This window comes from Nocardia gipuzkoensis, from assembly GCF_021183645.1.
Classification (GTDB): Bacteria; Actinomycetota; Actinomycetes; order Mycobacteriales; family Mycobacteriaceae; genus Nocardia; species Nocardia abscessus.
In genome coordinates, this window is the sequence record NZ_CP089225.1 from 6,402,884 (window position 1) to 6,458,605 (window position 55,722).

At 66.9% G+C, this 55,722-nt stretch carries 57 protein-coding genes and 1 pseudogene (2 of these 58 only partly in view); 26 read left to right on the forward strand and 32 right to left on the reverse strand.

The features are described 5' to 3' along the window. Positions 1–1,123, forward strand: the 3' portion of a protein-coding gene (otsB, locus tag LTT66_RS29150; RefSeq protein WP_408638686.1) for a trehalose-phosphatase. 2,852 nt of this gene lie to the left of the window's left edge; 1,123 of the gene's 3,975 nt are visible here — the last part of the coding sequence; its start codon lies off the left edge, out of view; the stop codon is at positions 1,121–1,123. A gap of 37 nt (positions 1,124–1,160) precedes the next feature. On the opposite strand, the gene LTT66_RS29155 is transcribed toward otsB, so the two are convergent. Then, positions 1,161–2,024: a universal stress protein gene (locus tag LTT66_RS29155; RefSeq protein WP_233061782.1), complete on the reverse strand. Its 864-nt coding sequence runs from the start codon at positions 2,022–2,024 to the stop codon at positions 1,161–1,163. Between the two features lie 17 nt (positions 2,025–2,041). Continuing rightward, positions 2,042–2,953, reverse strand: a complete 912-nt coding sequence (locus tag LTT66_RS29160; protein ID WP_233061783.1) for a universal stress protein — start codon at positions 2,951–2,953, stop codon at positions 2,042–2,044. Positions 2,954–3,432: 479 nt separating this feature from the next. Here LTT66_RS29160 and LTT66_RS29165 point away from each other — a divergent pair, with 479 nt between their 5' ends. From LTT66_RS29165 to LTT66_RS29185, 5 genes are all read left to right on the forward strand, one after another. Then, on the forward strand, positions 3,433–5,145 hold the full coding sequence (locus LTT66_RS29165; RefSeq protein ID WP_233061784.1) for a SulP family inorganic anion transporter: 1,713 nt from the start codon (positions 3,433–3,435) through the stop codon (positions 5,143–5,145). Between the two features lie 80 nt (positions 5,146–5,225). After that, positions 5,226–5,828: an Rv1733c family protein gene (locus tag LTT66_RS29170; protein WP_233061785.1), complete on the forward strand. Its 603-nt coding sequence runs from the start codon at positions 5,226–5,228 to the stop codon at positions 5,826–5,828. A gap of 44 nt (positions 5,829–5,872) precedes the next feature. Next, a complete protein-coding gene (locus tag LTT66_RS29175) occupies positions 5,873–6,115 on the forward strand; it encodes an SHOCT domain-containing protein (RefSeq protein ID WP_233061786.1) in 243 nt (80 codons plus the stop codon). Positions 6,116–6,138: 23 nt separating this feature from the next. Further along, positions 6,139–7,041 carry a universal stress protein gene (locus LTT66_RS29180; protein ID WP_233061787.1) on the forward strand — a complete coding sequence of 301 codons (903 nt, stop codon included), beginning with the start codon at positions 6,139–6,141 and terminating at the stop codon, positions 7,039–7,041. A 123-nt stretch (positions 7,042–7,164) separates the two neighbouring features. Then, positions 7,165–7,629 carry a universal stress protein gene (locus tag LTT66_RS29185; RefSeq protein ID WP_233061788.1) on the forward strand — a complete coding sequence of 155 codons (465 nt, stop codon included), beginning with the start codon at positions 7,165–7,167 and terminating at the stop codon, positions 7,627–7,629. A gap of 114 nt (positions 7,630–7,743) precedes the next feature. Here LTT66_RS29185 and LTT66_RS29190 read toward each other — a convergent pair whose 3' ends face one another. The 4 genes from LTT66_RS29190 to LTT66_RS29205 form a co-directional block, all read right to left on the reverse strand. Continuing rightward, complete coding sequence (locus LTT66_RS29190; protein WP_233061789.1) at positions 7,744–8,190, reverse strand: CBS domain-containing protein; 447 nt, start codon at positions 8,188–8,190, stop codon at positions 7,744–7,746. Between the two features lie 158 nt (positions 8,191–8,348). Then, complete coding sequence (locus LTT66_RS29195) at positions 8,349–9,263, reverse strand: universal stress protein (RefSeq protein ID WP_233061790.1); 915 nt, start codon at positions 9,261–9,263, stop codon at positions 8,349–8,351. Between the two features lie 171 nt (positions 9,264–9,434). Beyond that, on the reverse strand, positions 9,435–11,180 hold the full coding sequence (locus tag LTT66_RS29200; RefSeq protein WP_233061791.1) for a GAF domain-containing sensor histidine kinase: 1,746 nt from the start codon (positions 11,178–11,180) through the stop codon (positions 9,435–9,437). A gap of 90 nt (positions 11,181–11,270) precedes the next feature. After that, positions 11,271–11,918, reverse strand: a complete 648-nt coding sequence (locus tag LTT66_RS29205) for a response regulator (RefSeq protein WP_233061792.1) — start codon at positions 11,916–11,918, stop codon at positions 11,271–11,273. A 444-nt stretch (positions 11,919–12,362) separates the two neighbouring features. Between LTT66_RS29205 and LTT66_RS29210 the strand changes: the two genes are divergently transcribed. Beyond that, positions 12,363–12,836, forward strand: coding sequence for an RrF2 family transcriptional regulator (locus tag LTT66_RS29210; RefSeq protein ID WP_233061793.1), 474 nt, complete (start codon positions 12,363–12,365; stop codon positions 12,834–12,836). 1 nt (position 12,837) lies between these two features. Then, positions 12,838–14,061 carry a globin domain-containing protein gene (locus tag LTT66_RS29215; protein WP_233061794.1) on the forward strand — a complete coding sequence of 408 codons (1,224 nt, stop codon included), beginning with the start codon at positions 12,838–12,840 and terminating at the stop codon, positions 14,059–14,061. 140 nt (positions 14,062–14,201) lie between these two features. On the opposite strand, the gene LTT66_RS29220 is transcribed toward LTT66_RS29215, so the two are convergent. Then, complete coding sequence (locus LTT66_RS29220) at positions 14,202–14,732, reverse strand: universal stress protein (protein WP_233061795.1); 531 nt, start codon at positions 14,730–14,732, stop codon at positions 14,202–14,204. Positions 14,733–15,150: 418 nt separating this feature from the next. Between LTT66_RS29220 and LTT66_RS29225 the strand changes: the two genes are divergently transcribed. Next, positions 15,151–16,116 carry an acyl-ACP desaturase gene (locus LTT66_RS29225; protein WP_233061796.1) on the forward strand — a complete coding sequence of 322 codons (966 nt, stop codon included), beginning with the start codon at positions 15,151–15,153 and terminating at the stop codon, positions 16,114–16,116. Between the two features lie 81 nt (positions 16,117–16,197). Here the strand turns inward: LTT66_RS29225 and LTT66_RS29230 are convergent, their stop codons facing one another. The 3 genes from LTT66_RS29230 to LTT66_RS29240 all read right to left on the reverse strand — a co-directional run bounded on the left by LTT66_RS29230 (position 16,198) and on the right by LTT66_RS29240 (position 20,102). Beyond that, the gene (locus tag LTT66_RS29230; protein WP_233061797.1) at positions 16,198–17,856 is read right to left on the reverse strand and encodes a SulP family inorganic anion transporter; all 1,659 of its coding nucleotides are present in this window, start codon (positions 17,854–17,856) and stop codon (positions 16,198–16,200) included. Further along, positions 17,853–19,685 (reverse strand): phosphoenolpyruvate carboxykinase (GTP), encoded by a 1,833-nt coding sequence (locus tag LTT66_RS29235; protein ID WP_233061798.1) that lies wholly within the window; start codon positions 19,683–19,685, stop codon positions 17,853–17,855. Before LTT66_RS29235 ends, LTT66_RS29230 begins: the two co-directional genes overlap by 4 nt. Before the next feature lie 87 nt (positions 19,686–19,772). Further along, the gene (locus LTT66_RS29240; RefSeq protein WP_063051353.1) at positions 19,773–20,102 is read right to left on the reverse strand and encodes an ArsR/SmtB family transcription factor; all 330 of its coding nucleotides are present in this window, start codon (positions 20,100–20,102) and stop codon (positions 19,773–19,775) included. A 291-nt stretch (positions 20,103–20,393) separates the two neighbouring features. Between LTT66_RS29240 and LTT66_RS29245 the strand changes: the two genes are divergently transcribed. From LTT66_RS29245 to LTT66_RS29255, 3 genes are all read left to right on the forward strand, one after another. Continuing rightward, positions 20,394–20,684: a hypothetical protein gene (locus tag LTT66_RS29245; RefSeq protein WP_269821977.1), complete on the forward strand. Its 291-nt coding sequence runs from the start codon at positions 20,394–20,396 to the stop codon at positions 20,682–20,684. 567 nt (positions 20,685–21,251) lie between these two features. Further along, positions 21,252–21,917, forward strand: a complete 666-nt coding sequence (locus tag LTT66_RS29250; RefSeq protein ID WP_233061799.1) for a fasciclin domain-containing protein — start codon at positions 21,252–21,254, stop codon at positions 21,915–21,917. A 446-nt stretch (positions 21,918–22,363) separates the two neighbouring features. Beyond that, positions 22,364–22,849, forward strand: coding sequence for a nitroreductase/quinone reductase family protein (locus LTT66_RS29255; RefSeq protein WP_233061800.1), 486 nt, complete (start codon positions 22,364–22,366; stop codon positions 22,847–22,849). Between the two features lie 301 nt (positions 22,850–23,150). On the opposite strand, the gene LTT66_RS29260 is transcribed toward LTT66_RS29255, so the two are convergent. Continuing rightward, positions 23,151–23,543 (reverse strand): DUF4389 domain-containing protein, encoded by a 393-nt coding sequence (locus LTT66_RS29260; protein ID WP_332909645.1) that lies wholly within the window; start codon positions 23,541–23,543, stop codon positions 23,151–23,153. A gap of 98 nt (positions 23,544–23,641) precedes the next feature. On the opposite strand from LTT66_RS29260, the gene LTT66_RS29265 reads away from it, so the two are divergent. The 3 genes from LTT66_RS29265 to LTT66_RS29275 are packed head-to-tail and all read left to right on the forward strand — an operon-like array spanning position 23,642 to position 26,659. Then, entirely contained in the window at positions 23,642–24,355 is a 714-nt protein-coding gene (locus LTT66_RS29265) for a lysophospholipid acyltransferase family protein (protein WP_233069437.1), read from the forward strand. Next, positions 24,352–25,137 carry a PIG-L deacetylase family protein gene (locus LTT66_RS29270; RefSeq protein ID WP_233061801.1) on the forward strand — a complete coding sequence of 262 codons (786 nt, stop codon included), beginning with the start codon at positions 24,352–24,354 and terminating at the stop codon, positions 25,135–25,137. The genes LTT66_RS29265 and LTT66_RS29270 overlap by 4 nt, the downstream gene beginning before the upstream one ends. A gap of 31 nt (positions 25,138–25,168) precedes the next feature. After that, positions 25,169–26,659, forward strand: coding sequence for a CocE/NonD family hydrolase (locus tag LTT66_RS29275; RefSeq protein WP_233061802.1), 1,491 nt, complete (start codon positions 25,169–25,171; stop codon positions 26,657–26,659). On the opposite strand, the gene LTT66_RS29280 is transcribed toward LTT66_RS29275, so the two are convergent. Continuing rightward, complete coding sequence (locus tag LTT66_RS29280) at positions 26,589–27,503, reverse strand: hypothetical protein (protein WP_233061803.1); 915 nt, start codon at positions 27,501–27,503, stop codon at positions 26,589–26,591. The two genes, LTT66_RS29275 and LTT66_RS29280, sit on opposite strands and share 71 nt — an antisense overlap. Continuing rightward, positions 27,500–28,633 carry a glycosyltransferase family 4 protein gene (locus LTT66_RS29285; protein WP_233061804.1) on the reverse strand — a complete coding sequence of 378 codons (1,134 nt, stop codon included), beginning with the start codon at positions 28,631–28,633 and terminating at the stop codon, positions 27,500–27,502. The genes LTT66_RS29280 and LTT66_RS29285 overlap by 4 nt, the downstream gene beginning before the upstream one ends. A 60-nt stretch (positions 28,634–28,693) precedes the next feature. On the opposite strand from LTT66_RS29285, the gene LTT66_RS29290 reads away from it, so the two are divergent. Together LTT66_RS29290 and LTT66_RS29295 are read left to right on the forward strand one after the other, a co-directional pair. Continuing rightward, the gene (locus LTT66_RS29290; protein WP_233061805.1) at positions 28,694–29,674 is read left to right on the forward strand and encodes an alpha/beta fold hydrolase; all 981 of its coding nucleotides are present in this window, start codon (positions 28,694–28,696) and stop codon (positions 29,672–29,674) included. A gap of 336 nt (positions 29,675–30,010) precedes the next feature. Beyond that, positions 30,011–30,445: a DUF6802 family protein gene (locus LTT66_RS29295; protein WP_233061806.1), complete on the forward strand. Its 435-nt coding sequence runs from the start codon at positions 30,011–30,013 to the stop codon at positions 30,443–30,445. 255 nt (positions 30,446–30,700) lie between these two features. Here LTT66_RS29295 and LTT66_RS29300 read toward each other — a convergent pair whose 3' ends face one another. The 10 genes and pseudogenes from LTT66_RS29300 to LTT66_RS29340 form a co-directional block, all read right to left on the reverse strand. Further along, a complete protein-coding gene (locus LTT66_RS29300) occupies positions 30,701–30,907 on the reverse strand; it encodes a hypothetical protein (RefSeq protein ID WP_233061807.1) in 207 nt (68 codons plus the stop codon). 448 nt (positions 30,908–31,355) lie between these two features. Beyond that, complete coding sequence (locus LTT66_RS29305; protein ID WP_233061808.1) at positions 31,356–33,074, reverse strand: sensor histidine kinase; 1,719 nt, start codon at positions 33,072–33,074, stop codon at positions 31,356–31,358. 199 nt (positions 33,075–33,273) lie between these two features. Further along, the gene (locus LTT66_RS29310) at positions 33,274–33,927 is read right to left on the reverse strand and encodes a response regulator (protein ID WP_233061809.1); all 654 of its coding nucleotides are present in this window, start codon (positions 33,925–33,927) and stop codon (positions 33,274–33,276) included. Between the two features lie 187 nt (positions 33,928–34,114). Further along, positions 34,115–34,765, reverse strand: a complete 651-nt coding sequence (locus LTT66_RS29315; protein ID WP_233061810.1) for a DUF2267 domain-containing protein — start codon at positions 34,763–34,765, stop codon at positions 34,115–34,117. A gap of 214 nt (positions 34,766–34,979) precedes the next feature. After that, positions 34,980–35,987: an Acg family FMN-binding oxidoreductase gene (locus LTT66_RS29320; protein ID WP_233061811.1), complete on the reverse strand. Its 1,008-nt coding sequence runs from the start codon at positions 35,985–35,987 to the stop codon at positions 34,980–34,982. Positions 35,988–36,094: 107 nt separating this feature from the next. After that, entirely contained in the window at positions 36,095–36,358 is a 264-nt protein-coding gene (locus LTT66_RS29325) for a hypothetical protein (protein ID WP_233061812.1), read from the reverse strand. Between the two features lie 114 nt (positions 36,359–36,472). Further along, positions 36,473–36,685 (reverse strand): hypothetical protein, encoded by a 213-nt coding sequence (locus LTT66_RS29330; protein WP_233061813.1) that lies wholly within the window; start codon positions 36,683–36,685, stop codon positions 36,473–36,475. Positions 36,686–36,818: 133 nt separating this feature from the next. Beyond that, positions 36,819–37,322 (reverse strand): annotated as a pseudogene (locus LTT66_RS37510) (LLM class flavin-dependent oxidoreductase); the annotation flags it as partial. After that, a complete protein-coding gene (locus tag LTT66_RS29335) occupies positions 37,253–37,399 on the reverse strand; it encodes a hypothetical protein (RefSeq protein ID WP_233061814.1) in 147 nt (48 codons plus the stop codon). The gene LTT66_RS29335 and the pseudogene LTT66_RS37510, both read right to left, overlap by 70 nt. Then, positions 37,396–38,052 (reverse strand): TetR/AcrR family transcriptional regulator, encoded by a 657-nt coding sequence (locus LTT66_RS29340; protein WP_233061815.1) that lies wholly within the window; start codon positions 38,050–38,052, stop codon positions 37,396–37,398. Before LTT66_RS29340 ends, LTT66_RS29335 begins: the two co-directional genes overlap by 4 nt. A gap of 139 nt (positions 38,053–38,191) precedes the next feature. Between LTT66_RS29340 and LTT66_RS29345 the strand changes: the two genes are divergently transcribed. The 3 genes from LTT66_RS29345 (at position 38,192) to LTT66_RS29355 (ending at position 42,406) form a co-directional block, all read left to right on the forward strand. Continuing rightward, entirely contained in the window at positions 38,192–39,961 is a 1,770-nt protein-coding gene (locus tag LTT66_RS29345) for a DHA2 family efflux MFS transporter permease subunit (RefSeq protein ID WP_233061816.1), read from the forward strand. 414 nt (positions 39,962–40,375) lie between these two features. After that, a complete protein-coding gene (gene rox, locus LTT66_RS29350; protein ID WP_233061817.1) occupies positions 40,376–41,803 on the forward strand; it encodes a rifampin monooxygenase in 1,428 nt (475 codons plus the stop codon). A 45-nt stretch (positions 41,804–41,848) separates the two neighbouring features. After that, positions 41,849–42,406: a GNAT family N-acetyltransferase gene (locus LTT66_RS29355; RefSeq protein WP_233061818.1), complete on the forward strand. Its 558-nt coding sequence runs from the start codon at positions 41,849–41,851 to the stop codon at positions 42,404–42,406. A gap of 265 nt (positions 42,407–42,671) precedes the next feature. Here the strand turns inward: LTT66_RS29355 and LTT66_RS29360 are convergent, their stop codons facing one another. Further along, positions 42,672–43,433: an enoyl-CoA hydratase gene (locus LTT66_RS29360; protein ID WP_181721931.1), complete on the reverse strand. Its 762-nt coding sequence runs from the start codon at positions 43,431–43,433 to the stop codon at positions 42,672–42,674. A gap of 404 nt (positions 43,434–43,837) precedes the next feature. Here LTT66_RS29360 and LTT66_RS29365 point away from each other — a divergent pair, with 404 nt between their 5' ends. Continuing rightward, positions 43,838–44,338, forward strand: a complete 501-nt coding sequence (locus LTT66_RS29365) for an ABC transporter substrate-binding protein (RefSeq protein WP_233061819.1) — start codon at positions 43,838–43,840, stop codon at positions 44,336–44,338. Here the strand turns inward: LTT66_RS29365 and LTT66_RS29370 are convergent. From LTT66_RS29370 to LTT66_RS29400, 7 genes are all read right to left on the reverse strand, one after another. After that, positions 44,328–45,101, reverse strand: coding sequence for an MFS transporter (locus LTT66_RS29370; RefSeq protein ID WP_408638687.1), 774 nt, complete (start codon positions 45,099–45,101; stop codon positions 44,328–44,330). The genes LTT66_RS29365 and LTT66_RS29370 overlap by 11 nt on opposite strands. Before the next feature lie 446 nt (positions 45,102–45,547). Beyond that, positions 45,548–46,534, reverse strand: coding sequence for a glycine betaine ABC transporter substrate-binding protein (locus LTT66_RS29375; protein WP_233061820.1), 987 nt, complete (start codon positions 46,532–46,534; stop codon positions 45,548–45,550). Further along, positions 46,531–47,268 (reverse strand): ABC transporter permease, encoded by a 738-nt coding sequence (locus LTT66_RS29380; protein WP_233061821.1) that lies wholly within the window; start codon positions 47,266–47,268, stop codon positions 46,531–46,533. The genes LTT66_RS29375 and LTT66_RS29380 overlap by 4 nt, the downstream gene beginning before the upstream one ends. Next, positions 47,265–48,545, reverse strand: a complete 1,281-nt coding sequence (locus LTT66_RS29385) for an ABC transporter ATP-binding protein (RefSeq protein ID WP_233061822.1) — start codon at positions 48,543–48,545, stop codon at positions 47,265–47,267. Before LTT66_RS29385 ends, LTT66_RS29380 begins: the two co-directional genes overlap by 4 nt. Continuing rightward, positions 48,542–49,186 (reverse strand): ABC transporter permease, encoded by a 645-nt coding sequence (locus LTT66_RS29390; RefSeq protein WP_233069438.1) that lies wholly within the window; start codon positions 49,184–49,186, stop codon positions 48,542–48,544. The genes LTT66_RS29385 and LTT66_RS29390 overlap by 4 nt, the downstream gene beginning before the upstream one ends. 139 nt (positions 49,187–49,325) lie before the next feature. Further along, entirely contained in the window at positions 49,326–50,186 is an 861-nt protein-coding gene (locus LTT66_RS29395; protein ID WP_233061823.1) for a TauD/TfdA dioxygenase family protein, read from the reverse strand. Positions 50,187–50,361: 175 nt separating this feature from the next. After that, entirely contained in the window at positions 50,362–51,348 is a 987-nt protein-coding gene (locus LTT66_RS29400) for a LysR family transcriptional regulator (RefSeq protein WP_233061824.1), read from the reverse strand. 100 nt (positions 51,349–51,448) lie between these two features. On the opposite strand from LTT66_RS29400, the gene LTT66_RS29405 reads away from it, so the two are divergent. The 3 genes from LTT66_RS29405 to LTT66_RS29415 all read left to right on the forward strand — a co-directional run bounded on the left by LTT66_RS29405 (position 51,449) and on the right by LTT66_RS29415 (position 53,135). Further along, positions 51,449–51,736 carry a hypothetical protein gene (locus LTT66_RS29405; RefSeq protein WP_233061825.1) on the forward strand — a complete coding sequence of 96 codons (288 nt, stop codon included), beginning with the start codon at positions 51,449–51,451 and terminating at the stop codon, positions 51,734–51,736. Positions 51,737–51,874: 138 nt separating this feature from the next. After that, on the forward strand, positions 51,875–52,120 hold the full coding sequence (locus LTT66_RS29410; RefSeq protein ID WP_043698471.1) for a hypothetical protein: 246 nt from the start codon (positions 51,875–51,877) through the stop codon (positions 52,118–52,120). Between the two features lie 196 nt (positions 52,121–52,316). Beyond that, complete coding sequence (locus LTT66_RS29415) at positions 52,317–53,135, forward strand: class II glutamine amidotransferase (protein ID WP_233061826.1); 819 nt, start codon at positions 52,317–52,319, stop codon at positions 53,133–53,135. A gap of 96 nt (positions 53,136–53,231) precedes the next feature. Here LTT66_RS29415 and LTT66_RS29420 read toward each other — a convergent pair whose 3' ends face one another. Then, positions 53,232–54,212, reverse strand: a complete 981-nt coding sequence (locus LTT66_RS29420; protein ID WP_233061827.1) for an alpha/beta hydrolase — start codon at positions 54,210–54,212, stop codon at positions 53,232–53,234. A 77-nt stretch (positions 54,213–54,289) separates the two neighbouring features. On the opposite strand from LTT66_RS29420, the gene LTT66_RS29425 reads away from it, so the two are divergent. Then, complete coding sequence (locus LTT66_RS29425; protein WP_233061828.1) at positions 54,290–55,060, forward strand: AraC family transcriptional regulator; 771 nt, start codon at positions 54,290–54,292, stop codon at positions 55,058–55,060. 275 nt (positions 55,061–55,335) lie between these two features. Next, positions 55,336–55,722, forward strand: the 5' end (the start) of a protein-coding gene (gene helR / locus LTT66_RS29430; protein WP_233061829.1) for an RNA polymerase recycling motor ATPase HelR. 1,809 nt of this gene lie beyond the right edge of the window; only the first 387 of its 2,196 coding nucleotides appear in the window; its start codon is at positions 55,336–55,338; its stop codon lies off the right edge, out of view.

The window sequence follows — 55,722 nt, forward strand, 5'->3', positions numbered from 1 at the left end:
CGATCCCAGCCGCCGTGCGCACCACATCGGGGTCGCGATCGCCTACAACGTCTGGCAGTACTACCAGGCCACCGGCGACCTCGAGTTCCTCGTCGAATGCGGCGCGGAACTGCTGGTGGATATCGCCCGTTTCTGGTCGAGCCTGGCCGGTTACGACGCCGAGCTCGACCGCTACACCATCCGTGGCGTCATCGGCCCCGACGAGTTCCATTCCGGTTACCCGGACGCGCCTGACGCCGGGATCGACAACAACGCGTACACCAATGTGATGGCGGCTTGGGTGATTCGGCGTGCGATCGACACGCTGGCCCTGCTGGCCCCGCGCGAACGAACGGAATTGCTGGAGACGCTGTCGGTGCGGCCGTCGGACACGGAGCACTGGCGAGATGTGGCCCGGCGGATGTATGTCCCGTTCCACGACGGAGTCATCAGTCAGTTCGAGGGATACGAGCGACTGGCCGAACTCGATTGGGACCGCTACCGCAGCCGTTACGGCAACATTCAGCGGCTGGACCGGATACTCGAGGCCGAAGGCGACGACGTCAACCGTTATCGGGCCGCCAAACAGGCCGATGTGCTGATGCTGTTCTATCTGCTGTCGGCCGACGAACTCCGGGAAGTGCTCGGTCACCTCGGCTACGAGCTGCCCGGCGAGATGATCCCGCGGACCATCGACTACTACCTGTCACGCACCTCGCACGGCTCGACGCTCAGCGCGCTGGTGCATTCGTGGGTGCTGGCGCGGGCCAACCGTGATCGTGCCGTGGAGTTCTTCGACCTCGTGCTCGGCTCCGACGTAGCCGACATCCAGGGCGGCACCACCGCGGAGGGAATTCACCTCGCCGCGATGGCCGGCAGCGTCGATCTGCTGCAACGCTGCTTCACCGGCATGGAACTGCGCCACGACCGCCTTGTGTTCTGCCCTTACTGGCCGGAAACTCTGGGCGCGTTGTCGTTTCCGATGATCTATCGCGGCCATCGGCTGACCGTGCGGGTCAGCGGGCAGGGCATCGAGATCAGCTCGGATCCTGGCGCGTCGGCGCCGATCGAGATCACCTGCCGGGATCAGACCGCACGCCTGAAGCCGGGGGAGACCGTCCGGCTGGTGAACTCGATACCCTAGCTCCGCGGGCTGGACCGTTGGTGCGCAGCGGTGCGAGTCAGTTTGCCGACCTTGCGATGATCACGGGCGCTTTCGCACCGTGTAGCACCGCTTGACTGACCGAACCGAGGGTCATGCCGGCGAAGCCGCCGCGCCCGTGACTGCCGACGACGATCAGCTGCGCGTTCTCGCCCTCGCCGAGCAGTCGCTTGGCGGAGCGATCTTCGACCACGATCCGCCGCACCCGTACCTCTGGATACTTTTCGCCGTAGCCGGCCAAGCTCTGCGACACCAGTTCCTCGGCTTCGTTCTGCATTTCCGCGCGCGAGATGTATCGGAAGAACTCCGACCAGGTGTGTACCGCGACCAGCTCGGCGCCGCGGTGGGCGGCCTCGTCGAAGGCGACCTCGACGGCACGGGCACTGCACGACGAGCCGTCGACACCGACCACCACCGGGCCTTCCGCGTGCTCGAAGTCGGCGGGGATCACCGCGACCGGGCATGCGGCGTGCCGGGCCAGCGCCGTGCTCACCGAGCCGAGGATGCTGCGGCTGAAGGCGCCCAGCCCGTGGGTGCCGACGACGAGCAGCCGCGCGGACTTGGATCGGTCGCGCAGCACCGGGATCGGCGGCGCCTCGACGAGATCGGCGGTGATGTCGAGCTCGCCGATCGAGGAGGCCGCCGTCACGGCGTTCTTGCGCGCGATCTCCAGAGCCGTCCGTCCCTCCTGCCGGTAGCTGTCGTAGTCGATTTGGGGGACAGCGATGCCGGGGCCGTAGTCGATCGGCGTGCTGATCGCGTAGACGATGTTCAGCGGTGCGCGTCGGCGGGCCGCGTCGGAGGCAGCCCAGCGGACCGCTGCCAGTGAGGTCGGAGAGCCGTCGGAACCGACGAGAATCGGCGGATTGATGCTGCTGGACATGTGATTTTCGCTTTCTTCTAAGCCCCGTGGGCGACCATGACCGGGCAATGGGCATGTTGGACAAGGAAATTGCTGGTAGACCCGAGCAGCAGGCCGCGGAACCCGCCGCGGCCCCGGCTACCGACCACGAGCAATTGCGCGGACTTCGACCACGCGGTGAGCAGAGTGCGTGGCCGGGCGATGGAGACCTTGGGAGTGACCTGGACCTCGGGATATTTCTCCTGCCAACCGGCGAACTGCTCGGCGAGCATGCGTTGTGCGGCGGTCTCCAGCTCCCGGACCGGAAGGAGTTCGATGGCGCCGGCTTCCGAATGGAGCGTGAAGCCGACGGCATGTACCGCGACGAGCGCACTGCCACGAATGTCGGCCTCGACGAACGCCGCGCCGACCGCGGCTTCGGCGGCGGAGCTGCCGTCGAAGCCGACGACGACGGGTCCGTCGGTGCGGGTGCGTTGCTCACTTCCGGTGTCGTGGACGACCACGATGTCGCCGTGGCCGTGGGCGGTCACCGCCAACACCGTCGAGCCCAGGTGGGCGCGCCTGCCGCCGTGTCCGACGCCGAGCGTCACCAGGTGCGCGGAGGCCGATCGTTCGATGAGCACGGTGGCCGGATGGGCGGGCGACAGTTCGGTGTCGACGCGCAGTTCGGTGTCGACGCGGCGGGCCAGCCGCGCTGCGCGAGCCAATCGGGCGGCGCCTTCTTCCCGCAGTTTCTGGGCGACCGCGGGCAACACCAGGTCGTACAGGCCGAAAACAGCCTGGGTAGCAGCCAGGTCGAGGCCGTGCACGATCAGAAGCCTGCGTCCGCGCTGGGCGGCCGTCTCGGCGGCCCACTGCACGGCCAGATCGGAGGCTTCGGAACCGTCGATACCGACGACTACGGCAGCGGATGCCAGGTGGTGCGGGCTGTCGAGGAGACTGGCGGACATACGTGGTGTCCCTTCGAAAGTCGATGCTTGCGTATTCGAAGAGTAGGGACCGGTGAGTTCACACGCGGCTGGCGTTGGTCCCGAATGTGGAGGTCCTTCGGCAGCATGCCGGTTCACCCTCCGGCGGCATGGCTGGATGTGGCGACATCTCCGGATCCCGGGCGGTTCGTCGCCGACGCTCTCGGCTGCGACCGGAACGGACCGGCTCTGAGCGTCCGGTGGACGGACATGGGCCACCGGTGTGCCGAGCGCAACCCGTATTCACGACGGTGTGCCGTCAGATGTGGTGCATCATTCGGTCGAGTTCGGTGTGCGCAATCCAGCCGGGTAAGGACTCCGACGGTAGGGCGGCAGAGAGCGGCCGGAACAGAGTCGAACCGACCCTTGCCATGGGACCTTCGCCCTGTGCTGGGGGTGCCCCTCGTTTGCGAGTCCCATTCCGGCCGACTTTCTGGCATTCGGTAGACGATGCTGGAACGATGCTGGCACGTTTGCTCCCGGGACTGGGGCAGTTCAAGGGCTACCAGCGGTCGTGGCTGCGGGCGGATCTGCTCGCGGGTGTCACCGTGGCCGCCTACCTCGTCCCCCAAGTCATGGCCTATGCGACCATCGCGGGGCTGCCGCCTGTGGCCGGCCTGTGGGCGGCGATCGGACCACTGGCGGTCTACATCCTGCTGGCGACTTCGCGGCAGCTGTCGGTGGGACCCGAGTCGACCACCGCACTGCTGACCGCGGTCGCGCTGGCTCCGCTGGCGATGGGCGATCCCGATCGGTACGCCACGCTGGCGGCAGTGCTCGCGCTGCTGGTCGGTGGGCTGGCTCTGGCCGGTGCGGCCGTTCGGCTGGGGGTGCTGGCGGATCTGTTGTCGAAACCGGTCCTGGTGGGGTACCTCGCGGGGACCGCCGGGATCATGATCGTCGGTCAGCTCGGCACGGTGACCGGAGTGCCGGTGGAAGGCGAATCCATTCTCGCGGAATTACACTCGTTCATCAGCAACCTGGATCACTGGCACTGGGCCACCTTCTGGCTCGCGGCAACGGTCCTGACCGTGCTCCTGCTGCTGGCATGGCGCGCTCCTCGCGCCCCGGGGCCCCTGATCGCGGTATTGCTGGCGACCGCGGTGGTCACGGTCTTCTCGTTGGACCGTTTCGGTATCGGGGTGGTCGGCGCGCTCTCCGCCGGCATTCCCATGCCCGGTTCGAGCCCGGTCGCCATGAACGACGTGGCGGCTCTGATCCTGCCCGCGATCGGCATCGCGGTGGTCGGATTCTCCGATTGTGTCCTGACTGCCCGGGCTTTCGCAGCCCGCCACGGCGACCGCGTGGAGGCGAACACCGAACTCGCTGCCCTCGGCGCGACCAACCTCACCGCCGGGCTGCTGCACGGATTCCCGGTGAGCTGTTCCGGCAGCAGGACCACCATCGCCGACGCCATGGGCGCTCGCACCCAACTGTATTCACTCGTCACACTCGGCAGTGTGCTGGCCATGGTGCTGGGGGGACGCGGCATCCTCGCGGCTTTTCCGTCCGCGGCGCTGGGGGCGCTGGTCGTTTACGCGGCGCTGCGGCTGATCAACCTGGCGGAATTCCGTCGTATCGCACGGTTCCGGCGCAGCGAGTTGTTACTGGCGCTCGCGACCCTCGTCGCGGTGCTCGGCCTCGGCGTGCTCTACGGCGTGCTCGTCGCGATCGCGCTGTCGATCTTCGATCTGCTGCGCAGGATCGCCCGCGCCCACGACGCGATTTTGGGCTTCGTCTCCGGGGTGGCGGGAATGCACGACATCGATGACTATCCCACCGCGAAACCCGTTCCAGGGCTGGTGATCTACCGATACGACGCGCCATTGTGTTTCGCCAACGCGGAGGATTTCCGCCGCCGAGCGCTGGCGGCGGTGGGTTCGAGCGCCGAACGCGGGGAAACGCCGGTGCGCTGGTTCGTGCTCAACGCCGAGGCCAACGTGGAGGTCGACCTGACCGCATTGGACGCCGTGGAACAACTCAGGGCCGAACTATCGGGCAAGGGGATCGTCTTCGCGATGGCGCGGGTCAAACATGACCTGCGCGGAGCCCTGGACGCTTCCGGCCTGACATCGAGAATCGGCGAGCGGCACCTGTATCCGACACTACCGACCGCGGTGGCAGCCTTCTGCGAGGACCGGGACACGGGGGCCGACATCCCCTCGGGTGGATGACCTTTGTCTCTGCCGATGCCTCGTTCGACGCGCGATCCTCGAAGCTGACGGCACGCGTCGTCGGAAGAGGTGAAACGGCGATGTCCGAAAGCGTGATCATTCCGCTGGACGGATGGTGGACTCGACTGATCCGTTTGTGGTCGCTACAACCGTGTAGTTCGAACGAGCTGATGCGCCCGTCCGATCGCATCGAATCAGCGATCCGCGTGATCGCCACGATCTCGGTACTGATCGCGGTGCCTGTCGCGGGCGCCCTCGCTACGGACGCGTATGCCGACACCTCCGCCGAAATCCGCAGCGAAGGCGCGACGAAATCCCTGGTTCACGCCGTGATCACCGACCAGCCCGTCCGAACCGCGGCGCATCGTTACGACGCCCGAGCGCGATGGGACGAGTCCGGACATACGGGCGATGCCGTCCTGCCGGTCCGGGAGAAGACGCAGCTCGGCGATCGTGTCGAGCTGTGGCTCGACGCCGGGGGCACTCCCACCGCGCGACCACGCCACCCGGACACCGCCGTCGTGGCCGGGATCGGCGTGGGTGTTTCCGTCCTGGTGGGCGTCTGGCTGTGCGGATGGTGCCTGGCGAACGGTGTCGCCCTGCTGTTGGCGCGGCAGCGTAGCGCGCGATGGGACCGCGAGTGGCGACAGATGTGTCGTCCGGCAAGAGAGGACACGCAATGATGTACTGGTACGGGAGCGGCCCACAGTGGTGGATGTTCGTTCTCATGATCTTGTTCGTCGTCCCGCTGTGGATCGCGGTGGCGATCGCGCTCGTAGCCGTGCGCAGACCTGAGCGCACGCAGGCCCCCCGATTCAGCAGCCCGGCGCGCTTGTCACCGGAAGCGCTGCTCGCCGAACGGTTCGCCAGCGGCGATCTCGACGAATCCGAATACCTGAGACGCCTCGCGGTGCTGCATCCCGCTCCCGCGACCCCGGCCGAAGACACCGACCCGCGTACGCGACAGTGAACGCAGACTCGAAGGAAGTTGGCATGCCCACCGAAAAGGCTTCGCGCCTCGCACCACCGAACTCATCGATCCTGGCCGCGGTGGACGGATCGGCCTGTTCGTATCAAGCGGTAGCCTGGGCGGCCGCCGAAGCAGCCCTGCACCGTTGCGCGCTGCACATCATCACCTCCATGGCTATACCCACCGGTTTCGGGCCGGGCATCTCGATGGGGGAGGCCGACCTGGAGTGGATGCGCAGGGACGGTGAACGCATCCTCACCGAAGCTGCGCGGGTGGCGCGCACAGCTTCGCCGGGCGACGAGCCCGCGATCACCACCGAGGTGAGCTTCGAACTGGCCATCCCGCTACTCATCGAGCGTTCCGCGCGGGCGCGGATGCTTGTGGTCGGTAGCCGCGGGCTCGGCGCGTTCCGGCGGGGCCTGCTCGGTTCGGTGAGTACCGCGACCACCCACCACGCGCACTGCCCGGTCGCGGTGATCCACGGAATCTCGGCGATCGACGCCGTGTCAGCGCGTCAACCGGTGCTCGTCGGCGTCGACGGCACCGCCAACAGCGTGCCCGCCGTCGAGCTCGCGTTCGAGGAGGCGTCGCGGCGGAAAGTGGACCTGGTGGCGCTGCACGCATGGAGCGACACGAGCGGTCTGGACGTGCCGGTCCGAGGATGGGACGGCGCCCGCGAATCGGCGGAGGCGGTGCTGGCCGAGAATCTCGCGGGCTGGAGCGACCGCTACCCGGATGTCGCCGTGCTGCGCGTCGTCACCGCGGATCGACCGGCACGGTCCCTGCTGGAAGAGTCGGCGAATACGCAACTGGTGGTAGTGGGCACGCACGGTCGAGGCGGATTCGCGAGCACGGTGCTGGGGTCGACCAGCAATGCGCTGCTGCACTCGATAGACGTGCCGATGATCGTCGTCCGTTCGAGGTGACGGCAGGACCGACCATCGCCGAACCCAGGTCGCATCCGGCGCCGCGAGAAAGGATTGACCTGATTACCTCCGGAGCCGATTCGTCGGCGCGGCCCTGCGCACGCGCTCGGCACGGTGGTCATAGTGCGCACCGATCCCGAGGCCGGCGGCGTGGTTCGCACGTCGGGCCCGGTAGTGGTGGGTGGGGACGGCAGCCCGGTCACCGACACGGCGATCGTGGCTGCCTTCACCGAAGCGGCCGAACGCGGTGTCGAACTCGTCGCCGTTCATGTCTGGAGCGATTGGGACTCCGGCCGGTTCGCCGGTCACCACAACGTGGTCGAGGCCGAATTCGACAAGGTCGAGCGGGCGATTCTCGCCGAGCGCATCGCGGGCTGGCAGGAGAAGTTCCCGGGGGTTCGCGTCACCCGCAAGGTCGAGGTGTCCGCGCCCGCTCCCCACCTGCTGGATTGGTCGAAGGTCGCGCAATTGCTCGTGGTCGGTAGCCGCGGGCGCGGCGGATTCGCGGGCATGCTCCTCGGCTCTACCGCCAACACGCTGGTGCAGCACGCTTCCTGCCCGGTCATGGTGGTCCACCCCGCGGGGTGACCCATACCGGGCCTGCGGACAGCGTCACTGGTACGCGCGCGGCGGCAGGTGGTCGCCACCGCCGGGCGCCGACGAAATCAACACCGTGTTGGCAGCGCCGGCCGGCGCAGATCCTCACGCATCCTCGGTGGTGGGCAGATTGGCGGCGCAGACCGCTTCTACGAATTCGCCGACGGTGTTCTCGGTCAAATGGCGGGCCAGATCGGCTTCGGTGATGATGCCGGCCAGCACGCCGTTGTCGGTGACCGGAAGCCGCCGGATCCGGTTCTGCCGCATGAGCGTCAGCGCGTCGTCCACCTCGGTGTCGATCTCGACGGTGTGCAGCCGTTCGGCGCCCTGTGCCAATTCTCCGGCGGTAGTGGTCTTCGGATTCGCGCCGACACCGACGACCTGCACGACGATATCGCGATCGGTGACAATGCCGACGGGATGACCTTCGCCGTCGCAGATCGGCAGCGCGCCGATATCGAGTTGGCGCATCCGCTGGGCGGCTGCTTCCATGGTCTCTCGAACACTGATGTGTTGTACGTCGGGCCGCATGATGGTCTGCACGGTTGCCATGAGGCGACTCCTTCTACTCCGGGCGGCGTGCTCGCTACTTCGATCATCATTCGACGGCGGCGAAGGTATCGACAGGGCAGAAGGTCATCTGACGCCGGCGCCACCGCGGCGGCGGTCGGAGCGGTCGTCGCCGCGACGGCCTGCGACAGCGGACGCGTTCACTTCGGATGTACGACCATGACGGGGCACTCGGCGTGCTGTACGAGCCAATTGCTGGTGGAACCGAGTAGAAGGCTCCGGAATCCGCCCCGGCCGCGGCTGCCCACGACGACGAGTTGCGCGTGCTGCGACCAATCGCCCAGATGGTCACGAGGCCCGGACAGATAGACCTTGCGGATCACGGTGACCTCCGGGTACTTCTCCTGCCAGCCCGCGAGTCGCTCGGCCAGCAGTGCCCGCTCACCGATCTCCAGGTTCTCCAGCGGGATCTCGAGGTATCGGGTTCCGGCGAATTCACCGGCGGAGAGGTCGCTCCAAGCGTGGACGGTGACCAGATCGACGTCACGTGCTGCCGCTTCGGCGAACGCGGCGGCTATCGCCGCTTCCCCCACTTCGCTGCCGTCGGCGCCTACCACAACCGGTGCGCGGTCGCCGGTCAGCTGCCGGTCGCCGCGCACCACCACGACGGCGCCGTCGGCGTGGGCGGTTACCGCGAGCAAGGTCGAACCCAGATGAGCGATCGTGCCCGTGCCCGGTGTGGCACCGAGGACCACGAGATGCGCGTGCGCCGACAGCGTGATGAGCAGCGCGGCGGCGTTCTCTTCACCGAGCTTCGTAGCCACAGGCAGATCGGGGGCGACACCATGCGCCAGCGCGCGGGCTTCGGTGAGGATTTTCCAACCGCGTGCGCGCATCGTCTCGCTGACCGCGGGCACCATCACGTCGTAAACGCCGAGCGTGGCGCGAGCCGCGGGAAGGTTCATCCCGTGCACGATCAGCAGGCGACGCCCGCGATCTGATGCCGTCCGAGCCGCCCAGCGGACAGCCGCCGAGGCGTGCTCGCTGCCGTCGGTGCCGACCACTACCGCAGCGGACGCGAACTCGTGCGGATTTCCCTCGTGCTGATCAACCATGTCGGTGCCCTTCGGTATACGGATGCGTCATCTGTACGGTAAGGATCGACACCTGCGGCGACTGCTGGCCTTGGTCCTCGACCGGAGGGCCGATAGGCAATGGGGATGTGCCGCCACTTCAGCGCAGACGAGACAGCGAACGTGACTCAGTACCGCTCGAATCCGACTCGGTTACGGCAGCGGAGCTGCCCAGCGCAGCACGGTGCCGCCCTCGGGTCGGTTCGCGAGGCTGAAGCTACCGCCGGCGTTCTGGGCCCGCGTCGCCAGGTTCGCCAGTCCGCTGCGGCGGGCAATGTCTTCCGGAATGCCCGCGCCGTCGTCGGTCACCTCGATCGTGACGTCGTCGTTGACCTGCAATTCGACCGATACGGTGCTCGCGGCCGCATGCCGCACCACGTTGCTCACCGCTTCCCGCAGCACTGCCTCGACGTCGTCGGACAGTGGTGGTGTCAGTACCGTGACTGGTCCGGCGAGCCGGATGGTGGTCCGCAGGCCGGTCTCAGCGGTCATATCGACAACGATGCCATGCAGGTATTTCCGATACTTCGACGAGTCCGCCGTCGTGTTGCTCTGCAGGTCGAAGATCGAGTGGCGGATGTCCTGAACGATGCTTTGCACGTCATCGATGGTGTCTGTCAGCCGGGACTTGACCTCGGGAGCACGTGCCCGCTGCGCTGTGCCCTGCAGGGACAGACCCACCGCGAACAATCGCTGGATCACATGGTCGTGCAGGCCGCGGGCGATGCGGTCGCGGTCGGAGAGGACGTCGAGTTCACGCATCCGGCGCTGGGTGTCGGCCAATTGCAGTGCCACGGCCGCCTGGTCGGCGAAGGCCGCCATCATGGCCTGGGTGGCGGTATCCAACGGTGCCGCTCCTGCCGGTCGCAGAGAGCCCAGGACGCCGATCACCGAGCCACGCGCACGCAGCGGGATGATCAACACGGGTCCGGTCTCGGGCACCATCTCGGCGAACGTCTCATCGCGCAGTTCATCGACGGAGACGGGCTGTCCTGTCCGGAACGCGTTGCCCGCATGCGAACCCTCGACACCCACGAACAACCCGTTCATCGCTTCCGAGCTCGGCCCGGCGGCGGCGGTGACCAAAAGTTCGGTGACTTCGTCGTGGGGGATGTCCGGGTCCTCGGGCAAAGCGAGGAAGGTGATCGCGGAGTCGGTCAGTGTCAGTGCGCGTTCGGCGACGAGTTGCAGGACTTCCTCCGGTTCGCCCCCGGCCAGGAGCTCGGTCGATACGTCGCGAATAGCTTCGAGCCATTGTTGCCGGATTCGGGACTGTTCGTAGAGACGAGCGTTCTCGATGGCGATGCCTGCCGCGGCGGCCAACGCTTGAACCACTACCTCGTCGTCATCGGTGAACTCTTGCCCATCTGCCTTTTCGGTCAAGTAAAGATTGCCGAAGACTTCCTCGCGGACTTTGACCGGGACACCGAGGAAGGTGTGCATGGGCGGGTGGTGAGTGGGAAAACCCACCGAGGCGGGGTGGTCGGCGATTCTGGTCAGTCGTAGCGGCTTGGGTTCTTCGATGAGCAATCCGAGTACGCCGTGCCCACGGGGGAGGTCGCCGATCATGACGCGGGTGCGGTCATCGATCCCTTCGTAGACGAACTCGGCCAGCTGATTGCTGGCTTCATCGGTTTCGCGGACACCGAGGGCGCCGTACCCGGCGTCGACGAGTTCGATGGCGGTGTGCACGATCGTCCGCAAGGTGTTGTCGAGGTCGAGCCCGGCGGTCACCACCAGCATGGCTTCGATGAGCCGGTCCATGCGGTCGCGGACATCGACGATCTGCGCGATCCGGTCCTGCACCTCGATCAGCAGTTCACGAAGCCGCAACTGCGACAAAGTCTCCGTCACCGAAGCCCGGCCGTTCGATCTGGGCGTATACCGCTGGCCCTCCATGGACCGCATTCTCCCACGATCGAGCCGCTGGCCTCCTATTGCGGACGATCACCGAGACTAGTGGACGATCGCCGAGACGAGGCGGTCACATCAGTACTGCTTCTCCGGCTGTTTCAGCGTGGTGGCGATCACTGCGGCCTGGGTGCGACGTTCGACGCCCAGCTTGGTCAGCAGGCGCGACACGTAGTTCTTGACGGTCTTCTCCGCAAGGAACATCCGGCCGGCGATCTGCCGGTTGGTCAAGCCTTCGCCGAGTAGGGCGAGCAGGGTGCGCTCCTGGTCCGTGAGGGCGGCGAGCGGGCCGGTCTTGGCCTCCGCTTCCGAGCGGAGTTTGGCCATCAGCGCGGCGGCTGCTCGGTTGTCCAGCAGCGAGCTGCCGGATCCGACGGTGCGGATGGCGTCGACGAGGGCGAGACTCTTGACATCTTTGACCACGTAACCGCTGGCCCCGGCCAGGATGGCGTCGAGCATGGCCTGCTCGTCGGTGAAGGAGGTGAGGATCAGGCAGCGCAGGTTCGGATCGGCCGAGAGGAGTTCGCGGCACAGCTCGATGCCGTTGCCGTCGGGTAGTCTCATGTCGAGCACGGCAACATCTGGGCGGAGCGCTGGAATGCGGGCCAGTGCTTGAGAGTAGCTGCCCGCTACGCCGACGACGGCCAGGTCCGGCTCCAGGTCGACGAGGTCGGCGACCCCGCGGCGGACGATCTCGTGGTCGTCGACCAGGAACACCTTGACCATGGATAACTCCTTTCGTGCTGTTATCCCAGACTACGGAGTGCCAGGTCGGCTCGCCTCGGAGTTCGACCTCGGATCGGTGACCGAGGTCCCTTGACAGGTCGTGTCCGTACCGGTGACCGACTGCCGACGGCAGTCCCGTCGCAACAACGAAAGCCGCTGCGATGAAGGGCTCCGCAGGGGCGAATCCCGCGCCTGGTATGGCGTCGTACATCTGGAACAGCATGGCCGAGATGCAAGCGAATTGGTGCAGCGATCCGGCGAGCAGCAGGGCCGTAGCCAGGACATACCCCCAGGGATGCCGGTGCCATAGCAGTGCGGCCGTCATATAGCCCGGAACGAGCAGTGTCAGGTCGAGGACGAAGCCGACCTGGGCATGGCGTCCGGAGCGGGTTATCCCGCTCACATAATTGGTATAGAGAATGCGAATTATCGTATCTTCTGGGCATGCAGCTCACCCGCTTCACCGACCTCGGACTACGGGTCGTCATGCGACTGGCGGTGGGGGGCAGCGGTGAACGTCCGGGAAGCCGGGAGATCGCCGAGCAGTTGTCGGTGTCCTACGCGCACGCGGCGAAAGTGATCACCCGGCTCGGCGAACTGGGCATCGTGGACGCGCGCCGCGGACGCGGCGGCGGTCTGGCCATCACCGAACTCGGGCGCACCGCCTCGGTCGGATGGCTGGCACGCAGGCTCGAGGGCGAGGCGGAAGTAGTCGAATGCGACGGCGCCGATCCGTGCCCGCTGCGGTCGGGGTGCCTGTTGCGCTCGGCGCTGCGCCGCGCCCAGGAAGCATTCTTCGAATCCCTCGACACCGTCACCATCGATGACCTCACTCGAAGTCCCGCTCGCTCCGTCCTTCTCGCCCTGCCCCGGGTAGGCGGCGCCGACACTCAGATTTCTGCAACGATCGGAGAATGACATGCTCTCGGCCACCACGAAAGAGACGATCCGGGCCACCCTGCCCGCGGTAGGCGCCGCCATCGACGACATCACGACGCTGTTCTACCGCAAGATGTTCGCCGCCCACCCCGAACTCGAACGCGATCTGTTCAATCGTGGCAACCAGAAGCAGGGCGGCCAGCAGAAAGCGCTCGCCGGTGCTATCGCCGCTTTCGCGGCGCTGCAACTCGAACCCGATCAGGCTCGTGTCGACCTCATTCTGTCGCGGATCGCGAACAAGCATGCCTCCCTGGGCATCGAGCCCGCCCAGTATCAGATCGTGCACAAGTACTTGTTCGAAGCCATCGCCGAGGTGCTCGGTGACGCCGTCACCGCCGAGGTCGCCGCCGCGTGGGACGAGTTGTACTGGTTGATGGCCGAGACGCTGATCTCGATGGAGGCCGGGCTCTACCGGTCCGCGGGTGTAGCGGTGGGTGATGTCTGGCGGCAGGTGCGTGTGCGCGAACGGCGCCACGAGTCCGCCGACACGGTCTCCTTCGTGCTCACCTCGGCGGACGGCACACCACTGCCGTCCTTCTCTCCGGGCCAATATCTGTCGGTGGCTGCGCGTCTCGAGGACGGTGCGCGCCAAATTCGCCAGTACAGTCTGTCGTCGGCCCCGTCGAGCGAGGACTGGCGCATCACTGTCAAACGGGTCGACGCTCACACCCTGCCGGATGGCTCGATCGCACCAGCGGGGGAGGTGTCGAACTTCCTGTATCGCAACGTATTCGAAGGTGACGTGCTGGAGGTGACCACGCCGTTCGGTGATCTGGTCCTCCAGGACGACGACGCGCCGCTGCTGCTGATCTCCGCGGGAATCGGATGCACGCCGATGATGGGAATGCTCAGTCACCTCGCCGGCACGGCCGACAGCCGCCCGATCTCGGTGCTGCATGCCGACCGCTCGCCCAGCAATCATGCCCATCGCGCGGAACTGGCCGAACTCGTCGAACGCCTGCCCTACGCGGTGATGTACCGCTGGTATGAGGATCTCGGCGCCCGCCGCCCCGAAGACAGGTTGTGGGAAGGCCGCGCCGACCTCGGCGAGATCACGATCGCAGCCGGTACCCGGGCCTACCTTTGCGGGCCACTGCCTTTCATGCTCAGCATGCGCGAGGCACTCTTGGACAACGGCGTAGCGGCCGAGAATATCCATTACGAGGTCTTCGGCCCGGACAGCTGGGCCGCGGCCCCGGCATAGGCTGCGGCGCACACCTGCCCGATTTCCTCCGCGCCGAACACAGCTTCACGAGCTCGACTTCCACCTGCACCAAACGGCCCAGTGGGCGGTTGACCGCATGCGAGCGGTCAGCAGGGTGGGCGCACCGGCTGGCGCCGGGTTCACGCCGAATGTGCGACCAGGATCCGGCAATGCGCGTGCTGGACGAGAAAATTGCTGGTCGAGCCGAGCAGCAGGCCGGTGAAGCCGCCGCGGCCGCGGCTGGCGACCGCGAGCAGCGTGGAGCCGAGATGGGCGAAGACGCCGACGTCGACGGTGGCGCCGAGCGCGATGAGGTGCGCGGGCTTCGAGAGGTGGATCAGCAGCCCGGACGGGCTCGCCTCGGAGATTTCGGTGCTGATCTCCAGGTTCGGCGCGACCTCGGCGGCCAGCCGGCGTGCGCCGCCGGCGATTCCCATGCCGCGCGTTCGCACGGCTTCGATGATCGATGGCGGAGCGGCCAGGTGGCTGCCCGTCATGGAGCGCAGCCCGGCAATGTCGAGCCCGTGGGCGATGAGCAAAGTGCGGCCTCGCCGTGCCGCTGTCTCGGCGGCCCAGCGGACGGCCAGCTCGCCGCCCTCGGAACCGTCTGCGCCGACCACCACCGGCGCGGACGCCAGCAGATGAGGGTTCTCGCGGTATGGCATATCCATGTATGTCGCCCGCCGGACCTCGGAAATCCCCTGCCCTTCGAAGCGTAAGAATTCGCAGGTCGATCGGCTGTTGCCCTTGGTCCTGGTCCCGCAGGCCGAAGGGCCGCGATGTCGCCGCGCCGGATCGCCCGGACGACACCAGGTATCTGCCATCCGGACCTTCGCACCTGTCTGCCCGTGGAACCGGGAGGAGCGACGTGGGACAGCCGAATCCTGGGCAGGGGAGAGGCAGAGCATGCGGGTCGAGGCATCGCCGCAACGACGGAAGCAAAGTGATGTCGCTGTTGCGGTCATCGGATGAACGGGTATTCGGTCCCGCCTCCCCGGGGCCTTCGGCCCTGTGCGCCACCCGAGGGCGGTGGTGGTGTGTATGCCGACCTGTTCGAAGGATTGCGAAAAAGAGAGGCAGGCTACAGCATTGGCGCGTGACCTGACGCAGCGAGAGATTCTGGCCGAACTGGAGCCGATCGCCGAGGACTGCGTGCACCGGCACCTGTCGATGGCCAAGGACTGGCATCCCCACGACTACGTGCCCTGGGACGAGGGGCGAAACTTCGCCATGCTCGGTGGTGTGGACTGGTCTCCCGAGCAGTCCACTCTCAGCGAGGTGGCGAAAGCCGCGATGATCACCAATCTGCTGACCGAGGACAATCTGCCTTCCTATCATCGCGAGATCTCCGAGAACTTCTCCCGTGACGGTGCATGGGGTACCTGGGTCGGCCGCTGGACAGCCGAGGAGATGCGGCACAGCACGGTGATCCGCGATTATCTGGTGGTCACCCGCGGCGTGGACCCGGTTGCCCTCGAGAAGGCCCGGATGGTCCATATGACCAACGGATTCTCCTCCGGTGCGAACGAAACCGATGTCGCGAGTGGCGCCGGTTTCCTGCACTCGGTCGCCTACGTCAGCTTCCAGGAACTCGCCACGCGGGTCACCCACCGCAACACCGGCCGGGTATGCGACGACCCGATCGCCGACCGGATGCTGCAGCGCATCGCCGCCGACGAAAACCTGCACATGATCTTCTACCGCACCATCTGCGCCGCCGCCCTGGATTTGGTGCCCGATCAGGCGATGGAGGCGATAGACACCATCGTGGAGAACTTCCGGATGCCGGGCGCTGGCATGCCCGACTTCCGCCGCAACGGCGTGCTGATGGCCAAGCACGGCGTCTACGACCTGCGCCAGCACTTGGAGGAAGTACTGCTTCCGGTGGTCAGGCAGTGGAACATCATGGACCGCAACGACTTCGGAGCACGCGGCGAGCAAGCACGCGAGAGACTCGCCGCATTCATCGACGACCTGCAACAGGTGCGAATCCCACGCTTCGAACAACAGCGCGCCCGCGCCCTGGAGCGCGAACGCGCCCGCGCAGCGCGGTAGCGCCCGAGGGGTAACGCGTCCTTGGATCCTCCGGCTCTGGGAAGACAAACGGCGCCGGTGTGCTGGAGCGGATCGGGGAACTCATGTGGTTTGTCCGGCAGGGTTCGGCGCGCATCTGCGGGCATGGGCGATGGCCTCGGGGGTGTGCTCGAAGATTTGCGCGTCACCGCCGGTGGGCAAGGCGCCGATCGTGGCGAGGCGGCGACGATGATCCGCGCGCAGACCGGACATCAGGACGGTGATGTCGCGGTGTTCGAGTTTGCCGATGGCGTCTTTCAGCACCAGCGCGCCGGTGGTGTCCAAGGCGGTGATTCCGGACATGCGCAGGATGACCACATGCACATCGGACACTTCGGCCAGTTCCAGCAGGAACCGGTGAGCGGCGGCGAAGAACAAAGGTCCATCGATGCGGTAGGCCACGATATGGTCGTGCAGCAGGTCGTGTTCCTCGGCCAGATGGTCGGTGCCGTCGGCCGGCATCTCGAGTGGGACCTGCTGTAGCCGGGCTTCTTTCGCGACCGACCGAAGAGCGAGCACGATGGCGATGCCGACGCCGACGGCGACCGCGGTCACCAGGTCGAGGGCGACGGTGACGCCGAAGGTGATCGCCATGATGATCGCGTCGCCGCGCGAGGCACGGGCGATCGCGGTCAGCGACGCGGTCTCCACCATCCGGACGGTCGTGGCCAGCAGGACTCCCGCCAGGGCTGCCAGTGGGATCTCGGCCACCATGGGTGCGGCCAGGTAGATGATCGCGGCCAGCACGGCGGCGTGGGTCAGCGCCGCGAGCCGGGTACGCGCGCCGGAGCGGACGTTCACTGCGGTGCGGGCGATCGCGCCGGTGGCGGGCACACCGCCGAACATCGGGGCGGCGATGTTGGCCACGCCTTGGCCGAGCAGTTCACGATCGGGGTTGTGACGGGTGCCCACGGCCATCGCGTCGGCGGCGGTCGCCGACAGCAGTGATTCCAGTGCGGCGAGCGCCGCCACTGCCAGTGCAGGCGCGATCAATGACCCGAGCTGGTCGAGGTGCACGAATCCTATGGAGGGAGCCGGCAATCCGGTTGGGATCTGCCCGATGGGGGTCAAGTCGAGATCGAACACCCGCACCGCGACGGTGGCTGCGGCCACAGCGATCAGCGCGAACGGCAGCTTTGGCTGGTACCGGCCACCGGCCAGGACTACCGCGGCCACCGCCAGTGCGGTCACCAGCGTCAGGTGGTGCGGGTGCGAAATGTATTGGCATGCCGCGTCGAATGCCGACTGCCACACCTTCTCGCCCTCGGCGTGCTCGATCCGCAGCGCGGACGGGACCTGCTGCAGCGCGATGACCACCGCGATGCCGGCGGTGAAGCCTTCGATCACCGGGGCCGGCATGTAGCGTACGGCCCGCCCGACCCCGGCAATCGCGAGCACCACGAGTACGAGACCGGCGAGCAGCCCCACGGCGAGCACCCCGCCGGCGCCGTGCTGGGCGACGATCGGCACCAAGACCACCGTCATCGCGCCCGTGGGCCCGGACACTTGGAAGCGGGAGCCGCCGAATACCGCCGCGGTCGCGCCCGCGACAACGGCGGTGGCCAGTCCGGCGGCCGCGCCCAACCCGGAGGAGATTCCGAAGCCGAGCGCGAGCGGCAGCGCCACCAGTGCCACGATCAGACCCGACAGCAGGTCCGCGCCGGGCGCGCGCAGCGCCGGTTGCCAGTCCGACCAGCGCGGCAGTAGTGCGAGCGCGTTCACAGGGCTTTGGCCAGACGCATCTTCAGCGCGGCCAACTGCGCACGCAGTTGGTCGGGCAGCCGATTGCCGCCGATGGTGGCGTACCACTCGTCGATCGACGTGGTCTCGGCCACCCACTCGTCGATGTCGACGGCCAGCGCCGCGGTAGCCAGTCTCCGGGCTCGCTCCGACAGGCCGGTCAGGTCCAGGGCCTCGGCAGTCGGCACGAACCCGATCGGTGTCTCCACGGCGTCGGCGGCACCGTCCAAGCGCTCGAGGGCCCACTCGAGTACACGCACGTTGTCGCCGAAGCCGGGCCACAGGAAACTGCCGTCGGCGCTGCGTCGGAACCAGTTGACCTGGAAGATCTTCGGCAGCTTCGCGGGATCGGCGGCGGCGCCGAGTTTCAGCCAGTGCGCGAAGTAGTCGCCGACGTGGTAGCCGAGGAACGGCAGCATCGCCATCGGATCGCGCCGCACCACACCCACCGCTCCAGCCGCCGCCGCGGTGGTCTCCGACGACAGCACCGACGCGGTGAACACCCCGTGTTCCCAGTCGAAGGTCTCGGTCACCAGCGGCACTGTCGTCTTGCGGCGGCCGCCGAAGAAGATGGCCGAGATCGGCACCCCAGCCGGGTCGTTCCACTCCGCCGCCACCGACGGGCACTGCTCGATCGGAGTGCAGTAGCGGGAGTTCGGATGCGCGGCAGGGGTTTCCGACTCAGGGGTCCAGTCCTGGCCGTGCCAGTCGATGAGGTGCCCGGGCGGAGTGTCGGTCAAGCCCTCCCACCAGACGTCACCGGCGTCCGTGCGTGCGGTGTTGGTGAAGATCGAATTACCGGCTTCGATCGTGGCGATCGCGTTCGGGTTGGTCTGCGCGCCGGTTCCGGGGGCGACGCCGAAGAACCCCGCCTCCGGGTTCACCGCGTACAACCGGCCGTCGGCGCCGAAACGCATCCAGGCGATGTCGTCGCCGATCGTCTCCGCGGTCCAGCCGGGCAGGGCGGGTTCGAGCATGGCGAGGTTGGTCTTGCCGCACGAGGACGGGAACGCGGCCGCGATGTAGTGGATCTTTCCCTGGGGCGTGGTGAGTTTGAGGATCAGCATGTGCTCGGCCAGCCACCCCTCGTCACGGCCGAGCACCGAGGCGATCCGCAGCGCGAAACACTTCTTGCCCAGCAGGGCGTTACCGCCGTAGCCGGAGCCGTAACTCCAGATCTCCCGACGCTCCGGGAAATGTGAGATGTACTTGGTCGAATCGCACGGCCACGGCACATCCACCTGGCCTTCTCCCAGGGGAGCGCCCACCGAGTGCAGGCACTTCACGAAGCCCGTCCCGTCGGTGAGTTTGTCCCACACGGGCGCGCCGGAGCGGGTCATGATCTGCATCGCAACCGCCACATACGCCGAATCGGTGACCTGCACCCCGTATTTCGGATCTTCGGCATCCAACGGCCCCATGCAGAACGCGATCACATACATCGTCCGTCCCGCCATGGCCCCGCGATAGTGCTCGGTCATCACCGTGCGCATGTCCAGCGGATCGACCCAGTTGTTGGTCGGGCCGGCGTCCTCGCGATCTTCCGAGCAGAGGAAGGTGCGGTCTTCCACCCGCGCCACATCGTCAGGATCCGACACACACCAGAAGGAATTCGGCTTCGCCGCAAGCGGCACGAAGGTGCCCTTCTCGACCAGCAGCCCCGTGAGCCGGTCCCACTCTGCCCGAGAGCCGTCGCAGAAAACGATGCGATCGGGTGCGGTCAACTCCGCGATTTCGGCGACCCACGCCAGGATGCCCTCATGCTCGGTCGGCGCCTGCACGCTCGCGGCAACGTCTAGGTGGTTGGTCACGACGAATCTCTCCTTCGAAAACTGCTAGGTATTTAGTTTAGAAAAATTGCAATCAGTGGGCGTGCGGCTTCCCGATAGCTGGTGAGGTCAGGCGGGTTCTTCGAGGGCCTCGACCTGACCGGCGACTACGCCGGTGAGAATGGCCCGCGCGACCGCCAGAAGCTCGGCGACCTCCGGAGTGGTCAATTCGTAGGTCACCGAGAGCCCTTCGCGGCGAGCGGTCACCAGGCCGGCGCGCCGGAGGATCGACAACTGTTGGGACAGGTTGGCCGCCTCTATCCCGATCTCGGTCAGCATCTCCGAAACTGCGTGCTCACGCTGACTGAGCAGTTCGAGCACCCGCACCCGCACCGGATGCCCGAGTGTTTTGAAGAAGTCGGCCTTCATCTGATAGAGCGGCCGCTGCAGTCCCGGCATCGCCACCACTCCCTTCGGTTCCCGGCGAGACGGTGTCGGCACCCGCGACCACCGCCTTATTTGCAGAGTTTAGCAAACAATGCTTTTGACAAGTCGCACGGACCGTCCCCGCATCAGAGCCTCCTCGCAATTCGATGATCGAGCAGTGGTCCGGACGGGCCGCCGCGTGGGTGGGGCCGGTGCTGGCGTCTGCGACTGTGGCCGCCCTGATGTCAGCACTGGTGTTCTGGCTATTCGGCCTGCGCGAGGTCGCTGGAGGGCTGCCGGATCGCGGCGACGGTGGTGGCGGTCGTGCCTGCGGTGTGGTGGATGGTCACCACGCTGCTACGGGGTCGGGTCGGGATGGATTTGATCGCGGTGTTGTCCCTGGTAGGCACCTTGCTGGTGCACGAGTGCGCCGCGGGCGCCATCATCGGCGACCAGATCGACGACCTGCTCGCCCGCCTCTACGGCCTGCACACCTTGCTACAGCTGCACTTCCTGCAGGAGGAGGAAAACTACTTCACCCTCACCGACGACGACCAACCCGAGAACATCCCGGCCCCTCAGCAGCCTCACCCCCACGAACCCCTGCGGCGATGACGCTGCTGCCCGCTGGGCCACCGAGACGGCCTCGCACCGGTTGGGCGGCGACTCGGTGGCGGTAGGCGCTCGATCAGTTGGCGATGTCTTCCGTCCCCCTGAGAAGTTCCGACCTGCGCCCACTCCGGGTGACGACCGCCTGATCCCGCGCGCGGCTGATTCGTTGATCTGAGCGGTGGCGGCCAGCAATTCCTCGGTAGCCGAAGTGCATTGGCGCAGAATCGGTTTGGGACCGCTGCGCGCCGACCGGTGTTCGAGCGCGAATTCCTGACCTTCCTACCGGTCGTGATACTCGGCGCCCGCTGAGCACACCGACGGCGAACGCGAGGTTCTGCGCGGAGCGCGGTCAGGCAAACTCATAGCGAATCTTCAGCATCAATCGACGCATAAGCGATGCATTCGAGCGCGAACAGTGCAAGACTTCCTGGGGTGAACATCCGCTCGTGCAACTCTCCCGCACGGGGCGCGTGAACGTGGCGGTGGCCGTTCTGGGCCCCGCAGCGGTTAGGTACTCGCGCGTGATGACAACTACGACCGCTGAGGTCAACCTGAAGGAAGCGACCCAAGATGCGAAACGCGAAACGATCACTTCTGCTGGCTACGGCCCTCACCGCCACTGTCCTAGGGGCGTCGGCCTGCACGGATGACAACGACACATCCTCCGCGACCTCGACAACCAGTCCGGCCGTCACGACGTCGACGGCGACGACATCGCCCCCCTCGACGGGAACGCCCGCGTCGGCTCCTGTCGGCCCGGGCTGCGCCGCATACGCCGAGCAGGTGCCGACCGGGCCGGGTTCGGTGACCGGCATGGCGACCGAACCCGTGTCGGTCGCCGCGTCGAACAACCCGATGCTCACCACGCTCGTCGCCGCGGTGTCCGGTCAGCTCAATCCGCAGGTGAACCTGGTCGGCACCCTCGACGGCGGACAATCCACCGTGTTCGCACCGGTCGACGCGGCCTTCGCCAAGGTCGATCCCGCGACGATCGAAACGCTGAAGACCGATTCGGCCGCGCTCACCAAACTCCTGACGTATCACGTGGTGCCAGGCCGAGTGGGGCCGGGCGAGATCGCGGGCGACCACAAGACCGTCGAAGGTTCCACGGTCACTGTGACCGGCAGCGGCGACAATCTCAAAGTGGCTGATGCCGGCGTGATCTGCGGCGGACTCCAGACCGCGAATGCCACCGTGTACTTGATCGACACGGTGTTGACGCCCCCCGCGGCATGATGCGGCCGACCTCGGGCGGATCGGGGCGGTGATCAGCCGCTCGCTCCGCGGATCGTCGCGGGCTTCTTCGACATCGGGCAGTCGCGGTCGATTCCGTGGAAGCGCCGCCCCGCGGCCGGGCGGCTGCTCGAGAGGAGCCCGCGGTCTCAGCGCCTCTCTGGAACAGCAGCTGGCCGACGACGGAATCGAGTGCCTCGATGCGCCAGCGAAACTCGCCCACCGGGCGCGAATGCTTTCCACCGGGCACGGCCGCAAGAACGACGAATCCGACGCACTGTCGGTCGGCATCGCCGCGCTCGAGCACCGGACTTCGATCGGTGCACACCGAGGCGGGCCTTTATCGATTCGTCGTGCTCGCTCGGCAAGGGTAGAACGATAGTCACGCATGCACGGTAGAAGCGCTACTGTCTTGCGGTTCTGCTTGGAGCATGCGAGGAGGGGGATGTATGGGCAGCGTGCGGGATCTGCTGTACGCGACGAAACGTCGGATGTATCGGGGCAACCGGCCGGGGATACTCGCCCGGGTGCTGAACCGGGCCTCGGAGTGGATGTATTCGGCGGGTGTGCTGTCCCCGGGCTGTGCCGTGACTCTGGAAGTGTCCGGTCGGCGCACCGGGCGCCCGGTGCGGCTGCCGATCGTGGTCGCCGAGTACGAGGGACAGCGCTACCTGGTGTCGATGCTGGGCCCGGACGCCGGGTGGGTGCGCAACGTCCGCGCGGCGCACGGCCGGGCGTTCCTGCAACGGCGCGGCCGCGAAGCGGTGCGGCTCACCGAGGTGGAGGCGGGGGAGCGGGCACCGATCCTGCGCCGCTACCTCGCCGTGGCTCCCGGCGCTCGGCCGCACTTTCCGATCGACCGCACCGCCCCGCTCGGTGAGTTCGCGCGCATCGCGGACCAGTACCCGGTATTCCGGATCGAACCTCCAGGCTGACGAGAGCCCGGCGACTGGTCGCAAACGCCCTCTCCAGCCTGCTGTTTGTCCGGGGCCGCGCCCACGACGCCTCCGCGCCCCCGGCTGCCGAGCACGATCAACTGTGCGGTGCGCTCGCTCGTTCCTGCGCATCGGCGAGTGGGTCACCGCGCGACCAGGTCGGTCACCGCTACGAACTCGACTTGCCGTATCGACGCCGCCTCGAAAGCCATCCCGTCTGCGAGTTCGCCGCAGCCCGATCCCGACCGATCCGAGCATCACCCGCTCGAAGGCGGCGAGCCCACGGGCACCGGCGACCGGTTCAGCCTTCAGCCTGCCCTCCGGAGCCGAGTCGAGTACGCGGATCGACCGGTTCGCGTGGGCCCTGATCGAGGCGGAACGGCGGGTACTCGTCTCGCATCAGCGCCGCATAGGCCAGCACCCGGTACAGCCAGCGGTTGATGCCGACGACGAAGTCGAACAACTGGCGTGGGTACCGGCCGGTGACCAGCAGGGCGACCGCGGCGATGAGTACGAGCACGCCGATCAGCGGGATAGCGGCAGGGCTGTCGCCGTCGTCGCCCGCGAGCACTATCGAACCGCCCCACATCGCTGTGACCACGAGGTAGTGCGGTATGGCCAGCAGCCACCACTTCACTACCGGACCAGCACCTCGCAGCGGTCGCGCGCCGGTCTCCACCCCGGCGAGAGCCATCCGGCAGCACCAATCGCATGACCCCGGCACGCTCGGTGCCGGTCCAAAGCGGCTAGATTCGGACTGTGCATGAAATCGTCTATCCTGTTGCGCTTTTCATGGTGAAGGCCGGTCAGCGCGTATTGCGCCTGCGGACTCGGATAGTCGATGAATCACACCTGCCCCGTGTCGGAGGTGCGGTGGTGGCCAGCAATCACGTGTCGTATCTGGACCCTTTCGCTATCGCGCTTGCTGCCGACAGGATGGGCCGGATGGTCAGGTTCCTCTCGACGCAGGAGCATTTCGAGCATCGGGTATATGGTGCTGCGATGCGCAGTATGCGCCACATCGCAGTGGGGTCCGGCGGTGATGGCGAGGCCTACCGCGCCGCGACTGCCGCGCTCGCCGCAGGGGAGCTCATCGGGGTGTTTCCGGAAGCGACGATCGCACGATCGTTCACCGTCCAGCGGTTGCGGACGGGAGCGGCACGGTTGGCGGCAGGCTGCGGGGTGCCGCTCGTGCCGGTGGCTGTATGGGGCACGCAGCGGCTGTGGACCACGCACCACCGCGAGCTCGATCAGCCGGGTCTGCCGCTCACGGTGATCGTGGGTGAGCCGATGTTCCCCGCGGCCGACGACGACCCGGACTACGTCACCGCCCAACTGCGCGACTGTATGAAGGAACTTTTGGAACGGGCACAACGGGAATATCCCCACTCCGGGACGGGGGAGTGGTGGCAACCCCGTCATCTCGGCGGGTCCGCACTCACCCCTGCCGAGGCTGTCGCCGTGGACGCTGCGGAGAATGACGCACGGGATCGGCGCGAAGCGTGACAGCCTCAACCCCCATCGAGTGGCTCGGCGCGCCGGATACGCCGTGGGTCTTCGTGCACGCGCATCCCGACGACGAATCGCTGTTGACGGCGGGAACGATGCGCAGGGTCAGCGAGGCCGGACGGCGCACGGTCGTCGTTTTCGCGACCGACGGCGCCGCGGGGCTTGCGGATTCACCATCAGGTCCGCAGCTCGCAGCGCGTCGCGAGGGGGAGGCATTGGCCTCAGCCGCAGTGCTGGGATGCGACCGGGTGGAATTCCTGGGGTACGCGGATTCCGGACTCGACGGTCGCGTGCCCGGCGGCTTCTGCGGCGTACCTGTCGCCCAGGCGGCCGAGCGGCTTGCCGCACTCTTGATCGAGGAGCGGGCCGGGGTGGTCACTTCCTATGACGCATCCGGAGGTTACGGACATCCCGATCATGTGCAGGTCCATCGGGTGGTTGCGGAGGCGGCACGGCAGGCCGCCACACCGTTGTTGCTGGAGGCGACAGTCGATCGCGATCAATTACTGAGGATGTTGCGCTTGGTAAAGGCTGTCGGATTGTTGCCCGCGGGAGTAGCGATGGATCGGTTCAGCACAAGCTTTGTCCCCGGCGCGGACATCACCCATCGGGTCGACGTGCGACGCTATGCGAGCGTCAAGCGCGCCAGCATGATGGCTCATGCCAGTCAGGCGGGTGGCGGTGATGGCGTGCGCACCCTGCGCTTGCTGCAGCGGCTACCGATGCCGCTGTTTCGACGGATCTGCGGCACGGAATGGTTTGTCCAGCGTGCTGTTTGACCTCCGCGTAGACAGAGACCTGTCGGTTCCGATGCCGGATGGTGAACGCCTGCTCGCCGACCGGTACTACCGTGCGTCGAGTGCACCCGGACCGACCATCCTGGTGCGATCCCCTATGGGACGTCGACCGCTCGGCGTCCTCTATGGCTTGTACTTCGCACGCGCAGGATTTCAGGTGGTGGTGCAGGACGGCCGCTCGGCCGAGGATGTGTTACCGCTGAGCACCGAGCGGGCCGACGGGTTGGCGACGATCGCGTGGCTTCGAGGTCAGGTGTGGTTCGACGGACGGTTGGCGTTGCATGGAATGAGCGCGATGGGGTTCGCGCACTGGGCCATTGCGGCCGATATTCCCGAATTGCGTGCTGTTTCAGTTCATGTCGCCTCCTCCTCGATTGCCGACACGATCTTTACCGGCGGTTCGACCGCGCTGGAGTCCGTGCTGATCTGGTGTTCGAATCACAGCTTCATCACCGCGCTGCGGGCGCCCCGTCGGGCGCGCCGGGCGATCGCGTCGGGCCGCCCGGCCGCGGAGTTGGATGTGCTGACCGGTGGTCGAACAGTCGCCTTCTATCAAGCCGTGATCGCCGACATCGGCGCGGGCAGCCCCTTGCGGACACTTCTCGACCACGGTGGCGCACCCGCGGAGTGCGCCGGAACCCCGGTGCATCTGGTCGGCGGCTGGTACGACATCTTCCTGCCGGGCCTCGTCCGCGACTATGTCGCATCGAGTGCGGCTGGTGGTGCGCCGCGACTCACCATCGGACCATGGGGGCATTACAACCTCCGCCAGTTCGTCGTGGCGAATCGTGAGGCGCGGCAGTGGTTTCACGCCCACCTGTGTGGAGGTGAGGATCGTCCGTCTCGCGGGCCCGTTCGCCTGTTCGTCACCGGCGTCCGGCGCTGGCGCGAATACGCTTCCTGGCCTCCACCGGGAACCAGTCCCGTGCGATGGCACTTGCGTGAGTTCGGGCGGCTGTCGCGTGTGTCTGCTGAGCAGGCGGGAAGCGATCATTTCCGATACGACCCTGCGGACCCCACGCCCGCTCCCCGCGGTCCCGTGATCGTCGGGTTCTCGCGGCCACAGGACTGCCGGCAGATCGAAAGTCGGCCCGACCTGCTGACCTACACCAGCGACCCGCTCGGCGCGCCGCTCGAGATCATCGGAACGGTGGTCGCCGAGCTTCGGCTGCGCATAGCCACCGCACATTCGCACCGCGGGCGTGGCGTCTGCGATGTCGTCGTTCGACTGTGCGACGTTCATCCCGGTGGGCGATCTTTCAACATCTGCGAAGGCATACGGCGGGTCGAGCCACACGCCGATGAGGACGATATCCAGGTCGAGTTGTGGCCGATCGCGCACCGGTTCGCCATCGGACATCAGCTGCGCGTGCAGGTGTGTGGAGCAGCGGTTCCGCGCTACATGCGGCAGCCGGACCCGGCCGCCTACGAGCTCATCCGCGACCCGAGCGGTCCTTCGTCGGTGATTCTGCCGACCGTCCCCACCGGTCTCGGAACGTGCTGAGGGCGACCGCCTCGTTACGGCCGGACCTGTTCACTGTGTGGTGCAGGGCGCCTGCGAACGCGCCCGCCGTCTCGATCGGCACCCCGCGCACTGGTATCACCAACCGCGGCACACCCCGGCGCGCCAGGTGCCCGGAGATCCACACGTCGTCCTGCCATCGCATTTCCGGCGGCCAGCCGTCGAAATCGTGGACATCGTCGTCCAGCGCTCCGGGCGGGATCAGATATCCCCACATACCCATCAGCACATCGACTGTGGTGGCCACCGACACCGCGGTTCCGTACACGTGCCCGAAATAGCGTGGGTCGCGGTCGAACCGCACGCTCGATCCACGCACTCCCACAGCGGCTTTCGGCTCCAGGCGATGCGCCGCGAGCAGATCCGCAACGAACGTATCCGGATAGATCGCGTCATCGTCGACGACCACGATGACGGCGTCCGGCTCGGCCAGCAGTGTGGGCAGCAGTTTTGTCGCTGGGCCCAGATCCGTACACCGCAGCACGTCCACACCCGATGGTAGTGCCGGCGGTTGCGGGTAGGGGTCACCCGTGCGTAGCGCGTGCCGTGGCCAGGTAAGTACCACACGATCGGCGGGTTCGGTCTGGTCGAGCAGGCTGCGCAGCACCGGACCCAGGTACTGCACACGGTGCGGCACAGTCGACAACGTGATGATCACGCGCTCGGCGCGGACAGGCGCCGTGCGCGTCGGCGGATCCCGGTGCAACAGCCGTACGGCTCGCGAGAGGTCATGCGCAAAACCGCGGATCGTCGTGTTGACGAACCGTTTTCGGAAGTGTTCGGCGTTGCTCCACCCGATGCGGGCGATATGTGTCGGCGAGATCATCTGAGCGCGTCCTCCCCGTGGCTCGGACCTGCCACGACGCGCCGTGCGGCATCGTCGTAGCAGGTACGCAGCCGATCCAGTACCACGGGCCAACTGAATTCGGCAGGGGGTACGGCTCGATTATGGGCGCTGATACGTTCGCGCAACGTCCGTCGCCGGCCCAACGACACCAGTGCGGTGACGAGGTCCTCGGTGGAGCGGCCCAGCAGACCCTCGCGACCGTCCTCGACGAAATCCGCGACGCCGGTGCCGGATCGAGCGATTACCGGAACACCGGCTGTTCGAGCCTCCAAGGTTGCCAACCCGAATGCCTCGCGACGTGTGACATTCAGGTACACATCCGCCGACGACAAGATCTCGCGCACCGCCCGATGATCCTGCGAACCCACCAAACGCACCCACTCGACCATGTCATGCCTGCGCAGATAGCGGAGCATCGCACCGCGGCGCGGGCCCGAGCCGACGATCGTGGCACGCACCCGCACCTCACCGGCTAGCCGGTCCTGCGCCAGCCGCAGCACCTCGAGCAGCGTCAACGGTTGCCTGCGCGTGACCAGCCTGCCCACCGAAACGACATGCAGATCGGTGCCACTCGCGGACGGCGCCCGCCACAGATCAGATGCCACCGCGTTGGGCACTACGACAGGGGTACTGGACAACGCGCGCCCGACCTGGTCGGCGACGACGGTACTCACCGCCGTGACCACCATGCCGTCGTGCCAGCCGGACAGCCGCTCGATCACGCTGTAGCAGGCCCTGACCGCGGGATCCCACATGCTGTGCACCGTGATCACGAGCGGGATAGACAACCGAAGCGCGTGGTGCGCGGAGTAAAGCGCCAGCGGTGACGCCACACTCACGTGTATGTGCACGACACTGGGCCGCAGGCGCCGAAGTATGCTGCGCACGTCGGTCATTCGGCGTGGCCGGTGGACGCGGAACGGCAGATGCGAGTCGCTGCCGCCGACGGTCGCGGTGATGACGTGAACTTCCTCGCCGACAGCGGCCTGTGCGCGAGCCAGGGACTCGACCAGCACCTCGATCCCCCCGACGCGGGGCGCGAACACATCGGTCAGATGCACTATCAACGTTGGCCCCTGCGCCACGGTCAGCCCCCTGGATGTCAACAACCTTCGGAAGAATAGTGCTGGCGTACAAGCAATGTCGGAACTGGACGCATAATCCTCGGCATGGATGAGATGCGGATCATCACCGAGGACGGCGTCGGACTGCATGTCGAACTCGACGGAGACCCGGCCGGTCCGCACACCCTCCTCTTCGTCAACGGTATCAATACCAGCTTGATCTATTGGGGCCGTCAGCGCGCGACTCTCGCCGACCTGGGCCGCATGGTGCTGTTCGACCACCGTGGGCACGGCCGCTCCGACGAACCGGCGACCGGCCGGGCCACGGTAGCGCAGCTCGGGCGTGACATCGGAACGGTCATCGACGCTGTCGCCTCCGACCGTCCGGTAGTGATCATCGCGCACTCACTGGGAGGGATGGCGGTGTCCGCCCTGGCCGAACAGCGTCCGGAGCTGTTCGGACGCCTGGTGGCCGGAGTCGCACTCCTGGACTGTGTTCCCCGAAGGTGGGGTGCAATTGCCTTGCGTCTACCTGATTTCGTCGTCGGTCCGGTGGTGCGCATGCTGTGGTGGGCGATACCCCCGTTGCGTCGTCTGCTCACCGACACCAGCGAACGCCGACACCCTGAACTCGCCGGACGCCGGACTGCGCCGAGCAGGTGCACGCCGTTCGTCTCGCTCCATCGGGCCCGCAGGCTGATTGCTTCCCTGCGAACGATGACGTTGCTGTCCTTGCTGGCCGATGTGTCGACCTGTGACCACAGCGCTGGTCTGCCGGTTCTCGGGCGTGCACGGGTCCTGGTCATCGCGGGCGCCGAAGACCGCATGATTCCTTTGCGACACAAAGTGCGCGCCGCGGCCCGGATACCCGGTGCTGAACTGGTGATCGTGGCCGATGCCGGGCACCTCAGCTCGATCGTCAAACCAGCCGACGTCGATGGACATCTGCGCGCCTTCATCAGCACACCACTGGTCCCGCGCGTACAGGTGAACGGCCGAGGGGGCGAGGGCGCCCGCGAGCATGCTGCTCCGCGACCAATGCTCACCGAAGGCGGCGCTGTTCCCACGCGAGACCCGCAATCCTGAAAGCACTCAACCGATCAACGCGTCAACCTCTCGAGCGAGGCACTGCAGTGGATCGTCAGGCGGGGGTACTGGTGGAGCAACGCGAGGGATTCTCGCGCGAACAGTCCGGTCGCTACGGGCGCGAGCGTCAGGTCCGGGGCGGGGTGGTGCTGCTGATGATCCGGTGGATGGTGGAGCGGCCGACGGGGTACTCTGCGGCGAGGTCGGCCAGGCTCGCGTCGTCGGGGTCGTGGAAGCGGCGATGGATCGTTTTGCGTGCTGCGAGTGGCAGTTTCGGTTGCTTGCCTTTGAGGCGCCCCTGGCGCGGGCCTTGGCCATGCCTTCGCGGGTACGCAGGTGGCCCAGGTCGGCTTCGAATTCGGCGACCAGTGGTACAAGGTATTGAATGGCGACCAAGACCTCGATACTCTGGGCCGATGCTGGCCGAGTTCTTCGAAGGCATGGCGCCCGAAAGCGGGGGCCATGGTCACGTCGGGTGATCTTCCGGGACTGGATCTACCGCATATCGACGCGCACGCCGAATTAGGCGGCCTCGGCGCCGTCGAACTGCACCATCCCACCCAGGACATCGACCAAGACGGTCTGCCCGACAGCGTGACCATCACCGGCGACGATGCCATGCAGGTGTGGACGGACGTCGATCACGACGGCTTTGCCGATCACGTCAAGGTGGTGGAGAAGGACGGCGACTATACCGCCTGGGAGTTCCATCGACACCCGGACGGAACCTCGGAGTGGATTCGGACGGATCAGGGGCGGCTGGGCACTTGAGCGGTGCCGCCTTCCCGTTGAGGGAGGGTGCGGTAGCGCCGGGTCGGGCGATGAAGGAACTGCGCCGACACTCGTTGCACGACAGCACGCGGATGGGTTGTCGATTCGGCGAGATAGCGACCTCCGTCAGCACTTTGCAGCGTCTGAAACAGCGACCAGCTGTAGTCGGTCACCGAGAGAACCCATCGGCCTCCGAGCGGGTGCGGCGGCATCGATCTCGTCGCGGGTGCGCAACCACCCCGATCCGGTATCCCCTTAGCGGCGAAACAGTTCGAACTGGTTACCAGTTTGACGGCAGAACCAGGTCTTACCCAGCCCTTCTTGACCGAATTCAGCCACCCCTTTCGCGACACAAGCTCCGTGAGTGGAGTAGTAGTCAACGGTTTCATCAGCCGCCGCCGTACCAGCCGCGCCGAAGGAGAAAGCCGCGATCATCGCCCCACTGATCAGAAACTTCAGCATGACGGGAAGTCTATAGCGTGACACTACTGGGTTGCGCCTGAAATACGTTGTCTAGGAGCAGGTTCGGGAGTGTCTGATCTCCGGTTCTGGCTCACTTCCGGTGGTGCCCGGGCTATGGGAGCAGGATGCGGTGCCGAAGTAGCTGGAAACTGGCCTGACCGCTACCTCACGCGCAGCTCGGGTCTGGGTCGAACGATCGTTTCTCCCCCAGACCCGGCGTAGCGCGGCGGACCCGCGAAACCGCAGCTCGCCGAAATCGCCGAGGCTTACTCCCAGTCGCTCGAGGAGCAAGCGGTCTGCACTTGGATGTTCGACGCTGACGATGTCATCGGGCCTCTTCCGAGGCAGGCGTTGCACTCCGCTCGCGCGTGATCATCACATCGACGGCGCAAGGGCCGAAGCTGAGAAGAATGCCTTCTGCAAGGTCGTCCGTCTAACGTCTCGCTGGTCAGCGCAGCGGTACTTTCCAGCACAGCCGGGTTCCCGCGCTGCCGTTACCTGTTGTGATGGTGAAAGTCCCGGCCGCGTCCTCGGCGCGGCGGGCGAGGTTCCGCAGACCGCTGGGTGTGATGTCGCCGGGCATGCCGCACCCGTCGTCCTCGACGACGATGGTCAGGTCGTCGGCCACGGTGATCTCCACCGAGACCGACTTCGCGCCGGAATGCCGCACGGTGTTGCTGACCGCTTCTCGCACAACGGCTTCGGCATGATCGGCCAGCTCCGGGTCGATCACCGAGAGGGGGCCGCCGATCCGCACGGAGGTACGGATGCCGCTGGTGGCGGTCTGCTGCCGGATCGCTTCCTCGATGCGCTGGCGCACCCGCGCGCTGTGGCCGTCGCCGCCGTGCAGGTCGAAGATCGAGGTCCGGATCTCTTGCACCACGTCTTGCAGATCGCTGATCGCTTCGGTGATCCGTTCGCGTACTTCGGGAACGCGGGTGCGCGGGACGGTTCCCTGCAGGCTCAGTCCGACGGCGAACAGTCGCTGGATGACGTGGTCGTGCAGATCGCGGGCGATGCGGTCGCGGTCGGAGAGGATGTCCAGCTCCCGCACGCGCTGCTGGGCGTCGGCCAGTTGCATCGCCAGTGCCGCCTGCTCGGTGAACGCGGCGGTCAATGCCAGGGTCTCGTCGGTATAGGGAGCCGATTCCACCGCACGCAGCGCCACCAGCACGCCGACGGTGGAATCGGACGTCTGCATGGGCAATATCAGCGCGGGTCCGGTGTCGGGGAAGATCTTGCCGAGGTCGGCGCGGCGCGCGTCCTCGACGCGCCGGGGGGAACGCAGTCCGAACGCCTGACCGATCGTGGTGTCGCCCAAGGACAACGTGACCACCCGCTCGTTGTCCGTGGCGCCCGCGGTATGGGTGATCACCAGTTCGGTGATCTCCTCAGGCGGGCTCTCCGGGTCCGGTACGACCGCGAGAAGGGTCCGCTCGGAACCGGTGAGTCGGCGCGTGGCCTCGACCAGGTGGGTGAGGACCTGCCCGGGCGCGGTTCCGGCGAGGAATTCGGTGGTGATGTCGCGGGTGGCTTCGATCCAGGCCTGCCGGGTGCGGGCGGATTCGTAGAGGTGGGCGTTGTCGATGGCGATACCGGCCGCGGCGGCGAGGGCCCGCACGATGACCTCGTCGTCTTCGGTGAACGGCTGACCGCCCGCTTTCTCGGTGAGGTAGAGGTTGCCGAAGACTTCGTCGCGGATGCGGACGGGCACGCCGAGGAAGGTGCGCATCGGCGGGTGGTGGGCGGGGAATCCGACCGAGGAGGGATGCTCGGCGAGGTTGTCCAGCCGGATCGGTGTGGGTTGGCCGAACAGCAGGCCGAGCACCCCGTGGCCCTGGGGGAGATCTCCGATCAGTTCGCGGGTCGGTTCATCGATGCCCTCGTAGATGAACTGGGTCAGTTGCTGCTCGTGGCCACGGACCCCGAGCGCGCCATAGCGGGCGTCGACCAGGGAGATCGTGGTGTGCACGATCGTGCGCAGAGTGCGATCCAGGTCCAGGCCGGAGGTGACGGTCAGCATGGCCTCGATCAGGCCGTCCATCCGGTCGCGGGCGTCGATGATCTGCTCGATGCGATCCTTGACCTCGCCCAGCAACTCACGCAGCCGCAGTTGCGAAAGCGTATCGCGGACCGAGTACATGTCTGCTGACGTGTCATCGGTCATATCGACTGCTCCCGAGTCCCAAGCTGTCCAGGGCAGGCGGCCATGCTGCAAGCCTATGCTACGGGCCGCGAAATAAATGTCCGGCACGTCCGGATTGGCATTCGACGGCGGCCGGTGCTCGAGGCCGCGTCGGGACGATGGATTCGGCAAGGGCGGTTGTCGAGAGTCCGCTATCAGAGACCGGTAAGGCTGACGATGATCAGAAGCCGGCGCTGGGGTCGGACGGCCGGGATCGGAGTTTGGAGGCGTAGACGGCCGCTTGGGTGCGTCGTTCGAGGCCGAGTTTGGCCAGCAGCCGGGAGACGTAGTTCTTCACCGTCTTCTCGGCCAGGAACATGCGCTGGGCGATCTGCCGGTTGGTCAGTCCTTCGCCGAGCAGGTCGAGAAGTCTGCGTTCCTGTTCGGTGAGCGCGGCCACGGGGCCGTCCTCGGTGTTGGCGCGCAGCCGCTGCATGAGGGCGGCCGCGGCGCGGTTGTCGAGCAGGGAGCGCCCGGCGCCCACCTCCTTGATCGCCTTCGCCAATTCCATGCCCTTGATGTCCTTGACCACATAGCCGCTGGCTCCGGCGAGAATGGCGTCCAGCATGGCCTGCTCGTCGGTGAACGACGTGAGGATCAGGCAGCGCAGATCGTCGAGTTTGGACAGCAGATCGCGGCACAGTTCGATGCCGTTGCCGTCGGGCAGGCGCACGTCCAGGACGGCGACGTCCGGCCGCAGCGCCGGAATCCGGGCGAGGGCTTGGGCGACGTCGCCCGCCTCGCCGACGACGGACAGCTCCGGGTCGTCGGAGAGCAGGTCTACGAGACCGCGGCGGACGATTTCATGGTCGTCGACCAGAAACACCGTGATCATGGTGGTGTCCAATTCCGGGAAGCAGTTGCGCGATCGACACTACGCAACAGGCAGGCCGCTCGGTACCGACCAAAGTCCTCTCGTCGGATCTACCGGCATCGCGACAGGACCACCGTGCGTGGCTCCATCTCCAGCGCACGGCGTGTGACGGCATCGAGATCGAGAACGGGCTACCCCCTGAAACGGATCAGCCAGTGGGCGTGTCGGCGCGGGCGAGCCCTTCGGCGATCAGAATTCGATGGGCTTGCTGGGCGGCGGAAACCCTCGCGGTGTCATGCGGCGTCCCACCGGCGGTTTCCTCCAGACTGCGGGCGAGCACCGTCACCGCGTCGGTGAGCGCTCGTAACCGGTTGTCCAATTCGTCGAAGCGCGATTCCGGCCGGGTGACCGCCGTCTCCTGCAAGGTGCCCGCCAGGTCGGTGCCGCGCAGGATGGCCCGCATGTCTTCCGGCAGTAACGCGAAGACGTGGTCGAGTTGCCCGGGGGAGAACAAGTCGGCCAGCGCGTCGGTCACGGCACCCGCCAGCGCGTAGGCCTCGTCGCGGGATACGCCCGCTTCCCGGGCGAATTGATCGAGGTACGAGGGCACATCGTGCGGGACGGGGACCCGTGCGGGGACCCAGCCCTCGTAGAAGATCCCGCGCAGGAGTTCGGGCAGCTGGGCGCTCAGGTGCGCGGCCGCGTTGACACCGATGCGGTCACGAACGGTGTGCAGCCAGGCCCGCAGCGCGCGGTGCGCGAAGGCCCGGTCTTCGGTGGCGAGTCCGTCGGCGAGGGTGCGCAGCCACTCGTGCGCGGTGTGTACCGCCGGTGCGAGGGGGTCGCGGTGGTAGCTCATGGGAGGTGCCTTTCACGGATGAATCATGGCTGATCGTGCCGGTGGGATCCGGTCGTACACACGACCGCGATACGGAGGATTTCCTGTCCCATACCGAAGAGACTGCTCGTTCGAGCCCGGTCCGGTGAGAGGACTCGTGCCCGCACTGGCGGGACCATGGTCACCCGGACGCGGCCGAGCCCCGCCGCTGAGCGGCAGTACCGGTGGCGCGGGGTCAGCGGGAGCCGGTGACGGTGAAGACCTCCGTGACCGGTCGCCGAGGAGTCGGCGGGACCATGCCCGCGTCGTCGGGTGCGGTGCCGACGCGGATGAGCACTTGCGGCGCTGCCGGGCGGGGGATCAAGCCGGCGAGCAGTCCGCGTCCGATCGGAAGCTCGGTGATGTGGGTCAGCGCGCAGGTCGCCAGGCCCGCGGCGGTGCACTCCAGCAGCACGGCCGACAACGCCTCACCGGTGTGCAGCCACTGCGTCACCGAATCGCCTTCGGTGCTGAGCAGGACCAGTGCGGCGCGGTCCTCGAGCTGGGCGCGTCGCATCGAATGCGGCGCCGAGGGGAATGCGCGGCCGACGTCGACCTGGGCGAATTCCGCATCCGATACCAGCCCGGACGGCGGCACGCCCTCGGGTGTCTCGGGATGTCCTGTCCACCACTGTAATTCGGACTGGTACAGCAGGTCGTCGCGGCGCAGAGCCCCGGCCTGTTCCGAGGCCGCGGCCAGCCGGGGCCGGGCACTGTCGGCCAGTGCGTCGAGTTCGACCTCGTGCGGCGAGGTGAGCATCCGCAACCGCGGGAGGATGTCGGCGAAGCCTTCCGGCTCGCTCATGGGCAGCCGGTCGGTGCGTCGCAGGTCGATGGCCAGCGCTCGGGAATGGATTCCCTCCGGCGGGTCTGCCCAGGGACGGAACTCGATCACGGCCAGATGATCGGGTCGTTCCCGGTCGGGCGCACGCAGGGTGTCGGTGTGCCAGCCCTGGTCGGCGAAGACCGTCCGCAGATGATGCAGTACGGTTCCGCAGCTGATCACCAGCTGGCGGCCGTGCGGATCGGTCGCGGGCAGCAGCCGGTCGGCGTCGGTGTACAGGTGCAGGCGGGCGCCGTCGAACACCCAGCGCCATGGCTGGATGTTGTGCACTGAAGGCGCCCGGGTCGCCAGCCGCAGCGCCTCCAGGATCGTTCGATGACCGGGTACCGGAATGACGGGTGCTTCGTCGTTTGCGGTCATACTGCGAGTCTTTGCGGTGCGGGGTCCGGGCGATACGGGCATTCCGCCCGGACCGCAGGGTCCTTGGTCATCCACCGTCTGCCGGCGGCGCCCGCTGTCATGACTTCCTATTCCTCGGGATCCGCCACGCGATCGCGCAGGACTGTCACGCCCCACCACAACAGCCGGATCGCGAGACCGACGTAGATCACGGCAGCCGAGTACACCAGCCCCGCACCGTAGTCGTGCGCCCAAGCGGGCAGCACCACGACCGCCACGAGCACCCCGGCCAGCATGATCGAGGCGATCACCACTGCGGGGACCGCCAGCGGCACGGCATCCGGGTCGGATGCGCTGTCAGGCGGGCGCGGGGGGAAGAGACGGGGTGACACAGCACACAGCCTGTCCGCCCGAGCGGGCCGACGCGAGAGCACTGCTACCCGGAAGCGAAGGGCCAATGTCCCGATGCCGCTGTGCCCTCGGTCCATGCCGCCGCTTGCGGTGATTCAGTCCCGTTTGTCCAGGTCCAGGTCCAGGCCCAAGCCCAGGCCCAGGCCGCCGAAGTAAGTGGCGAGACCGAACGCCATCAGCGCGCCACCGGCGACCGCCGCGACGTTCTCGCCCGCCGTTCGAGTCCGTCCACGCAGGAGCGCGGCGCCCGCCGCGAGGTTGATCGCGCCCCATGCGGCGGAGTTGATCGGCGACCTCGTCCGGTGCACCGGCGAGCAGGTTGGGCTCTTCGTCCGGCATCGGCGGTCCGATGGTGCTCGACGGAGCACTGAAGCGCAGAGCCAGTTCGAGGCGCGGGAACCGTTCGCCCGCGGCGTTCTCCAGCCACTCGAGCTGACGGGCGAGCTGCGTCCGGGAGAAGGTGCTGAACGCGACGGTATCCGCTTCGGCCGCGGCGAGTTCGGTCGCCCGCCTGCCGCCCGCGGCGATCAGCAGCGGCACTTTGCGCCGTGGCGGAGGCAGCAGCTCGGCCCCGGCGCTCGCGTAATGGGTGCCGGTGAGGTGCACCCGCTCGCCACGGAACAGCGCGTTGACGATCCGGACCGATTCGGCGAGCCGTTCGACCCGGATCGCGCCGGACTCGACGGTGACTCCGAGGTCGCCGTAGCCATTGGCGGGTGGGCCCGCGCCGAGCCCGAGCCGGAAACGACCGCCGGAGAGCAGATCCAGCGTCGCGGCCTCTCGCGCGACGACCACCGGGTTGCGGAAATCGTTGGCCGGCACCCAGGTACCGACTTCCAACCTCGTGGTCGCCGCCGCGGCGAACGCGAGGGGGGTCAGCGGCGCGGGTCCGGCGGCGGTAGGTCGGGCACGAGCAGGGCCGAGAAACCGGCATCTTCCGCCCACTGGGCGGTCGCCGTCCATTCCTTCCCGCCGGCGGCGGAGATGGCGACGACGCCGAAACGAAACAGGCGCGGGCTCATCGGTTTTCGGAATCTCCATAGGCGCGCAAGAAGGTGTCGACCGCCGCCGTGGCGACCGCGTGCATCTCGGCGGTGGCGACCTTGCGGGTGCCGAGCCGCGAGCGGCCCTCCATCGGCCCGGTGATCAACACGAGGAACTGTTCCGCGGCGATGGCCGGGTCGCAGGCGCGCAGGCAGCCGGACAGCGACAGGCGCGCGAGCCGGTCGGCCAGCGCTTCGGCCAGTTGGTCCGACGTGCGGCTCACGACGATGTCGATCAGGTCGGGGAACTGGGCGACCTGGCCGTAGGTCAGCCACCGCAGCGACCGTGATCGCTCGGAGCAGCAGACCCGGATCAGCCGGTATGCCAGGTCTTCCAGCGCGGCGCGCAGGTCGGGGCCCGGGTTGCGCAACCGCTCCACGACGGACAGGTTCTCGGCCAGCACCGCGTCACTGACGGCCGTCAGCGCGTGCCGGAACAGCGTTTCCTTGTCGTTGAGGTGGTTGTAGATGGTCGGCTTGGCGACGCCGGCTTCCTCCGCGATCTCTTGGACACACGCCTGCGCGTAACCCCGGCGCGCGAACACGACGAACGCCGCGTCCAGGATCGCCTGCCGTTTGTCGATCCGCCCGCGCGAGGGCGTCTGCCCGGTCGGCGATGTCACTGCTGCCACTTCCGCAGTGTAGCTCACCTCCGGCGCGGTTCTTCCTTGCCGGTTCAGTTGCATGAACCGTCTCGATAACTACGAAGCCGGACATTAAATTGAACCAGCAAGTTAAATCCGCACACGCATTCCAGTACGGGAGACACCTATGACGCAACCCCTGGAAGACCGGCTCGATCCCGCCTTGCGGCGGATGATCGGCGTGATCCTGCTCGGCGGGATCATGGGCATCCTCGACGGCTCGATGGCCGCGGTCGCGGTGGACACCCTGGCCGCCAGGTTCGACACCTCCCTCGCCACCGTCGGCTGGGTGTCCACCGGCTACCTGCTGGCGCTGACGCTCACCATTCCGGTCGGCGCCTGGGCCGTCGACCGCTTCGGCGGCCGCAAACTCTGGCTCACCGGGCTCGTGGTGTTCCTGGTCGGCTCGATCGGCTCCGGACTGGCCTGGTCCATCGACAGCCTGATCGTGTTCCGAGTGATCCAGGGCATCGGAGCGGGCATCCTCGACCCGCTGATGCTCACGTTGCTGGCGCGCGCCGCGGGCCCGAATCGGATGGGCCGCGTGATGGGAGTGATGGGCATCGTCGGTTCGACCGGTCCGATTCTCGGCCCGATCGTCGGTGGTCTCATCCTGAGCAGCTTCGACTGGCGCTGGATGTTCCTGATCAACGTGCCGATCGCGATCGCCTCGTTCGTGCTGTCACTGCGGATCCTGCCCGTCGACCCACCCCGGGCCACCCGCACCCGGCTCGACGTGATCGGCGTCGCGCTGATCGGCCCGGGAGTCGCCGTCGGCGTGCTCGCGTTGTCGGAGGTCGGCCAGCGTGGTGTCTTCACGACCTGGCACGTGCTGCTTCCGCTGGCTGTCGCGATCGTGCTGCTGGCCGCTTACACCGCGCACGCGCTGCGCCAGCGGGCGACGCCGCCGCTGATCGATGTGCGATTGTTCACCCGCCTCAACTTCAGCGCCAGCGTGCTCGCGGCGGCCCTGCTCGGCCTGCTCAGTTTCGCCGGTATTCTCGCGATTCCGCTGTACTACCAACAGGTTCGGGGGTTCGACGCCTGGGAGGCCGGTCTGCTGCTTGCGCCCTTCGGCCTCGGATCGGCGATCGCGATGCCGTTGGCGGGCCGGCTCTCCGACCAACTCGGCTCCCGCCGTCTCGCACTGACCGGCGCGGTCGTGGCGCTGCTGAGCGCCCTCTGGTTCACCCAGTTCGACGCGCACACCAACGTGTGGTGGACGGCGCTGGCCGCGTTCACCTTCGGGATCGGCACGGGATCGGGGGGCGCGCCGACGATCGGATCGGTCTACCGGACACTGCCACCGGAACTGGTCCCGCAGGGCAGTTCCGTGCTGTACATGCTCAACCAGCTCGGCGCGTCGATCGGCATGCCGCCACGGCCTGGTCGGTGCGCAGCCGGAATACGCGATGCCCGACGGGGTTCGGCAACTCGACGTCGTCCTTCGCAGCGGGTCACGGGAGATCTCATCGGTCGCCGAGATCGACGACGCGGCGCGCCCGCGCGCTCTTCGCGTCAATTCCCACGGCGCGATCAGCTACCGCAAGCGCAAAATCCAGGTCGGCGCCCAGCTCGTCGGGGAGACCGTGCACACGTCCGAACACAACGGAATCGTCCGCGTGTACCACGGCCACGAACTCCTACGCGAACTCCAGCTCGGCCCGAAGGGCGCCTACCACGGCAACGGCAAGAAATCACCTGGGCGACCACTCCGGAACAAGATCGCCTGATTCGCGACACCTGCCTTACTCGATCACTCCTGCGGTACTTGCCGGGTACCGAGTCGGCGCACCAGATCAGTCAGCTCGACACCGTGACCGATGGGCGTTCCAGGTATGCACCGCCGCTCGGCCCGGCGTCGCCTCGAGCGCTGCGCCGCTCTCGGCGTCGGTGACCGTCGCCGGTAGGCATCCCGAGCATCCGGTGCCGCCGCTGGCATGCTCGCTTTCGTGCACGCGGTTCGGCGAATATTGCCCAGCGCTGGTGCGGCTTCGCGAGGAGGTTGTTCGTTCAGAGCGGACAAAAGCACCAGAGCGGCCGAAAAGCAAAGGCAAGGAGGTTGCTCACTCCTTGCCACTTTCAACATATAGCGCACCCCGGGCCTTGCGGCAAGGCCCCGGTAGTGCTGCACAATCTCCAGCCGAAGCCAGATCCTGCGGAAATCGAGGATGCGCGAAGGGCGCATGGGTCTGGCGGGACGTCGAACCGCCGGTGGCACTCGCCGTCCGGTGCGGGCACACGGGGCGCGACGGCGGGTGTGCGCGGCACCGGACGCACGCCGAGCACCGCCCGATTTGTAAGGGGTTTCATGATTGATGTGATCGTCGCCGGCGGCGGACCGACCGGTTTGATGCTGGCCTGCGAGTTACGGCTGCACGGCGTGCGCACGCGCGTGCTGGAGAAGTTGACCGAGCCGACCGAGGAGTCCCGCGGACAAGGCCTGCACGCGCGCAGTGTCGAGATGATGGACCAGCGCGGCCTGCTGGACCGATTCCTCGCGGTGAGTAAGAAGTTCCGGGTCGGCGGTCTCTTCGGCGGCATCATCAAGCCGTGGCCGGACCGGATGGATACGGCGCACCCGTACGGGCTCGCCATTCCGCAACCGGTCACCGAACGGCTGCTCAACGAGCATGCCCTGGAACTCGGCACCCAGATCCGGCGCGGCTGCGAACTGGTCGGGTTGACCCAGGACGACGACGGGGTGACCGTCGAGTCGGCGGACGGCACGCGCCTGCGCTCGCGCTACCTCGTCGGATGCGACGGCGGTCGCAGCACGGTGCGCAGACTGCTCGGCGTCGGCTTCCCTGGTGAACCCGCCACGGTCGAGACGCTGCTGGGGGTCATGGAACTGACCGAGGACCAGGCGAAGGTCGCTGCGACCGTCGCGGAGGTCTACAAGACCCAGAAGCGGTTCGGCGCCCAGCCCCTCGGAGACGGGACGTACCGCGTTGGCGTGCCCGCCGACGGGGTAGCCGAGGACCGTGCGACCGCACCGACCCTCGAGGAGTTCAGGCAGCAGCTGCGGGCGGTCGCCGGCACCGACTTCGGGGCGCATTCACCGCGCTGGCTGTCCCGTTTCGGCGACGCCACCCGGCAGGCCGAGCGTTATCGGGTCGGCCGGGTGCTGCTGGCCGGCGACGCGGCGCACATCCACCCTCCGACCGGCGGGCAGGGGCTCAACCTCGGCATCCAGGACGCGTTCAACCTCGGCTGGAAACTGGCCGCCGAGGTCAACGGCTGGGCGCCGGAAGGGTTGCTGGACAGCTACCACGCCGAAAGACACCCGGTGGGCGCCCGCGTACTGGAGAACACCCGCGCGCAGATCACGCTGATGGGAACCGATTCCGGTGCGACGGCGCTGCGGGAGCTGTTCTCGAAGCTGATGGACTTCGAGGAGGTGAACCGATACGTCACCGGGCTCATCACCGCGATCGAGGTCCACTACGACTTCGGCGAGGGGCACGAAATGCTCGGCCGTCGGATGCGGGACGTGGAGCTGAAGCGGGGGCGCCTCTACGAGCTGATGCACGACGGCCGCGGGTTGCTGCTCGACCGCACCGGCCTGCTGTCGGTGCAGGGCTGGGCAGACCGGGTCGACCACGTCGTCGACGTCGGCGAGGAACTGGAGGTGCCCGCGCTGCTGCTGCGACCGGACGGCCATGTGGCGTGGGTCGGTGAAGACCAACAGGATCTGCTCAGCGCCTTGCCGAAGTGGTTCGGCGCCTCCGTCCGCTGAGCAGACGACTTCACCGAGCCCGGCCCGTGAAAGAATCGCTTTGACATGAGCACCCAGGGAGAACAGAACGACATACCACTGATCAGTGACCGGCTGGTCCTACGTGATTTCGCCGCCACGGATGAGGAGGCGGTGCACGCCTTCGCAGGAGATCCCGCGGTCACCCGTTTCACCGACTGGGGACCGAACAGCGTCGACGACACCCGCGCCTTTCTCGCGGACGCCACTGCGGAAGCCGCCGACCCACAGCGGGCTACCTTCACCCTCGCGGTGATCCATACCCGCTCCGGGCAGCTCATCGGTTCGGCAGCGATAGGCGTCACCAGCACCCAACACCGGCGAGGTGAGTTCGGCTTCGTGTTCCACCGCGATTTCTGGTCACAGGGCTACGCCACCGAAGCCGGCATGCTGCTGCTACGGTTCGGCTTCGACCGACTGCGGCTTCGGCGCATCAGCGCGACATGCCATCCAGACAATCACGCCTCCGCTCGGGTACTGGAAAAGGTCGGATCGACTCTCGAGGGCAGGATGCGCAGCCACCTGTTCGTCCGCGGAGCATGGCGCGACTCGCTGCTCTACGCCGCTGTCGACGGCACGAACTGACAGCGGGCGACAACCGTTGCCGCACCGCGAACTACGACGCACCGACTCCGAATTCCGCTCACCTGCGCGTTCGGAACGCCTGTCGGTGTACGAACAGCCGCGGTCGCCAGAGGATCTCGTGTGCCTCGTGTGCCTCGTGGGTTCGTTGCCGACTCCGTTCGAGACCTCGCGCATACCTCTTCTTCGGTTTCGCGCAGTGGGCTGGTCGGAGTCGGTGCCGCTCAGGCGGCGGAAGCCGTGATGGCGGATGGCGGTGTGCTCGAGGTCAGCTGGATCGAGTGATCTCGGCTTTCTTCGCCGCCAGCCGCGCGGCGAATTCCGGGGATTCGAGGGACGCCACCTGGGGCACGATCTCGGCGTCCACGGCGTCGGTGTGGGCGTCGAGGTTCGCGGTGTGGCGCATGGTGCGCTTCGTGGTGATCAGCAGATCGCGCGGCGCTTCGGCGGCGCCCGCGGCGAAGTCGAGCGCGGCGGCGAGCAGTGCGTCGTGATCACCGTCGACCACCCGGTGCGCCAACCCGGCGGCGAGGGCGGTGTCGGCGTCGAGGATCTCGCCGAACAAAGTCATCGCGGCGGCTCGTTGCGGCCCGACGGCGCGCTGCAGCATCCAGGTCATCCCGCCGCCGGGATGGATGCCGAGCCGCAGGAACCGCGCGTCGAACCGGGCGCGGCGCCCGGCGATCCGGACGTCGGCGGCCAGCGCCAGATTGAGTCCCGCGCCGACGGCGGCGCCGCCGACCGCGGCGATGGTCGGCAGTGCGCAGCGCGCGACCGCGAGGAATCCGTCGTAGATCACCCGCAGGCCCTGCTCGCGCGCCTCGCCGAGTGCGCTGAGATCGGCGCCCGCGCAGAACGCGGGCGGGGTTCCGGTGACGATCACCGCGTGCACGCCGGTATCGGCCTCGGCCTCGGCCACCGCGGCGGCCAATTGTTCGGACAGCGCCGGTGTCAACGCGTTCCGCCGATCCGGGTCGTGCACGGTGATCACCGCGACCTTGTCCCGCCGCTCACTGCTGATCTCCGCCATGACCGGATCGTAGGCGCCGGGAACGACCGGCGACACACGGGGACCGTGGTCACGTCCGCGCCTGCGGATCCGCACCGTCACTCGGCGTCCGCAAAACGTCGCTCGAGCAGCGTTCGGCGACCGCGGGATGGGAACGAACAGGCGGAAATCGATGATCGGCAAACGGGCATGTGCGAAAGGTAACTGTATTCGGGAAGCGCCGCCGCGTCCACCGTTTGCTTCGCGCTGAATCAAAGGATTCATATCTGCGCGGTATGGCGCAGTCATTCTGCCGGATGCCGGATGCCGGTTTCCGGAGCTGTACGCCGTCGTTTTCGAATCTGGATGAAGACAACCATGGACGCGAAATAGCGCGTGCTCAACGATCGCTGCACTGCGATCAACAGATCAAGTCGGTTCAGCTGGTGGTCTTGCCCCCGCCGAACACCGAGGACGCCCTGCGGCGCGGGCAGATCGACGTCGCCGCCTCGAGCGGGCAGTTCCAGAAGCGTGCGATCGCGAACGGCGGACTCCGCGCGGTATTCACCGATTACGAGCAGTTCGGTCCGTTCAACGGCGGTCAATACGTCTTCCGGAACGACTTCATCGCCGAGAACCCCGATAGCGTCCGGGCATTCGTCGACGGGGCTGCCAAAGCGATCGAATGGCAGAAGACGACTCCGCGGGAGCAGGTCATCGCGAAGTTCACCGAGTTCATCGAGAAGCGCGAGCGGTCGGGTGAGGACGCTTCGTCGGTGAAGTACTGGCTGTCGGTCGGGGTGCCTGCTACCAACGGCGTGATCGTCGACACCGATTTCCTGCGCTGGGAGGATTGGTTGCGCGACACCGGCGCGATCACCATCACCGGTGCGTTCGAACCGTCGAAGTTCTACACCAACAAGTACAACACGCAGGCTACGAAATAGTGCGTGAAGCGGATCGGGCGCCGCGGTGCCGCGGCTCCCGATCCGTTCGGGCCGGGCGCAGGCTCGGCTGGTCAGCGTTCTTCGACGCGGTCGATCCGCTCGGCCAAGGGATGTACACCGGGATGTAGCGAGCCATCACTCCGGCGCCGAGCGCCGACACCCCTCCGATGGTGAGGACCGCGACCGCCAGCGGACCGATAGCCGCCAATCCACTGATCGCCAGCGGTCCGACGAAGAAGCCGCCGTCGTGGGTGAGCCGCCACGCGGCGAGGAACTCGGCGCGGCTGGTCGCGGGCGCGATGTCGGCGCCGATGGTCATGATGACGCCGTTGCCGATTCCGTTGCCGATTCCGTTGCCGATCCCCATGACGATCGCCGCGATACTGAGCGTGAGTACCGAATCGGTCAGTGGCACAGCAAGATAGGCGACGGTCAGGATGACCAGCGACGGCACCGCGATGAATCGCCTGCCGTAACGGTCCATCAGATGGCCCGCGGGGTAGGCGCACAGCACATCCAGGCCCGCCCCGATCCCGAAGATCAGACTGGCGGTCGCGGCCTCGACGCCGAGGTGATCGGCCCATAGTGGCAGAACGGCCTCGCGTGACGACCGCGCGGCGCCCATGAGCAATGACCCGGTGCCCAGCGTCAGCAAGAGTGTGCGATGGGCGCGTGCCACTCCGATCAGGGACTGTGGTGGTTGCGGTGCCGCCGACGCCGAGGTCTGTGGATCCAGCGCCATGACGGGCGCCGCGGCTCCCATGCCGATTCCATACGCTGCCGCTGGTAGGTAGACAGTGAACAACAGCGGTCGCAGCGAAGTGAGTTCGGCGGAAATTTCGTCTTGCCGATAAGCGGTCATGCGACTGTCCGGGTATTCACGGGAGAAACCGTGTCACGCAGTGGACTATGCGGTGAATTCATCGGACCGCGATCGGAAGTGGACGTCAGCAAGAATTTCACAGCCTCGCAGATCGGATGATGGGACCATTTCGCATCACTGTACGGATCCACCGATCGTTTACGTACCGTGCAGATCGCGGTGATTCGAATTCGGTGGCCCGCACCGGCGCTGTCGTGCAACGCTTCTCGCTGAATCGGCGGCGAGAACCACGGTCACCCGGGCAAATCCGTCCGCTGGTGCGGATCGGCGGCGATCGAGCGACGGAACCGGGTAGGTTCCGGAGTGGAGGGACTGCTCGTCACCGCCTACTCGATGAGCTTTTCGCTCTTCAGCCATTCGTAGGCGACATCGGCGGGATCCTCTCCGTCGATGTCGACACGACCGTTCAGATCCTGCATCAGCTCGTCGGTGAGGCGCTCGGAGATCGTTCCGAGCAGGGTCCGCAACTGCGGGTAGCGGTCGATGACGGCGCCACGGACTACGGCCGTGCCGCTGTAGGGGAGGAAGAACTTCTGGTCATCGTCGAGGACGACCAGATTCAGGTTCTTGACCCGTCCGTCGGTGGTGTAGATCATGCCGAAGTTGCACGGGGCGCCCTTCTCCGTCGCCGTGTAGACGACGCCTGCGTCCATCCGCGTGACGTTGCCGGACGGCACCCCGTTCGGAGCGTTGTACGGGATCCCGTACTTCTGCAGCATCGGAATGAAACCGTCCGAGCGACTGAAGAATTCGTCGTCGACGCAGAACGTACGGTCGGGTACCGGGAGCGCGGCCACGTCGGAGAGGGACCGAACCTTCAGTCGCTCGGCGTTCGGCGTCGATGTGCCGAAGGCGTACGTGTCGTTGAAGTTGGCCGGCGGTAGCCACTCCAGATCGTGGTCACGCTTCTCGATGTCGTGCACACGCTGCCAGAGCTGCTGCGGGTCCGAGATCGTCTCGGTCTGGTTGTGGTAGTTCACCCAACCGGTGCCGGTGTACTCCCAGAGCACGTCGGCGTCCCCGTTGAGCTGGGCTTGGCGAGACGACGCGGAACCCGGCGCGCCGGTGAGGTCGGTGACGTCGGCGCCCGCCGCGCCCAGATAGGTCGCGGTGATCTTGCCCAGCAGTACGCCCTCGGTGAAGCTCTTCGAGGTGACGACCAGCTTCGCACCGTCCAGCGGCCGCGCACCGTCCGGCAGACGGGCGTCGTGGAACGTTCCGGACGAGCTCACCAGTCCGCACCCGGCGAGCATCGACACAGTCGCGGCGAGCGCGGACATCAGGATGAGCAGCCGGGCTCGTGGCGATCTCATGCGATACCTCGTGGGGTCGCGGCCAGTTCGACGAGTCGGCCGAGCCAGTCGATGGTCAACGCCAGGAGTCCGACCAGGACGGCGCCGGAGATGAGCAGCTTGGGCAGGAAGAGTGTGACGCCGGTCGTGATCAGCGTGCCGAGGCTGGTCGCGCCGATGAACGTGCTCAGCGTCGCGGTACCGACCAGGATGACCAGCGCGGTACGCACACCGTTGAGGATCACCGGCACCGCGAGCGGTAGCTCGACCTGGAACAGCGTTCGCGCGCCCGAATAGCCGATGCCCCGCGACGCCTCGATCGTGCGCTGATCGACCTGCCGGAGCCCGATGATCGTGTTCTGCAGGATCGGCAGGATCGCGTACACGACGAGACCGACGATCGCCGTGCGGAATCCGGTGCCCAACCAGAAGGTGAACAAGACGAGCAGGCCCACCGCGGGCGCGGCCTGGCCGATATTGGCGACATTGACGGCGATCGGCTCGAGCCGCCGCAACCCGGGGCGGGTCAACGCGATGCCCAGCGGGATCGCGACGACGACCACGATCACCGTGGCCACCACCGTCAGCTCGATGTGCGCGAGGATCGTGGTCCGCAGGTTGTCCCAGCCGAGGGACGCCTTCTCGGTCGGGGTGAACGTGGTCGACCGATGCCAGATGACGTATCCGATCCCGATGACGAGGATGATGATCGGCTCGAACCACACGTCGATCGGGACGCGGCGCAGACGACTCATGACGGCTCGGCCGATCCGGGTTCGTCGTCGGCGGCGACCACCGGCGTGGGCGCCGGATCGGTTCCGTCGATGTACGTCTCGTACGACAGGTCCTCGTCGGCGCGGCCCTCGGCGAGTTTGGTCCGGATCACCTCGGTGACCGAACCGATGCCCAGCGAGCCGATGACCGCTCCGCGCCCGTCGGTGACGAGTGCGGCCCCTTGGCTGGTGGCGAGCATGGCGTCGAGCGCGTCGTTGAGAGTCGAGGAACGCGCGACGACCGGCAACCGCCGATCGAGATAGTCGGAGATCTCCGGTTTGGTCGCCAACTCCGCGAGGGAGGGCCACGACCGCGGCCGTCCGGCCTCGTCGACGACGACGACCCAGGTGTGTCCGGCAGCCTTCGCGCGTTCGATCACACCCTGCGCCGACTCGCCGACCCGAGCGGTGATCACCTCGTCGTAGGCCACGTCGCGCACGCGCGACACGGTCAGATACGCCAGCTTCGCGCCGGACCCGACGAACTCCTCCACGAACGGCGTCGCCGGGTCGGTGAGGATCTCCTCCGGGTGTGCGTACTGCTCGACGTGACCTCCCTGGGACAGGATGAGCACCTTGTCGCCCAGCTTGGTGGCTTCCTCGAAGTCGTGCGTGACTATCACGATGGTCTTGCCGAGTTCCTGCTGGATCGCGATCAGGCTGTCCTGCAAGCGGACCCGGGTGATCGGATCGACCGCGCCGAAGGGCTCGTCCATGAGCAGGACCGGCGGGTCCGCCGCGAGCGCGCGTGCGACCCCGACCCGCTGCTGCTGCCCACCGGACATGTCCTTCGGCAGCCGGTCGGCGAAGGTGCCGGGGTCGAGACCGACCAGATCGAGCAGGTACTCGGTGCGTTCGGCGATCCGCTTCTTGTCCCACCCGAGCACCCGCGGGATGGCGCCGACGTTCTTGGCGACCGACCAGTGGGGGAACAGGCCACCGGACTGGATGACATACCCGATCGACTGCCGCAGCTTGTCGGGGTCCTCCCTGGTGACGTCGCGACCGCCGATGAGGATTCTGCCTTCGGTCGGTTCGATCAGCCGGTTGATCATCTTGAGGGTGGTCGTCTTGCCGCAGCCGGACGGGCCGACGAACGCGACGATGTCGCCCGCCTCGATCTCCAGGTCCAGGCGTTCGACCGCGGGCTTCTGCTGACCCTTGTAGCGCTTGACGACCGAGTCCAGCTCGATGGACGCCCCGGTCACGTTGCGCTCGGCGGTCGCCGGGGCGGGCTGACTGGTCACATCGTCGGTCATGAAAGTCCCTTTGCGATCGTGAGGCGTCCGAGCAGGACGAGGAGCGCGTCGAACACCAGCGCGATGATGACGATGAGGATGGTGCCCGTCAGAGCCATCTCGAGAGCGTTCGCGCCACCGAGCCGGGAGAGGCCGTTGAAGATCAGTGATCCGAGGCCCGGTCCCAGCACATAGGCGACAATTGCGGCGACGCCGACGATCATCTGCGTGGACACTCTGATGCCGGTGAGGATCACCGGCCAGGCGATCGGCAATTCGACGGTCAGCAGGATGCGCCATCGCGAAAAGCCGATGCCTTGCGCGGATTCGACGACCGAGGCCGGTACCGAACGCAAACCCACGATCGCGTTGCCGATCACCGGCAACGCCGCGAAGAACGCCAACATGACGAACGACGGGACCACCCCGAGCCCGAACGGGACCAGCAGAATCGCCAGCAGTGCCAGCGAAGGAATCGTCAGCGCCACTCGGCTCGAGGTCAGGGAAAGCGCGGACAACAGCGGGAGACGATAAACCGCCACCGCGATGACGACGGCGACGACAGTTCCGACGAAGACTGTCTGAAACGCCAGGGAGGCATGCTGATAGGTGAGGAACGCCAGAACCTCCCCCCGTCCCTGGATGTAACTCCACAAATTCACGGGATTCCCATCGTCGGCCGAAGACCAGTCGGTACCGGTCCGCGCGTAGTCATCGGACGCGCGAGCCGTAATAGAGTAATCTATGCTGCTCTTTCGGTTCCGCAGGGCGCGCGGCGTGTGATTCACCCGCCTGCCGAAATCACGGCCGTTTCCGACCGGTACCGGGAGGGGAACAATGCGTCGCGTACTCATCCATATCTTCACTCACGATGAGTTCGATGCGATCGGTCCGAATCGAAGGCATACGGTTTGCGTGATTCGGACGAATCCGCGGTCGAGCATGTCGCTCCAGGCGGGTCACCCGGTCCTGGAACAGCCGGAACAGCGCATGCGACTCGTGGCTGGGCAGGCCGACGATCTCCTTTACGAAACACCCAAGCAGCAGGGCGCGCTCACCGGTCTCCGGGTGGACTTCCACCACGGGATGCTCGGTCTCGAAATAGGTGGACTCGAATTCGCGACGGTAGGCCCTGGCGTTCTCGTCCGGGGTGTCCTCGATGGTGGCGGCATAGTCGTACCGGTTGATGTGCCGCGCACGCAGACTCTCGGCCAGCCGTTTCAGCGGCTCCGGGAGCGAGTTGTACGCGGCGACAGTCGAAGCCCAGGTTGTCGAACCGCCGTAGCTGGGCAGCGACACCGCGCGCAGGATCGATGCCTTCGGGACGCGATCGACGAAGGTGACGTCGGTATGCCACGTGTTGGAGCGCCCGTGGCGGGAATCGATGGCCAGACTCTTCACACCGGCCGAGGTGATGGTCGGGTGCGGGGTGGTCGGCTGCCCGAGCAATTGCGCGAACTCGTACTGGCCGTCCTCCGTCAAATGGTGCTGTCCGCGAAAGAAGATCACCTTGTGCTCATCGAGCGCGGCGCGAATGGTGGCGACGGTCGCCGTGTCCAGGTCACCACCGAGCCGGACCCAGTCGATCTGCGCGCCGAGGTGGGTACCGAGCTTGACCACTCGCACGGAGGTCGCGGAGTCAGCTATCTGATCGGCGGACATACCAGGGCCTTTCGCTCGAACCTGACGAACGAGTCAGAGGAAACCACCCGTGGCACGGCCCGGCCAGCATTACGGTCACGCAGATCGAAACAGGCGATTGCGCGCCGATCGACCGCTCGATCACGATCGGCGGTGCCGTACGGGACGTACGGGCTCGACGAAGACGCGCGACGCGCTAGCTCACCGAGCGAAGGCGGTGCAGCGTGGCGGGATCGAGGTCGAGGGTCAGGTCGATCGGACCGAGTTCGGTGGCGATACGCGCGAATTCCGCGACCCAGCGGCTGACCGGCTCGGCACGGTGCACGAGGCCCCAGCTCAGCGTCGGCCCCTCATCGATCGGGAGGTACACGGCGTCGCCGCGGTCGTAGTACTTGATCGCCTGCCCGCACGCGAAGGCCACCGCGTCTCCGGATGTCACGGCCCACAGGACCTCCTCCCGCGTGGGCGCGGGAGCGCCCGAATCCCGCGGACCCGCAGCCACCGGCGAGAACGACTCTTCCCAGTACTCCGGGATCGGCAGCCCGGAGGGAAGGACCTGGTACTCGGCCAAGTCCGCCAAGGAGACCGATGCGCGACCGGCCAATTCGTGCGTGCGCCCGACCACCAGCACGATGGGCTCGGTGAACGCTTCGGGCCCCACCCGCAGGTCCGGTTCCCGCACGGGCAGAGCCACCAGGGCCACGTCGACGTCACCATTGCGGATCAGCCCGAAGGGGTCGTCGATCCGGATCTCGCGCATGCGCAATTCGACATGCGGACATCGGCTCCTGAACAGCGCCGTCAGGGGAGCCAAGTCCTGCCACATGGGCCCCAGCACGCCCAGCGTCAACGTGTCCGGTCCGCCACGCGCGATGTTCGCGGCCGACTCCATGCCCTCCAGGATCCGGCGATAACCCGCCTGGAGGTCGTCTCGAAGCTGCTCGCCCAGCGGGGTCAAGGTCACTTTGCGACTTGTTCGCTCGAACAGGGGCGCACCGATCCGCCGTTCCTGCCTGGCGATCGTCTGACTCACGCGGGGTGTGGAGATGTGCAGCCGCTCAGCGGTACGTCCGAAGTGCAACTCCTCGGCAAGGGTCAGGAAAATCTCGATCTCGCGTAACTCCACCTCGTCATAGTCCTCATCGTTAACCCCCGGCGCAACTGACGTTTCGCGATTGCTCATTGTTCGCGAGGCATCTCGGCGGAAGGCTATGAGTCATAGCAGAAGCAACACGGCGGGAGAGAACGGTGCACACCAGGATCCGAGACGAGAGGGCACGGCCATGGCAGTCGTACGAACGCACCGATACGTCGTCGTGACCGGCAAACTGGCGCAGCTGCTGGAGCAGCGCACCCGGTTGATCCGGAGCATCCGGGCGGCGAACGCGGCTTTCACCGCGGCCACCTTGATTCGGCAGGACGACGGGTCCTACCTCGACATCTGGCGCTGGGAGTCGGCCGAGGCGATGCGAGGAACAACGCTGGTGCAGAACTTCCCGCTGGTCGAGGCGACCGCGACACTGACCACATACCACTCCGTACTGGACGGCAAGGTACTCGACGAGCGGTAGCCCGCCCGCCGGAACCGTCCGGTTGTCACCCCATCCGCGCCTCGCGCGGATTCACCTGGAAAACCACCGCACGAAATCGGTGCCGACCGCCGCTGGGCTGTCGTCGCCGGCCGATCGTGCGCAGAAGAGGAGAGCGCAATGAACCGCAACAACTGGTACCGGCAGCTGCACCGCTGGATGTCCGTCATCTTCACGGCGACCGTCGTCGTCTGCTTCGTCGCCGCCGCGTTGGGGCTCACGGAATCCGCGATCTGGGTGTTCTATCTGCCGCTGCCCCCGCTGTTCTTGCTCATGGGCACCGGCCTCTACATGTTCGTACTGCCCTACCGCCGGAAGCGGCCGCCGAGCTCCGCGCTTGCCGCTTCCGGCCGGTCTTCCTCCTGACGGGATGGTTCCAGCCGCACCGGTATGGTGGCGCCATCACGTGCGGCAACCGAGCAGAACCGGAATGGCCGTGGCGCACTACCACGCTCGCATCACGTAAGCGGCCCGGTACCGGGCCGCTTACGCGGCGGCGCGGTGCGTGGCGCTGCCGGCCGACCGCCGGCCGGTCTGCTTCAATCGATATATGTGCAGGTGGATGGCTTATTCGGGTGAGCAGATCCTGGCCGAGGACCTCTTGTTCCGGCCGGTGCATTCCCTGATCGATCAGAGCTTGCACTCCCGCCTCGGTGCGACGACGACGAACGGTGACGGCTTCGGCATCGGCTGGTACGGCGAAGGCCCGCGCCCGGCGGTTTTCAAGAACGTCGAACCGGCATGGAACGACCGCAACCTGCGGGAGATCGCCGCTCAGGTGCGCACATCGCTGTTCTTCGCGCATGTGCGCGCCTCGACCGGCACGGAGGTGCAGCGCAGCAACTGTCACCCGTTCCGGCACGGGCACTGGTTGTGGATGCACAACGGAGCGCTGCGCGATTTCCGCAGGACCAAGCGCGACCTGATGACGGCGGTCGACCCGGCCCTGTTCACCGACATCGAGGGTTCGACGGATTCCGAAACGCTCTTCTTCCTGGCGCTGACCTTCGGACTCGTCGACGACCCGTTCGGCGCGGTCGCTCGTGCGGTCGGCTTCGTCGAGGAGGTCGGCCGCGCACACGGCGTCGTAGCCCCGGTGCAGATGACCGTCGCGACGACCGACGGCGAGTCCATGTGGTTCTTCAGGTACTCCAGTGAACACCTCACACGGTCGCTGTTCTATTCCAACGATGTTGCGAAGGTGCGGGCCCTGCACCCGGAAGTGAAATCGCTGCGCCAGCTGAGTGCGGACGCGCGACTCGTCGTTTCCGAGCCGCTGCGCGACCTGCCGGGGGCGTGGAACGAAGTCCCGGAAGCCTCGGCAGGCGTCGTCCGTACCGGTCACGAGGAAACTCGCCCGTTCCAGCCGATCTCGCCTTGAACTACCCTCGGGCCGGCACGGATGATCGGCGTCACCCGCTTCGGTGCCGTGGCCATCTCCCAGAATCGGCGTAGGGCGGCCGTGGCGCAGCGGTCCCTACCGCGCCGGCATGCCCGAGCGCTCCAGCAAGTGGCTGCGCAGGTGGGCGAGGATCTCGGCGCGCGCGGGCCGAGCAGCAGGGACCAGTCCCGGCATGCTCAGGAAGGCGTGCACCGCTTCCGGGTAGCGGGTGAACGTCACCTCGACTCCCGCCTGTCGCAGTCGGTCGGCGTAGGCCGGGGCCTGGTCTTCCAGCGGGTCCAGCCCTGCGGCTTGGATGAGGGCCGGAGCGAGTCCCGCGAGATTGTCGCTCGACAACGGTGAAATCACCCGGGCGTCGAAGGATTCGGGCAGCGCGATGCGTTGCACGGCACGGCAATTGGGCGGCGTGGCGGTCGGGCTGTCCGCGTTCTCGGTGAACGAGGGGTACTCGAAGACCCGGGGAGTCCAGTCGAGCTGCGGATTGATCAGTACCTGGGCGCGCAGCGGCAGCCCGAGTTCACCAGCCCTGATCGCGGTGAGAGCCGCGAGGGTGGCTCCCGCGCTGGCACCGAGCAGGGCCAGCCGAGTGGGATCGGCTCCCCATACGGCGGCCTGCTCGACGAGGCGCGGCACAGCGTCGTAGGCGTCCTCGACAGGTGCGGGAACTCGGTGCTCGGGTGCCAGCCGATAGTCCACCGAGATGACCACGGCCGGGCAGTTCGCCGCGAGGTGACCGAGGAGCCAGTCGTCCTGATCCGGTACGCCGCCGATGAATCCGCCCCCGTGGAATGCGACGACAAGCGGCAGCCGCGAACCTCCCCGCGCGGGCTGGTACACGCGGAGTTTCAACCGGCGCCCCGGCAGCTCGAGTACCGAGGTGGTGATCTGTGCGCCCCGGTCGGGCTTGCCGGTGACGAGCCTGCCCAGCGCGGACCGGCGCTTGCGGTCCTGCGCCGCGCGCAATTCGATGACTTGGTCCGGGGTGATCGAATCCCAGTCCGGCTCGGTCGTGAGTGCGGTCAGGATTCGGACTCGCGGTGGAACTCTGCCTCGCATGATGTGCCCTCCGGGCGGTTCGTGATCATCGTCGTCGGCCACCGTGTTCCCGATAGCCCAGCGATACTCTGGCAGCTGTGACCGTGGGTGCGCTTTCGGAAATATGCGGTCCGGCGAAGTCGCCGACGGTATGGCTGCGGCCGGGGCATGTCGGCTACATCGGCCCGGAACTCGGCGTCGATCTGCATTCCGTCTCGGTCGCGGTGCTCAGCGTCGGCCTGGAGGGGCCCTTCGTCCTGGAGACCGCCGCGCACGGGGAGATACGCACCGGCAGCTCGTTCGCTCCCGCCCGCGCGGCGCATCGCGTCGTCGCCCCCGCGCGATGGATCCTGCTGCTGTTCGTGGATCCCGCGGGCACGCCCGCCACGGGCATCGCGGAAGAGATGACCGCTACCACCGGTCCCTACGGTCTGGCCCACCGACGGGAAGCCGAGCTCGTCGAGCTGTGCGCTGGAGCCGACGTGCATCCGGACCGGATCTTCGCTCGGGCCACGGCTGGTCCCGCGTCGGTCGCCGATCCGCGGATCGAGTGGGTTACCGCCGCTATCCGCCGGGACCCGAATCACACCTTCCGTGCCGAGGCGATCGCCGCGGACCTCGGTCTGTCCACCACCCATTTCCTCCGCTTGTTCGCCCAGCGGTCCGGCACCACATTCCGAGGCTATCAGCGGTGGACCCGCGTCATCCACACGTTGCGGGACGCCGCGGCAGGCCTCGACCTCACACGCTCCGCCACCGACGCCGGTTTCGCCACCCCGTCCCACTTCAGCGAAACCTTCCACCACATGTTCGGACTGTCCGCCACCGCACTGCTGCGCTCCGGTGTCCGCTTCGATTTCGGAACCTAGCCTGCGCCTTGATAATCCGATCATCGCGGACCGTCGGGAAATGATGCTCTCGGGTTCGGTGAGCACCGCCCAGCGCTGAGGGCTATGCGTGGAGAACGACCGTCACAGCGAACAAAGGGAAGGAGCTTCCGACTCCTTCCACTCTCAACATATAGCGCACCCGGGGGCTTGCGGCAAGACCAGGGTCGTGCCGCAAAATCGCTGGTCGATGCTGAAAACGGCCGCCCGTGTTCGCGTGAACCACCTGGATGTCGAGCCACGAAAGTAGGGGGCATATGTCAACGCCAGAGTACGAAGATGAATTGCGGTCCGAGCGAAGCTACGTGACCGCGCTCTACGCGCGACTCGACGCCGAGCGCGCGCAAGTGAAGGGCAGGTACGGTGCGGCGCTGCGGGGAAACGGCGGGACGCTCGTGGATCGGGACGTCGAGGTGCGTGCGCTGGCAAAACAGGTGAAGCGGCTCGACGTGGCCGACAACGGACTGTGTTTCGGCCGGTTGGACACCCTTTCGGGCGAACATTCCTACATCGGCCGCATCGGACTGTTCGACGAGGAGAACGAGTACGAACCGCTGCTACTGGATTGGCGAGCGCCCGCGGCGCGCGCGTTCTATGTCGCCACCGCCGCCAGCCCGGAGAACATGCGCCGGCGCCGCCAGTTC

Coding starts and splice junctions, on each gene's coding strand:
- LTT66_RS29155 (WP_233061782.1), bottom strand. CDS start 2,024: ATGTCCAGCAGCATCAATCCGCCGATTCTCGTCGGTTCCGACGGCTCT.
- LTT66_RS29160 (WP_233061783.1), bottom strand. CDS start 2,953: ATGTCCGCCAGTCTCCTCGACAGCCCGCACCACCTGGCATCCGCTGCC.
- LTT66_RS29165 (WP_233061784.1), top strand. CDS start 3,433: ATGCTGGCACGTTTGCTCCCGGGACTGGGGCAGTTCAAGGGCTACCAG.
- LTT66_RS29170 (WP_233061785.1), top strand. CDS start 5,226: ATGTCCGAAAGCGTGATCATTCCGCTGGACGGATGGTGGACTCGACTG.
- LTT66_RS29175 (WP_233061786.1), top strand. CDS start 5,873: ATGATCTTGTTCGTCGTCCCGCTGTGGATCGCGGTGGCGATCGCGCTC.
- LTT66_RS29180 (WP_233061787.1), top strand. CDS start 6,139: ATGCCCACCGAAAAGGCTTCGCGCCTCGCACCACCGAACTCATCGATC.
- LTT66_RS29190 (WP_233061789.1), bottom strand. CDS start 8,190: ATGGCAACCGTGCAGACCATCATGCGGCCCGACGTACAACACATCAGT.
- LTT66_RS29195 (WP_233061790.1), bottom strand. CDS start 9,263: ATGGTTGATCAGCACGAGGGAAATCCGCACGAGTTCGCGTCCGCTGCG.
- LTT66_RS29200 (WP_233061791.1), bottom strand. CDS start 11,180: ATGGAGGGCCAGCGGTATACGCCCAGATCGAACGGCCGGGCTTCGGTG.
- LTT66_RS29205 (WP_233061792.1), bottom strand. CDS start 11,918: ATGGTCAAGGTGTTCCTGGTCGACGACCACGAGATCGTCCGCCGCGGG.
- LTT66_RS29210 (WP_233061793.1), top strand. CDS start 12,363: ATGCAGCTCACCCGCTTCACCGACCTCGGACTACGGGTCGTCATGCGA.
- LTT66_RS29215 (WP_233061794.1), top strand. CDS start 12,838: ATGCTCTCGGCCACCACGAAAGAGACGATCCGGGCCACCCTGCCCGCG.
- LTT66_RS29220 (WP_233061795.1), bottom strand. CDS start 14,732: ATGGATATGCCATACCGCGAGAACCCTCATCTGCTGGCGTCCGCGCCG.
- LTT66_RS29240 (WP_063051353.1), bottom strand. CDS start 20,102: ATGCCGGGACTGCAGCGGCCGCTCTATCAGATGAAGGCCGACTTCTTC.
- LTT66_RS29250 (WP_233061799.1), top strand. CDS start 21,252: ATGCGAAACGCGAAACGATCACTTCTGCTGGCTACGGCCCTCACCGCC.
- LTT66_RS29255 (WP_233061800.1), top strand. CDS start 22,364: ATGGGCAGCGTGCGGGATCTGCTGTACGCGACGAAACGTCGGATGTAT.
- LTT66_RS29260 (WP_332909645.1), bottom strand. CDS start 23,543: ATGGCTCTCGCCGGGGTGGAGACCGGCGCGCGACCGCTGCGAGGTGCT.
- LTT66_RS29265 (WP_233069437.1), top strand. CDS start 23,642: ATGGTGAAGGCCGGTCAGCGCGTATTGCGCCTGCGGACTCGGATAGTC.
- LTT66_RS29275 (WP_233061802.1), top strand. CDS start 25,169: ATGCCGGATGGTGAACGCCTGCTCGCCGACCGGTACTACCGTGCGTCG.
- LTT66_RS29280 (WP_233061803.1), bottom strand. CDS start 27,503: ATGATCTCGCCGACACATATCGCCCGCATCGGGTGGAGCAACGCCGAA.
- LTT66_RS29290 (WP_233061805.1), top strand. CDS start 28,694: ATGGATGAGATGCGGATCATCACCGAGGACGGCGTCGGACTGCATGTC.
- LTT66_RS29300 (WP_233061807.1), bottom strand. CDS start 30,907: ATGCTGAAGTTTCTGATCAGTGGGGCGATGATCGCGGCTTTCTCCTTC.
- LTT66_RS29305 (WP_233061808.1), bottom strand. CDS start 33,074: ATGACCGATGACACGTCAGCAGACATGTACTCGGTCCGCGATACGCTT.
- LTT66_RS29310 (WP_233061809.1), bottom strand. CDS start 33,927: ATGATCACGGTGTTTCTGGTCGACGACCATGAAATCGTCCGCCGCGGT.
- LTT66_RS29315 (WP_233061810.1), bottom strand. CDS start 34,765: ATGAGCTACCACCGCGACCCCCTCGCACCGGCGGTACACACCGCGCAC.
- LTT66_RS29320 (WP_233061811.1), bottom strand. CDS start 35,987: ATGACCGCAAACGACGAAGCACCCGTCATTCCGGTACCCGGTCATCGA.
- LTT66_RS29335 (WP_233061814.1), bottom strand. CDS start 37,399: ATGAGCCCGCGCCTGTTTCGTTTCGGCGTCGTCGCCATCTCCGCCGCC.
- LTT66_RS29345 (WP_233061816.1), top strand. CDS start 38,192: ATGACGCAACCCCTGGAAGACCGGCTCGATCCCGCCTTGCGGCGGATG.
- rox (WP_233061817.1), top strand. CDS start 40,376: ATGATTGATGTGATCGTCGCCGGCGGCGGACCGACCGGTTTGATGCTG.
- LTT66_RS29355 (WP_233061818.1), top strand. CDS start 41,849: ATGAGCACCCAGGGAGAACAGAACGACATACCACTGATCAGTGACCGG.
- LTT66_RS29360 (WP_181721931.1), bottom strand. CDS start 43,433: ATGGCGGAGATCAGCAGTGAGCGGCGGGACAAGGTCGCGGTGATCACC.
- LTT66_RS29370 (WP_408638687.1), bottom strand. CDS start 45,101: ATGGGAGCCGCGGCGCCCGTCATGGCGCTGGATCCACAGACCTCGGCG.
- LTT66_RS29375 (WP_233061820.1), bottom strand. CDS start 46,534: ATGAGATCGCCACGAGCCCGGCTGCTCATCCTGATGTCCGCGCTCGCC.
- LTT66_RS29380 (WP_233061821.1), bottom strand. CDS start 47,268: ATGAGTCGTCTGCGCCGCGTCCCGATCGACGTGTGGTTCGAGCCGATC.
- LTT66_RS29385 (WP_233061822.1), bottom strand. CDS start 48,545: ATGACCGACGATGTGACCAGTCAGCCCGCCCCGGCGACCGCCGAGCGC.
- LTT66_RS29395 (WP_233061823.1), bottom strand. CDS start 50,186: ATGTCCGCCGATCAGATAGCTGACTCCGCGACCTCCGTGCGAGTGGTC.
- LTT66_RS29400 (WP_233061824.1), bottom strand. CDS start 51,348: ATGAGCAATCGCGAAACGTCAGTTGCGCCGGGGGTTAACGATGAGGAC.
- LTT66_RS29405 (WP_233061825.1), top strand. CDS start 51,449: ATGGCAGTCGTACGAACGCACCGATACGTCGTCGTGACCGGCAAACTG.
- LTT66_RS29410 (WP_043698471.1), top strand. CDS start 51,875: ATGAACCGCAACAACTGGTACCGGCAGCTGCACCGCTGGATGTCCGTC.
- LTT66_RS29415 (WP_233061826.1), top strand. CDS start 52,317: ATGGCTTATTCGGGTGAGCAGATCCTGGCCGAGGACCTCTTGTTCCGG.
- LTT66_RS29420 (WP_233061827.1), bottom strand. CDS start 54,212: ATGCGAGGCAGAGTTCCACCGCGAGTCCGAATCCTGACCGCACTCACG.